The organism is Nocardiopsis coralli, assembly GCF_014892575.1.
In the GTDB taxonomy this organism is placed as follows: Bacteria; Actinomycetota; Actinomycetes; order Streptosporangiales; family Streptosporangiaceae; genus Nocardiopsis; species Nocardiopsis coralli.
This window is the reverse complement of the sequence record NZ_JADBGI010000007.1, coordinates 229,773-282,418: the sequence shown is the minus strand read 5'-3', so window position 1 is coordinate 282,418 and position 52,646 is coordinate 229,773. Positions and strand designations below refer to the sequence as shown.

47 protein-coding genes, 1 pseudogene and 1 riboswitch (1 of these 49 only partly in view) are annotated in these 52,646 nt (G+C 71.5%); of the genes and pseudogenes, 18 read left to right on the top strand and 30 right to left on the bottom strand.

Features of this window, described 5'->3' with window-relative positions:
• The 3 genes from IDM40_RS10505 to IDM40_RS10495 all read right to left on the bottom strand — a co-directional run.
• Positions 1-497, bottom strand: a 497-nt coding sequence (locus IDM40_RS10505) for a hypothetical protein (RefSeq protein WP_193121752.1), incomplete at its 3' end; no start/stop codon positions are given.
• Positions 498-775: 278 nt separating this feature from the next.
• Complete coding sequence (locus IDM40_RS10500; RefSeq protein ID WP_193121751.1) at positions 776-1,039, bottom strand: hypothetical protein; 264 nt, start codon at positions 1,037-1,039, stop codon at positions 776-778.
• A complete protein-coding gene (locus IDM40_RS10495) occupies positions 1,036-1,431 on the bottom strand; it encodes a DUF948 domain-containing protein (RefSeq protein WP_193121750.1) in 396 nt (131 codons plus the stop codon). The genes IDM40_RS10500 and IDM40_RS10495 overlap by 4 nt, the downstream gene beginning before the upstream one ends.
• 368 nt (positions 1,432-1,799) lie before the next feature.
• Between IDM40_RS10495 and IDM40_RS10490 the strand changes: the two genes are divergently transcribed.
• Entirely contained in the window at positions 1,800-3,347 is a 1,548-nt protein-coding gene (locus IDM40_RS10490; RefSeq protein WP_193121749.1) for a serine/threonine-protein kinase, read from the top strand.
• 51 nt (positions 3,348-3,398) lie between these two features.
• Here IDM40_RS10490 and IDM40_RS10485 read toward each other — a convergent pair whose 3' ends face one another.
• Together IDM40_RS10485 and IDM40_RS10480 are read right to left on the bottom strand one after the other, a co-directional pair.
• Positions 3,399-4,730, bottom strand: a complete 1,332-nt coding sequence (locus IDM40_RS10485; protein ID WP_193121748.1) for a replication-associated recombination protein A — start codon at positions 4,728-4,730, stop codon at positions 3,399-3,401.
• A 34-nt stretch (positions 4,731-4,764) separates the two neighbouring features.
• On the bottom strand, positions 4,765-6,771 hold the full coding sequence (locus tag IDM40_RS10480) for a SpoIIE family protein phosphatase (protein ID WP_193121772.1): 2,007 nt from the start codon (positions 6,769-6,771) through the stop codon (positions 4,765-4,767).
• Positions 6,772-7,356: 585 nt separating this feature from the next.
• Here IDM40_RS10480 and IDM40_RS10475 point away from each other — a divergent pair.
• The gene (locus tag IDM40_RS10475) at positions 7,357-7,497 is read left to right on the top strand and encodes a hypothetical protein (RefSeq protein ID WP_193121747.1); all 141 of its coding nucleotides are present in this window, start codon (positions 7,357-7,359) and stop codon (positions 7,495-7,497) included.
• A 70-nt stretch (positions 7,498-7,567) separates the two neighbouring features.
• Here IDM40_RS10475 and aspS read toward each other — a convergent pair whose 3' ends face one another.
• Both aspS and IDM40_RS10465 read right to left on the bottom strand, forming a co-directional pair.
• A complete protein-coding gene (aspS, locus tag IDM40_RS10470) occupies positions 7,568-9,337 on the bottom strand; it encodes an aspartate--tRNA ligase (protein WP_193121746.1) in 1,770 nt (589 codons plus the stop codon).
• A gap of 169 nt (positions 9,338-9,506) precedes the next feature.
• Complete coding sequence (locus IDM40_RS10465) at positions 9,507-10,184, bottom strand: MBL fold metallo-hydrolase (protein WP_193121745.1); 678 nt, start codon at positions 10,182-10,184, stop codon at positions 9,507-9,509.
• Between the two features lie 465 nt (positions 10,185-10,649).
• Here IDM40_RS10465 and IDM40_RS10460 point away from each other — a divergent pair, with 465 nt between their 5' ends.
• Together IDM40_RS10460 and IDM40_RS10455 are read left to right on the top strand one after the other, a co-directional pair.
• Positions 10,650-11,882 carry a DUF349 domain-containing protein gene (locus tag IDM40_RS10460; protein WP_193121744.1) on the top strand — a complete coding sequence of 411 codons (1,233 nt, stop codon included), beginning with the start codon at positions 10,650-10,652 and terminating at the stop codon, positions 11,880-11,882.
• 199 nt (positions 11,883-12,081) lie between these two features.
• Positions 12,082-13,692 (top strand): collagen-binding domain-containing protein, encoded by a 1,611-nt coding sequence (locus tag IDM40_RS10455; protein WP_193121743.1) that lies wholly within the window; start codon positions 12,082-12,084, stop codon positions 13,690-13,692.
• 79 nt (positions 13,693-13,771) lie between these two features.
• Here IDM40_RS10455 and IDM40_RS10450 read toward each other — a convergent pair whose 3' ends face one another.
• The 14 genes from IDM40_RS10450 to pyrR form a co-directional block, all read right to left on the bottom strand.
• Positions 13,772-14,437 (bottom strand): DUF11 domain-containing protein, encoded by a 666-nt coding sequence (locus IDM40_RS10450; RefSeq protein WP_193121742.1) that lies wholly within the window; start codon positions 14,435-14,437, stop codon positions 13,772-13,774.
• Positions 14,438-14,606: 169 nt separating this feature from the next.
• Positions 14,607-15,800, bottom strand: coding sequence for a methionine adenosyltransferase (gene metK / locus IDM40_RS10445; RefSeq protein WP_193121741.1), 1,194 nt, complete (start codon positions 15,798-15,800; stop codon positions 14,607-14,609).
• Positions 15,801-16,030: 230 nt separating this feature from the next.
• Complete coding sequence (gene coaBC, locus IDM40_RS10440; RefSeq protein ID WP_193121771.1) at positions 16,031-17,224, bottom strand: bifunctional phosphopantothenoylcysteine decarboxylase/phosphopantothenate--cysteine ligase CoaBC; 1,194 nt, start codon at positions 17,222-17,224, stop codon at positions 16,031-16,033.
• Positions 17,225-17,344: 120 nt separating this feature from the next.
• Positions 17,345-17,611 carry a DNA-directed RNA polymerase subunit omega gene (rpoZ, locus tag IDM40_RS10435; RefSeq protein ID WP_017614384.1) on the bottom strand — a complete coding sequence of 89 codons (267 nt, stop codon included), beginning with the start codon at positions 17,609-17,611 and terminating at the stop codon, positions 17,345-17,347.
• Positions 17,612-17,715: 104 nt separating this feature from the next.
• Complete coding sequence (gmk, locus tag IDM40_RS10430; RefSeq protein WP_193121740.1) at positions 17,716-18,306, bottom strand: guanylate kinase; 591 nt, start codon at positions 18,304-18,306, stop codon at positions 17,716-17,718.
• Between the two features lie 198 nt (positions 18,307-18,504).
• Complete coding sequence (gene mihF, locus IDM40_RS10425; RefSeq protein ID WP_017576782.1) at positions 18,505-18,828, bottom strand: integration host factor, actinobacterial type; 324 nt, start codon at positions 18,826-18,828, stop codon at positions 18,505-18,507.
• Between the two features lie 368 nt (positions 18,829-19,196).
• On the bottom strand, positions 19,197-19,904 hold the full coding sequence (gene pyrF / locus IDM40_RS10420; protein ID WP_193121739.1) for an orotidine-5'-phosphate decarboxylase: 708 nt from the start codon (positions 19,902-19,904) through the stop codon (positions 19,197-19,199).
• A gap of 220 nt (positions 19,905-20,124) precedes the next feature.
• Positions 20,125-21,066, bottom strand: coding sequence for a dihydroorotate dehydrogenase (locus tag IDM40_RS10415; protein WP_193121738.1), 942 nt, complete (start codon positions 21,064-21,066; stop codon positions 20,125-20,127).
• A gap of 30 nt (positions 21,067-21,096) precedes the next feature.
• A complete protein-coding gene (locus IDM40_RS10410) occupies positions 21,097-21,993 on the bottom strand; it encodes a dihydroorotate dehydrogenase electron transfer subunit (protein ID WP_193121737.1) in 897 nt (298 codons plus the stop codon).
• Positions 21,994-22,277: 284 nt separating this feature from the next.
• A complete protein-coding gene (gene carB / locus IDM40_RS10405) occupies positions 22,278-25,592 on the bottom strand; it encodes a carbamoyl-phosphate synthase large subunit (protein WP_193121736.1) in 3,315 nt (1,104 codons plus the stop codon).
• 21 nt (positions 25,593-25,613) lie between these two features.
• On the bottom strand, positions 25,614-26,756 hold the full coding sequence (carA, locus tag IDM40_RS10400; protein ID WP_193121735.1) for a glutamine-hydrolyzing carbamoyl-phosphate synthase small subunit: 1,143 nt from the start codon (positions 26,754-26,756) through the stop codon (positions 25,614-25,616).
• Positions 26,757-26,809: 53 nt separating this feature from the next.
• Positions 26,810-28,111 (bottom strand): dihydroorotase, encoded by a 1,302-nt coding sequence (locus IDM40_RS10395; RefSeq protein ID WP_193121734.1) that lies wholly within the window; start codon positions 28,109-28,111, stop codon positions 26,810-26,812.
• 91 nt (positions 28,112-28,202) lie between these two features.
• Positions 28,203-29,111 carry an aspartate carbamoyltransferase catalytic subunit gene (locus IDM40_RS10390; protein ID WP_193121733.1) on the bottom strand — a complete coding sequence of 303 codons (909 nt, stop codon included), beginning with the start codon at positions 29,109-29,111 and terminating at the stop codon, positions 28,203-28,205.
• A complete protein-coding gene (gene pyrR, locus IDM40_RS10385; protein ID WP_193121732.1) occupies positions 29,111-29,698 on the bottom strand; it encodes a bifunctional pyr operon transcriptional regulator/uracil phosphoribosyltransferase PyrR in 588 nt (195 codons plus the stop codon). Before pyrR ends, IDM40_RS10390 begins: the two co-directional genes overlap by 1 nt.
• 558 nt (positions 29,699-30,256) lie before the next feature.
• Between pyrR and bldD the strand changes: the two genes are divergently transcribed.
• Together bldD and IDM40_RS10375 are read left to right on the top strand one after the other, a co-directional pair.
• A complete protein-coding gene (bldD, locus tag IDM40_RS10380; protein WP_017576791.1) occupies positions 30,257-30,751 on the top strand; it encodes a transcriptional regulator BldD in 495 nt (164 codons plus the stop codon).
• 410 nt (positions 30,752-31,161) lie between these two features.
• A complete protein-coding gene (locus IDM40_RS10375) occupies positions 31,162-31,776 on the top strand; it encodes a GNAT family N-acetyltransferase (protein WP_193121731.1) in 615 nt (204 codons plus the stop codon).
• Here the strand turns inward: IDM40_RS10375 and metF are convergent.
• Positions 31,709-32,551 (bottom strand): methylenetetrahydrofolate reductase [NAD(P)H], encoded by an 843-nt coding sequence (gene metF / locus IDM40_RS10370; RefSeq protein WP_235997493.1) that lies wholly within the window; start codon positions 32,549-32,551, stop codon positions 31,709-31,711. The genes IDM40_RS10375 and metF overlap by 68 nt on opposite strands.
• Before the next feature lie 234 nt (positions 32,552-32,785).
• On the opposite strand from metF, the gene IDM40_RS10365 reads away from it, so the two are divergent.
• Positions 32,786-33,868, top strand: coding sequence for a polyprenyl synthetase family protein (locus tag IDM40_RS10365; RefSeq protein WP_193121730.1), 1,083 nt, complete (start codon positions 32,786-32,788; stop codon positions 33,866-33,868).
• 46 nt (positions 33,869-33,914) lie between these two features.
• Here IDM40_RS10365 and IDM40_RS28940 read toward each other — a convergent pair whose 3' ends face one another.
• Positions 33,915-34,751, bottom strand: a complete 837-nt coding sequence (locus IDM40_RS28940; protein ID WP_193121729.1) for a hypothetical protein — start codon at positions 34,749-34,751, stop codon at positions 33,915-33,917.
• Between the two features lie 40 nt (positions 34,752-34,791).
• On the opposite strand from IDM40_RS28940, the pseudogene IDM40_RS10355 reads away from it, so the two are divergent.
• Positions 34,792-35,415: pseudogene (locus IDM40_RS10355) on the top strand (DUF418 domain-containing protein); the annotation flags it as partial.
• A 55-nt stretch (positions 35,416-35,470) separates the two neighbouring features.
• Positions 35,471-36,364, top strand: a complete 894-nt coding sequence (locus IDM40_RS10350; RefSeq protein WP_193121727.1) for an SDR family oxidoreductase — start codon at positions 35,471-35,473, stop codon at positions 36,362-36,364.
• Between the two features lie 234 nt (positions 36,365-36,598).
• On the opposite strand, the gene thiE is transcribed toward IDM40_RS10350, so the two are convergent.
• Positions 36,599-37,264, bottom strand: coding sequence for a thiamine phosphate synthase (gene thiE / locus IDM40_RS10345; protein WP_193121726.1), 666 nt, complete (start codon positions 37,262-37,264; stop codon positions 36,599-36,601).
• Positions 37,265-37,353: 89 nt separating this feature from the next.
• Entirely contained in the window at positions 37,354-37,707 is a 354-nt protein-coding gene (locus tag IDM40_RS10340) for an Rv2175c family DNA-binding protein (RefSeq protein ID WP_193121725.1), read from the bottom strand.
• A 160-nt stretch (positions 37,708-37,867) separates the two neighbouring features.
• Positions 37,868-37,956, top strand: a riboswitch (TPP riboswitch).
• On the opposite strand from IDM40_RS10340, the gene thiO reads away from it, so the two are divergent.
• From thiO to thiI, 7 genes are all read left to right on the top strand, one after another.
• Complete coding sequence (thiO, locus tag IDM40_RS10335; protein ID WP_235997470.1) at positions 37,941-39,119, top strand: glycine oxidase ThiO; 1,179 nt, start codon at positions 37,941-37,943, stop codon at positions 39,117-39,119. Its footprint overlaps the riboswitch before it by 16 nt.
• Positions 39,116-39,331: a sulfur carrier protein ThiS gene (gene thiS, locus IDM40_RS10330; protein WP_193121724.1), complete on the top strand. Its 216-nt coding sequence runs from the start codon at positions 39,116-39,118 to the stop codon at positions 39,329-39,331. Before thiO ends, thiS begins: the two co-directional genes overlap by 4 nt.
• Before the next feature lie 2 nt (positions 39,332-39,333).
• Positions 39,334-40,104, top strand: coding sequence for a thiazole synthase (locus IDM40_RS10325; RefSeq protein ID WP_193121723.1), 771 nt, complete (start codon positions 39,334-39,336; stop codon positions 40,102-40,104).
• A 352-nt stretch (positions 40,105-40,456) separates the two neighbouring features.
• On the top strand, positions 40,457-42,421 hold the full coding sequence (pknB, locus tag IDM40_RS10320; protein ID WP_193121722.1) for a Stk1 family PASTA domain-containing Ser/Thr kinase: 1,965 nt from the start codon (positions 40,457-40,459) through the stop codon (positions 42,419-42,421).
• Between the two features lie 129 nt (positions 42,422-42,550).
• Entirely contained in the window at positions 42,551-43,234 is a 684-nt protein-coding gene (locus IDM40_RS10315; RefSeq protein WP_193121721.1) for a response regulator, read from the top strand.
• Between the two features lie 144 nt (positions 43,235-43,378).
• The gene (locus IDM40_RS10310) at positions 43,379-44,404 is read left to right on the top strand and encodes a 6-phosphofructokinase (RefSeq protein WP_193121720.1); all 1,026 of its coding nucleotides are present in this window, start codon (positions 43,379-43,381) and stop codon (positions 44,402-44,404) included.
• A 247-nt stretch (positions 44,405-44,651) separates the two neighbouring features.
• The gene (gene thiI / locus IDM40_RS10305) at positions 44,652-45,941 is read left to right on the top strand and encodes a tRNA uracil 4-sulfurtransferase ThiI (protein WP_193121719.1); all 1,290 of its coding nucleotides are present in this window, start codon (positions 44,652-44,654) and stop codon (positions 45,939-45,941) included.
• 102 nt (positions 45,942-46,043) lie between these two features.
• On the opposite strand, the gene aroF is transcribed toward thiI, so the two are convergent.
• On the bottom strand, positions 46,044-47,090 hold the full coding sequence (aroF, locus tag IDM40_RS10300; protein ID WP_193121718.1) for a 3-deoxy-7-phosphoheptulonate synthase: 1,047 nt from the start codon (positions 47,088-47,090) through the stop codon (positions 46,044-46,046).
• A 350-nt stretch (positions 47,091-47,440) separates the two neighbouring features.
• Between aroF and IDM40_RS10295 the strand changes: the two genes are divergently transcribed.
• The gene (locus IDM40_RS10295) at positions 47,441-48,034 is read left to right on the top strand and encodes a molybdopterin-dependent oxidoreductase (RefSeq protein WP_328806986.1); all 594 of its coding nucleotides are present in this window, start codon (positions 47,441-47,443) and stop codon (positions 48,032-48,034) included.
• Positions 48,035-48,070: 36 nt separating this feature from the next.
• Here the strand turns inward: IDM40_RS10295 and macS are convergent, their stop codons facing one another.
• From macS to IDM40_RS10280, 3 genes are read right to left on the bottom strand one after another with little or no spacing between them, the layout of a single operon-like run.
• Positions 48,071-49,189 (bottom strand): MacS family sensor histidine kinase, encoded by a 1,119-nt coding sequence (gene macS, locus IDM40_RS10290; RefSeq protein WP_268959325.1) that lies wholly within the window; start codon positions 49,187-49,189, stop codon positions 48,071-48,073.
• Between the two features lie 2 nt (positions 49,190-49,191).
• Positions 49,192-50,109, bottom strand: coding sequence for a hypothetical protein (locus IDM40_RS10285; protein WP_193121715.1), 918 nt, complete (start codon positions 50,107-50,109; stop codon positions 49,192-49,194).
• A complete protein-coding gene (locus tag IDM40_RS10280; protein ID WP_193121714.1) occupies positions 50,106-50,915 on the bottom strand; it encodes an alpha/beta hydrolase in 810 nt (269 codons plus the stop codon). The genes IDM40_RS10285 and IDM40_RS10280 overlap by 4 nt, the downstream gene beginning before the upstream one ends.
• A gap of 464 nt (positions 50,916-51,379) precedes the next feature.
• Here IDM40_RS10280 and IDM40_RS10275 point away from each other — a divergent pair, with 464 nt between their 5' ends.
• Positions 51,380-52,195, top strand: coding sequence for a lysophospholipid acyltransferase family protein (locus IDM40_RS10275; protein ID WP_193121768.1), 816 nt, complete (start codon positions 51,380-51,382; stop codon positions 52,193-52,195).
• Between the two features lie 78 nt (positions 52,196-52,273).
• Here IDM40_RS10275 and IDM40_RS10270 read toward each other — a convergent pair whose 3' ends face one another.
• A protein-coding gene (locus IDM40_RS10270) for an ROK family glucokinase (protein ID WP_193121713.1) crosses the window boundary here: on the bottom strand, positions 52,274-52,646 show its 3' portion. It continues 575 nt past the right edge of the window; the window shows 373 of its 948 coding nt (coding positions 576-948); the start codon falls outside the window, past its right edge; its stop codon occupies positions 52,274-52,276.

Below are 52,646 nucleotides of genomic sequence, written 5' to 3'. Positions count from 1 at the left end.
ACGGGCCCCGGGGGCACCGGCTTGTAGAACGCCCGCGACTTCGACCCCACCATCAGACCGATGATGAGGACGGTGAACGCGAGCGGGACGAACGCCGCCGGCGAGGTCACGAGCGAGATGACCAGCCACAGCGCGGCCAGGGACTGGAACACCACCGTGGTCCACAGGACGAAGCCGTTGCGCTTGCCCAGGAACGAGGCCAGCAGCGTCGAGATCAGACCGTAGACGGCGGGGATCAGACCGGCGCCGAGCAAAAGCATGGCAGCGTCGTCCGGGGTCAAGGTGCCCGAGGGGATGAGCAGGGAGTCCTCAGTGGCGGCCAGGACGTCAGGGTGGTCGGAGAAGAAGAAGCCCGCGACGAGGAGGATCCCGCCCAGCAGTAGACCGGGGATCCCGCCGAGGAACATGAACACCCGCACCGTGATGACGGTGCCGGGCATCTTGGCGCTCGCGGGGTCGGTGGCCGCGGGGCCCGCGGGCGGCGGGCCGGGGGGCATGCCCCCGGGCTGACCGTATGGCGGCGGGTAACCGCCGGACTGGCCGTAACCCGAGGGCTGGGCGTATCCGCCCGAGGGGTGGGCACCCCCCTGAGGGGGATACGGACCCGACGGGTGCTGCCCGCCGTGGTCCGGGTTGTTGTAGGGGTCGTGCGGCTGCATCGCCCGGGCCTTCCGTGTGTGTATGTGGACAGTGCTCGAAAGAGCAGGTCCGACCCTACAAAACGGGAGCCGCGGGCAAAATCGCACATCCGCGACACAACGGCGCCGCGGCCGGGTCAGTTCGCGCCGTCGCCCCCGGTGAGGCTGCGGCCGCGCTCACGGGGCGCGTACCTGCGCAGGAGCTCCTCCTCCTGGTCGCGCACGGCGCCGGCCAGGTCCTCGTTGAGCTCGCGGAGCGCACCTTTGTACTCGGTCACCTGGCCCTCCACCCGCTGGGCGATCCCGCCGGGGGTGAGCGCACGCCGGGCGCGCTCCACGCGGTGGACGACGTAACCGCCCACGGCGGCACCGGCGGCGAGGTAGAACAGGCGGCGCATCACCGGCTCTCCTCCTTGCGCTTGCGCGTACGCACCAGGGCGAGGGTGCGGCGCTGGCCCATCACCCGGCGGACCGCGTAACTGAACGAGGCGATCTTGACCAGCGGCCCGGTGAAGACCGAGCGGGTCAGCGCGGTCATGGTGGAGACGTCCTCCGAGGAGGACTGCATGTTCGCGGTGATCTCCTCCACCCGCTCCAGCGAGGTGTTGGCGCGCTCGACGGTGGAGGACATGTCCTCCAGGAGCGGCGGTGTGCGGTCGCCCATGTCGGAGACGACACGGGTCGCCGCGTTGATGAGCTTGATGAGTTTGACGAGGGCCACGCACAGGAAGGTGGCCAACACCGCCCAGACCACCGCGGCGACGAGCGCGGCGACCTCTCCTCCGGTCAGCATGGTGACTCCGTAGGCAGGTTGAGGGTTGAAGTGGAGGGTGGGCCCTGGGGGTGGCGTCCGGTCGCGCCCGTCCGGGCCTCCCACGCCCTCGGCCGCCCGCCAAGGGTTGCGGGCCGGGCCGATTTTCGGCCGACCCTATCGCGTCCGCCGCCGGGGAGCAGTGTCGGCACGCCACCGGGAACGTCCGCAACGGTTGTCCGGAACCACCTCACGTTCGGGTTCCGTTCCGGCCTCGAGGGATCGACGGCCGCCGACTCGGGCAGGACAATCGACACATCGGGTGGAGTCCCCACTCCGTCCGGACTTCACTACGATGTCCGGACACTCCCCCCACTGACGGCCGCCCCTGAAGCACCGACAGGATCCCCATGAGCCCTCGTTCTCCCCGTGAGATCTCCGTACTGGTCCCTCCGGGCCTGGCCCCGCTGTATCCGGACGACCCGTCGAGAATCGGCCCGTACCTGGTCCTGGGCCGGTTGGGTCAGGGCGGCACGGGCACCGTCTACGCGGCGGTCGACGTGTCCTCCCCGAACGTCGGCGAGCGCCTGGTCGCGGTCAAGACCCTCACCTCCCCCGAGTTGGAGGACCCCTCCACCTACCCGGCCCTGACCCGCAGGCTGCGTTCGTTGGCCGGGATCGACTCCGCCCGTGTGGTCACACCCCTGGTGCACGACACCGACGCGAACCCGCCGTGGCTGGCCATGCCCTACACGGCCGGGGAACGCCTGTCCCACTACGTCACCAAACGCGGAGGGCTGGGCAGCGGCAAACTCATCGCCCTGGCCGTCGGGCTGGCCGAGGGCCTGAGCGTCCTGCACGCACGTTCGGTCTCGCACGGGGCGCTGCGCCCCAGCGAGGTCATGCTGGGCCCGGACGGCCCGCACATCATGGACTGCGCGGTGGCGCCCTCCGCCTCGCGGATGCGCGGACACGGCGCCACCTGGCTCAGCCCGGAGCGCTACCGGGGCGGCGCCCCCTCCCCCGCCGCCGACGTCTTCGCCTGGGGCGCGGTGGTCGCCTTCGCCGGAACGGGACGGCTGCCGTTCGGCACGGGCGAGGCGGACGAGATCGCCGAGCGCGCCGCCGACGGTTCCTTCGACCTCGCGGACCTGGCCCCGGGACTGCGTCCGATGGTGGGGCGCGCGCTGGACCCCGACCCCGACCGGCGGCCGAGCCTGCGCGAGGTCGTGGGCGCGGTGATCGCGGTCTGGCAGGCCGAGCACAACGCCGACGCCCAGCAGCCCGGCCGCGAGGAGATCTCCCGGATCCTGGAGCGCGAGTGGCACGCCATCGAACCCCCGGCCCGGATCCCGGAGGTGGTGCGCCTGGAGGGCCACATGGCCGGCAAGCGCCCCACACGTCTCCTGTTCGCCGCGGGGACGGCCGTGCTGGCCCTGGCCCTGATCGGAACCGGCGTGTGGGGTGTGGGGCGGATCCTGCCCTCGCCCGCAGACGACGAGCCCTCGGCCGAGGCGGCCGCGGACGCGGCGCAGGAGGCCCAGGAGGAGGAAGAGGAGGAGACCACGATCGTGGTCCGGCTCGACCCCTCCGAGCAGGAGGACCCGGAGGAGGGCCCCTACGTCTACACACCGGTCGACCGCGACGACACCCCGATCCGCGACCAGGGCGCGCCGACGCACGAGTACTGGGCGTCGGAGTGGGACGAGGCCGGCGAACCGGGCGAGGCCGAGATCGACCCCGACGCCGAGGTGCTGTGCGCGAAGTTCTGCACCGCGCCCGACGACGTCCACATCGACGACGACTTCCGCGGCACCCTCGAGATCACCGCGGAGGAGTTCGTCGACTACCTGTCCTGGGGCCCGGTGATGATCCTCGAGGTCACCTTCGACGAAGAATCGATGGAGGGCGACGGCCCCCGCGAGATCGTGCAGATCACCGAGGTCTTCACCGACTGACCGTCCCGTCCCGGGGTGTGCGCGGTGCACACCCCGGCGCCGGGGGCGCTCTCAGCCGCCGCGCAGCACACCCTTGATGCGGGACAGCACCTCGGAGAACCGGCGTTCGGTGCCGTGTCCGGTGGGCCGGTAGTACTCGCGTTCGGTAAGACCCTCGGGTGCGTGCTGCTGGGGGGCGACCCCGCCCGGGTAGTCGTGGGCGTAGCGGTACCCCTTGCCGTGGCCGAGGTCGGCGGCGCCCTTGTAGTGGCCGTCGCGCAGGTGTGCGGGCACTGCCCCGGCGCGGCCCGCGCGCACATCCGCCATGGCCTCGTCGATCGCGGTGATCACGGCGTTGGACTTGGGCGCCAGGCTGATGTGGATCACGGCTTGGGCGAGGTTGATGCGTGCCTCGGGCAGACCGATGAGTTCCACGGACTGGGCCGCGGCCACCGCGGTCTGCAGGGCGGTGGGGTCGGCCATGCCGACGTCCTCGCTGGCGTGCACGACGAGCCGGCGGGCGATGAAGCGCGGGTCCTCCCCCGCCTCGATCATGCGCGCCAGGTAGTGCAGTGCGGCGTCGGGGTCGCTGCCCCGCATGCTCTTGATGAAGGCGCTGATGACGTCGTAGTGCTGGTCGCCGGAGCGGTCGTAGCGCACGGCGTGGCGGTCCACGGCGCGCTCGACGTCCTCGGCGGTGATGGTGCGGGGACCGTCCTGTGCGGGGCCGGCCACGAGCGCGGCCGCCTCGAGGTAGGTCAGGGACCGGCGGCCGTCTCCCCCGGCCAGGCGCACCACGTGTTCGGTGGCGTCCTCGGTGAGCTCGTATCCGCCGTCGAGACCGCGTTCGTCGGCCAGGGCGCGCTGCAGGAGCAGGCGCACGTCGTCGTCCTCGAGGGACTCCAGGGTCAGCAGCAGCGAACGCGACAGCAGCGGGCTGACCACGGAGAAGAACGGGTTCTCGGTCGTGGCTCCGATGAAGCTCACCCAGCGGTTCTCGACCGCCGGCAGGAGGGCGTCCTGCTGGGTCTTGTTGAAGCGGTGCACCTCGTCGACGAAGAGCAGGGTGCGGGTGCCGTGCATGCCCAGGCGCCGCCGGGCCTCGTCCACGACCGTGCGGACGTCCTTGACGCCGGCGTTGACGGCGGACAGCTCGACGAAGCGGCGCTGTGTGACCCGGCTGACGACACTGGCCAGGGTGGTCTTGCCGGTCCCGGGCGGCCCCCACAGGAACACCGACATGGGTGCGTCGTCCTCGACCAGGCGGCGCAGGGGGCTGCCCTCGCCCAGCAGGTGGCGTTGGCCCGCGACCTCGTCGAGGTCGCGCGGTCGCATGCGGACGGCCAGGGGTTCCTGGACCTTGGCGGCCTCGGCCCCGGCGTCGTCGAACAGTGTTTCGGACACCCCTCCAGCGTAGGCGAGGCGTGCGCCCGGCGCGTCAGGTCGCGGGGACGGCCGTGGAGAAGGTCTCCGGGTCGCTGGGCACCGACCGGGTCATGCGGGTGATCAGGAGCGCGATGTCGTCGCCGCGGCCGGCGGGTGCCATGTCGGCGAGCACGTGCGCGGCCTCCTTGGGGTTGGCCGCGTGCTCCGAGAGCGCCTGCCCGACCGCGGCGAGTCCGTCCTGCATGGTGACGTCGGAGCTCTCGACGAGGCCGTCGGAGCACAGCAGAAGGGTGGTGTCGGGGGCGAGCACGCTGGTGGTGACGGTGTACTCGGTGTCGGGCATCACGCCCAGGGGCGGCCCCGTCTCCGGTTCCCAGACGCGGTAACCCCCGCCGGCGGCCAGGACCATGGGGGGCTGGCCCGCCCAGGCGGCCTGCATGACGCCGGTCTCCCGGTCGACCACGAGGTATCCGCAGGTGGCGAAGACGATTTCCCCGGTGTCGGTGAGCAGGCGGTTGGTCTCGCCGAGCACCACACCGGGGTCGGACTGGTTCGTGGCGTAGGCGCGGAAGGCCACACGGATCTGGCCCATCGCGGCCGCGGCCTCCACACCGTGGCCCTGCACGTCGCCCACGAGCAGGCCGACCTTGTTCTCGGGCAGTTCGATGACGTCGTAGAAGTCACCGCAGATGCGCCAGTCCGCGCGCGAGGGCAGGTACTTGGTGGCGATGTCCATGTCGGGGAAGCTCGCCACCTGGCGGGGCAGCATGCGCCGCTGCACCGCGTCGGCGAGTTCGAGCTCGGCCTGCTGGGCCTTGATGCGCTGCAGGGCCTGCCCGGCCAGCCCGGCGAAGGTGAGCATGAGGGCGCGCTCGTCGCGGCTGGCGTGGTGGGGGCGGTCCCAGACCATCTGCCACACGCCGAGCGCGATCCTGCTGTCGCCGAAGATCGGCACGGTCGCCCAGGCCTGGGCCTTGCCCGCGGTGCTGCGCAGCAGCTCGACGGCGGACGGGAAGCGGCTGACGACCTCGGCGCGGCTCTCGAAGAAACGCGGCTGGCGGTCCTGGATGACCGCACCCATCGGGTAGTCGGTGTCGTCGGCCCGGCGGCCGTCTATGTTCTCGGTGTTCCCGCGCTCGCGGGCGCTGGGCGAGGTGCGCAGCAGGCCGTTCTCCACGTACAGGGCGACGGCGTGGTACCCGCCGAAGATCGGCAGGAACTCCTCGCTGAGCAGGTCCATGACTTCGTCGACGGTGGTCGCGGAGACCAGTTTGGAGGACAGCTCGGTCACCAGGCGCCCGTGCTCGGCCTCGGTGCGGCGGCGGTCGGCCAAGCGGCGCACGAGCTGCACGTGCTCGGTGACGTCGTCGACGATGCCCACGAGCCGGTCGGGCTCGCCGGCCACGAAACGGGCCCGCACGTGCAGGGAGCGTTCGTCCCCGAGGCGGTCGAAGACCCGGAAGCGCTGTTCGTAGTTGCGGCCCTCGAAGGCGCCGGCGATGGCGTCGCGCACGCGGGCGACGTCGTCGGGGTGGACACGTTCGAGGATGCGCTCGAGCTCGGGTTCGTTGCCGGCCAGAAGGGCGCCGAGCGGGGTGGGACCGAAGAGTTCACGCAGGTAACCGGTACTCAGGTCCAGGCTCCACAGCACGGAGTCGGAGTTGTCGGTGCGCAGCTCGCCGACCACGCGCAGGTCGGTCTCCTCCGGGGAGAGCAGGTGGGTGAGGACGACGAGGCGGTCCTGTTCGGGCACCGGGCGCAGCTCGACCTCGGCCATGCGGGCGGAGCGCCCTGCGGGGGCCAGGCTCAGGCGCACCCGGCGTCCCCAGTGGCCGTTCAGCGCCTCGGCGTGCAGGGCCGCACCGCGTTGGGCGTCGTCGCCCTCGAGGAGTTCGTGCCACACACGCCCGTGCAGCGCAGCCGGGTCCCCGAAGAGGTCGGCGAAGGCCCCGTTGGCGCGCACGACGGTCCCGTCGGTGCGGGAGAGCACCATCGGTTCGGGAGCGTGTTCGAACGCTCCCGCGAGCACGGTTTCGGAGTCATCGCCTGAGGCGCGCATTCGGTTCACGTATGACTCATCCTCATGTCGTCTCGGACGTCACACCCGCGTCTGACGCGGCCACCCGTTGGGAACGTTCCGATCGGTTCATTCTAGTGTCCGAGGCAAAGGCCGCCCCGGGGCGTCTCGGGGCCGGCCGGAAGCACGGCGGGGCGCGGGGCGGCCGTGTGACCTCGGTACGGGGCGGCCCCGTACCGGCGTCGGCCCCCGGGCCGCCGGGGACACCGGCGAACGGCGGGAAGCCGGCCGAAGGCGGAACTGGGATCGTTACACCCGCGTGATGCGGCGGGCCGCGTTCGGACCCGCCCCGCCCCACAAAAAGAAACTGTGTCCACCCGTGCCCGGTGTTCTTCGGTGACACACCGGCGCATCGCGGCACGAAAGGGTGATTCGAGCTCAACGCTAGGGGATGAAGGACCCCCGTCGCATCCGCAACAAGGGGTCGCGGCCGGTTTCGGCCGTTTTCCCGGACACAAAGATGTCCGGTTTATTACCGGCAGAGCTTTGTGGCCGTTTGGAGGAGGTTCAAGTTCTTCCCCGGAGGGAAGCGCAAGAGAAACACTTTTCCTACCCCCGAGGATCCCCATGCGCCGGCCACACGTGCCCGCTCTTCCGCGCCCGTGGCACGACAGCACGCTCCGGAACTGGACCTGCCGCCTGTGCGAGCACAGCAACCCCGACGACGAGGACATCTGCTGCCAGCAGTGCGGGGCCGCCAAACGCTGACCCCGCCCGGACACGCAGGGGCGGTGCGCGTGCGCACCGCCCCTCTTCGTCGTCGTCCGTGGTTCCCCGGCTACTTCTTGGTCTCGGGGGGCAGCACCGAACGGATGTGCACGTCGCGCAGCTGCTGCTCCGACACGTCCGAGGGTGCACCCATCATGAGGTCCTGCGCGTTCTGGTTGAGCGGGAACGCGATGGTCTCACGGATGTTGGGCTCGTCGGCCAGGAGCATCACGATGCGGTCGATGCCGGGTGCGATACCGCCGTGCGGCGGGGCACCGAACTTCAGGGCCTTGAGCATGCCGCCGAACTCCGCCTCGACCGCGTCCTTGTCGTAGCCGGCGATGTCGAACGCCTTGTACATGATCTCGGGCGAGTGGTTACGGATGGCGCCCGAGGACAGCTCCACACCGTTGCAGACGATGTCGTACTGCCAGGCCAGGATCTCCAGCGGGTCCTTGTTCAGGAGCGCGTCCATCCCGCCCTGGGGCATGGAGAACGGGTTGTGGCTGAACTCGATGTGGCCGTCGTCGGTGCGCTCGAACATCGGGAAGTCGACGATCCAGCAGAACCGGTAGGCCTTCTCCTCGAAGTGGCCCGCACGCTTGCCCGCCTCGACGCGCACCGGCGCCATGATGCGGTTGATCTCCTCGTCCTTCTCGCTCGCGCAGAAGAACAGGCCGTGGCCGGGGCCCGCGCCCAGCACGGCGAGCAGGTCGTCGCTGATCTCGCCGACGAACTTGGCGATCGGGCCGGTCAGCTCGCCGTCCTCGCCGACCTTGAGCCAGGCCAGACCCTTGGCGCCCTGCTCGACGGCGTAGTCGCCGATGCCGTCGAAGAACTTGCGGGGCTGGTCCTGAACACCGGGCACGGCAAGTGCGCGGACCTTCTTGCCGGCGAAGGCGCGGAAGTCGGTGCGGTCGAACAGCTCGGTGACGTCGACCATCTTCATCGGCACGCGCAGGTCGGGCTTGTCGGTGCCGTACCACTCCATGGCGTCGCGGTAGGCGATGCGCGGGAACGGGGAGGTGATCTCCCAGCCCTCCTGCGAGAACTCGCGGAAGGTGTCGGTCATGACGTCCTCGATGATCTCGAAGACGTCGTCCTGCTCGACGAAGCTCATCTCGACGTCGAGCTGGTAGAACTCGCCCGGCGAACGGTCGGCGCGGCTGTCCTCGTCGCGGAAGCAGGGCGCGATCTGGAAGTAGCGGTCGAAGCCGGCCACCATCAGCATCTGCTTGAACTGCTGCGGGGCCTGCGGCAGCGCGAAGAAGCGGCCCGGGTGCAGGCGCGAGGGGACCAGGAAGTCGCGGGCGCCCTCGGGGCTGGAGCTGGTGAGGATGGGGGTCTGGAACTCGTTGAAGCCCAGCTCCGTCATCCGGCGGCGGATCGAGGCGACCACCTGCGAGCGCAGCATGACGTTGCGGTGCATGCGCTCGCGGCGCAGGTCGAGGAAGCGGTAGGTGAGGCGGCGCTCCTCGGAGGTGTTGTCCTCCGGGAAGACCGTCAGGGGCAGTTCCTCGGTGCTGCCGAGCAGCTCGAGCTCGGCGGCCTGGATCTCGATCTCGCCGGTGGGCAGGTTCGGGTTGACGTTCTCGGCGTCGCGGGCCGAGACCTCACCGGTGACCTGGACGACCGACTCCTTGGGGACCCGGCTGAGCTCCTCGAACACCGGGGACTCGGGGCGCGCCGTGATCTGCGTGACCCCGTAGTGGTCGCGCAGGTCCACGAAGAGCAGACCACCGAGATCGCGGCGGTTGTGCACCCAGCCCGAGAGGCGCACCTGCTGCCCGACGTGCTCCTTGCGGAGCTGACCACACGAATGAGTCCTGTAACGATGCATGAGTTACCAAGTCCACTAACTACACGGCTGTGCGAATGCGCCGGGGAACCCTGAGGGGGACCGGCGTTTGGAATGCCCCTTGAACACCTGGGATCTTACCGCCAACCGCCACCCCGCACCGCCTCGCTCGGCAGGTCCGGGGCGGGCGCGCGGGCCGGCGTGACCGGGGTCAGGCCGAGGCCTGTCGCAGGTACGGGTTGGTGGCGCGCTCGCGCTCGACGGTCGTGCCCGGCCCGTGGCCGGGCAGGATCCGGGTGGTGTCGGGGCGGGCGAGCACGGCGTCGGCGAGGCTGCGGTCCATCGCCGCGGTGTCACCGCCGGGGAAGTCGGTGCGGCCGATGGAACCGGCGAAGACGAGGTCGCCGGCGAACATCACGGGCACCCCGTCCTCGGTGGTGACGGTGTAGACGACCGAACCCGGGGTGTGCCCGGGGGTGTGCTGGACCTCCAGGCGCAGGCCGGCGAGTTCGAGGACGCTGCCGTCGGCGACCTCGCGCAGGTCGGCCGGTTCGGAGAACGGGCCGGGGCCCAGGAGCGCGGAGAGCTGGGCGGCGAAGCCCGGGTCCACGCCGGCGGCGGGCTCGGTGAGCAGGCCGCGGTCCTCGGGGTGCAGGTACACGGGAAGGCCGCGCTCGTCGGCGATCTCGGCCGCCGACCAGACGTGGTCGAAGTGGCCGTGGGTGAGCAGCACCGCGACCGGGGTGAGGCGGTGCTCGGCGAGGGCCTTGTCGACCTGCGGGGCGGCCTCCTGGCCGGGATCGACGACGACGCACTCACCGCCCTCGGCCGGGGCGAGCACGTAGCAGTTCGCGGCGAGGGGCCCGGAGGGGAGAGCGGCGATGAGCACGGGGATGACGTCCTGTCCTCGGTCGGTGTCGGGTGTGTGAGGGACGGGCGCGGACGGGGCCGGCCCTGTGCCCTCCGTGTTCCGAGCCTACCGAGCACGCCGCCGCGCCAGGACCGGTCCGGCCCCTGCCCGGGCCCGGGAACGCTCGTGCGCACATCACCATTCGATCACCGCGCGCGGGGGCCCTCTTTGCCAGAGCGCGCGGTGATGCCATATTGGTCAGCGTCTCCGTGTGCCCCGCGGCCCCGACCTGCGCATCCGCGGATCCGTTGCGCAGGGCCCGCCGGTGCACGAGGCGCAGGGCGCAGACCGCAGCGTTATCTGTCCCTGTTCGCGAACACGGCGCGTCGTAGCCCGGGGGATCCTGGGGATATCGTGCAGGGCACAACGGCTCCCCGTACGAATCGGGCCATACGCCGCGACGACCCGAGCCCGCACGCGGGCCCATGACAGCAGGAGGACACGGTGACCACGGACCCTTGGGGCCGCGTAGACGACGACGGCACGGTCTACGTGCGCACGAGTGAAGGCGAACGGGTCGTCGGATCGTGGCAGGCGGGCGCGCCGGAGGAGGCCCTGGCCTTCTACCGGAAGAAGTACGACTCCCTCGTGACCCAGGTGGAGCTGCTGGAGAAGCGGCTGCGCAGCACCGACCTTTCGGCCTCGGCCGCCATGGCCAGCATCGACAAGCTGCGGGCCTCGGTGAACGAGGCCAACGCCGTCGGTGACCTGGACTCGCTGTCCCGGCGGCTGGACACCCTCGCCGGGCGTGCGGAGGAGCGCAAGGTCGAGCAGAAGCAGGCGCAGGAGCAGGCCCGCGGCAAGGCGCGCGACATCAAGGAGCGCATCGTCGCCGAGGCCGAGCGGGTCGCGGCCGAGACCACGCACTGGAAGTCCGGCGGTGAGCGCATGTCGCAGCTCATCGAGGAGTGGAAGAAGGCCCCGCGCGCCGACCGCCCGACCGAGCAGGCCCTGTGGAAGCGGATGTCGGCGGCGCGCAACTCCTTCTCCAAGCGCCGCAAGGCCTACTTCGCCAACCTGGACCAGCAGCGCGACGAGGTGCGTGTGGCCAAGGAGGCGCTGGTCGTGGAGGCCGAGTCGATGAGCAACTCCACGGACTGGGGCCCGACGGCGCGCGCCTACCGCGACCTCATGCAGCGGTGGAAGGCCAGCGGCCGTGCCGACCGTGCCAGCGAGGACAAGCTGTGGGCCCGGTTCAAGACCGCGCAGGACACCTTCTTCGACGCCCGCAACGCGGTCTTCGCCGAGCGCGACGCGGAGCTGCGGGTCAACGCCGAGGCCAAGGAGAAGATCCTGGAGCAGGCCAAGGCGGAGATCGCGCAGATCGAGGACCCGCGCCGGGCGCGTACGCGCCTGCGCGAGTTCCAGGAGGCCTGGGAGGAGGCCGGCCAGCTCCCCCGGGACATGCGCGACCAGCTCGAGGGCGCATTCCGGCGGATCGAGGACGGCGTGCGCCAGGACGAGCAGGCCGAGTGGGAGCGCACCAGCCCCGAGGCGCGCGCCCGCGCGCAGGGCACGGTGGACCAGCTGTCCTCGGCCATCGCCGACCTGGAGGCCAAGCTGGACAAGGCGCGGGCCAAGGGCGACGAGCGCAAGGTCAAGGAGCACGGGGAGGCCCTCGAGGCACGCCGTTCGTGGCTGGCCGAGGCGCAGAAGGCGTTGGACGAGATGAGCTGACACCTCACCGGACACCGCACGGGCCGTACCTTCCTTCCGGAGGTGCGGCCCGTCGTCGTATCGGGGGCGGTCGGTGCTGTTGCCCGACTTCTGCGGGGGTGTCGGACGTGTCTGCCCCACCCGAAACCCCTGCCGCTGTCACAATACGCGCATGGTTGATTACACAGAGCAATCGAGACGGAACAGGGCGTCACGCCCAGTGGCCGGGCGGCGTTGCCTGGCCGCGACGGCGGCGCTCTCGGCCGGCGCCGTCGTGGCCGCGCCGCTCTTCTGGGGCTGGGGATCGGGCGAGGCCGTGGCGGCCGAGACCGTCAACCCGGTGGCTCCCGCCCAGGGGTTCCTGGCCTTCTCCGAGGGCAACACCTATCTCCACAACACCGAGTCCGAGGGGCCCATCGCCGTGGGCGGGGACCTCTCGTTCGGTTCCAACTACCGGGTGGCGATCGACGACACCGGGGACTTCGTCGACGGCGACGACGCACGACCCACGGGGCTCCTGGTCGACGGCCGTATCGATTTCGACGCCAGTGACGCCAACGGGGTCCTCCAGGTGCTCCAGAACGGCTACGTCAAGGTCGGCGACACCTCCGGGGCCACGATCCACGACCGCGACATGAACAACGCGGCGACCAACCTGCGCATCACCCCGGAGGGCCAGGAGAGCAACAGCACCCCCCGGGTCGAGCTCAACACCCAGCAGCCCGCGGCGTCGGCCGGGCCGCGACCGGGCCTGATCGACTTCGAGGAGGCCTTCACCCAGTTCCGGTCGTACTCGGAGGGCTTCGCGCGTTGCTCCACCAACGCCACGATGACCTACGACGACGGGAGCCCGGTGGACCCGGCGAACATCCCGCCCGGGAGTTCCGTGCACGTCCAGCTGGTCCCCGGCGAGCAGAACGTCATCGACATCCCGAGCGCGAGCCTGAACAACATCACGAACCTGACGTTCGACGACGCGCCCTCGGAATCGGCACCGCTGCTCTTCAACGTCGACACCTCCGACACCGGGGGCGACTTCGAGTGGAACGCACCGAACCTGGCCGGTGCGAGCGGGCAGACCGCGCTGTACACGCTCTACAACTTCCCCGGCGCCTCGCGCGTGACCGTTCCGTCCGACGCTCCCACGATCGAGGGCACGATCTACGCGCCGGACGCACGGGTGAACCACTACTCGAACGGCAACATCGAGGGCAACGTCATCTCCCGGGAGTTCGTGCAGGACCTGGGCGGGCCCTCACAGGGTTCGCCGGCCAGGCAGGAGCAGCGGGCGATCGAGCTGCACGACTTCCAGTTCAGTGCGCAGCTGACCACGTGTGATGCGGAGCCCACCCCGTCGCCGACCCCGACCCCGCCGGACGTCCCGACACCCACACCGCCGGAGACCCCCAGTCCGTCGCCCAGCCCCACACCAGGGCCGACACCCGGACCGACGATCCCGCCGACCCCGTTCCCGGGGCCGACACCGAGCCCGACACCACCGGAGAGCCCGACCCCGAACCCGACACCGAGCCCCACGCCCCCGGAGTCGCCGAGCCCGAGCCCGAGCCCGGAGACACCGTCACCGCGGCCCGACGAGCCCACGCCGACACCGCCCGAGAGCCCTGAGCCCTCGGAGCCGGTGACCGAGCCACCCCGCCCGGGCCCGGACGGGGCCGAGGACCAGGACGGCCCCCGGGAGGGCGACTCGTCCTCGCTCCCGGTGACCGGTCCGGAGGTGCTCGTGCCGGCGGCCGGCGGCCTCATCGCCCTGCTCGGCGGTGTCGCCGGGCTCGTGCTGGGCCGGCGACGCAAGGACGACGACCCGGCCTGACCTGACCCACACATCGGGGCCGGAGCGGAAGGTTTCCGCTCCGGCCCCGACGCCGTTCAGGTGTGTACCGCGCGACCTCTCAGCGGTGGACGTCCAGGTGGTAGACCTTGGCGGCCCCGGGGAACGTGCGCACGTTGGGCACCGAGCCCGGGGTGTGGTTGCTGGGTGTGGGCGGCTCGGGCCTGGGTCTGCGCGAGTCCCGGTAGCGCAGCAACCCCACAGCACCGACGATCACCGCGAGCAGGAGCAGGCCCGCGGCGGTCACGACGGTCCAGGGCACCGCCCCGTGGATGCGGTGGTCGACGGCGGTGCACGCGCCGGCGGCGCCGTCCTCCGGGCGCACGCACACGGTGGCGGCGGAGTGCGATCCGTCCTCGGGCACGCTCTCCACCTGGGCCGTGGACAGCAGGATCGACCGCTCCCCCGCTTCCAGGGGTCGGTCCCAGTGGACCTGCGCGCCGTCCGGGTCAACGTTCCCGCTCCCGGCCACGTGCGACATCGTCTCGGGCAGGAAGTGCACGACCCGGGCGGCGTCCAGGTCGTCCTCGCCGGTGTTGTGCACGCGGATCGTGTACTCGACACGGTCACCCGGGTTGAGGCGCTCCTCCCCGGTGTCGGCCTGCAGGGCGACCCGCAGCGGGCCGTGGCCGCCGGGCTCCTCCTGCGCCCGGGCCGACGCGGCCGGCCCGGCCAGGGTCATCACGGCCACCAGGCCGATCGCGGTCATGAGCCTCGGCACCGCCATGGAACAACCTCCGCGCAGCAGTATGACAATACGTGCATACCTCATAACACGTGGTAGCTGTCATTCCGTGGTGCCGTGCGGACCTCGCCCCAGAACGCCCGCTGCGCACACGAACGGGGCGGACGGCTCCGCTCGAGCCGTCCGCCCCGCCGGCGGTGAAGCCGTGGTGCTAGGCGCCCACGAAGGAACGCAGCGCCTCGGCGCGGTCCGTGCGCTCCCAGGTGAACTCGGGAAGCTCACGGCCGAAGTGGCCGTACGCAGCGGTCTTGGAGTAGATCGGGCGCAGCAGGTCGAGGTCGCGCACGATGGCGGCCGGACGCAGGTCGAAGACCTCCTTGACGGCCTTCTCGATCAGCTCCGGGGCGACCTTCTCCGTGCCGAACGTCTCGATGAACACACCGACCGGGTGCGCCTTGCCGATGGCGTAGGCGACCTGGACCTCGGCGCGGTCGGCGAGCTCGGCGGCGACGATGTTCTTGGCGACCCAACGCGTGGCGTAGGCGGCCGAACGGTCGACCTTCGACGGGTCCTTGCCCGAGAAGGCGCCACCGCCGTGGCGGGCGTAACCGCCGTAGGTGTCGACGATGATCTTGCGGCCGGTCAGGCCGGCGTCCCCCATCGGGCCGCCGATCTCGAAGCGGCCGGTCGGGTTGACCAGGAGACGGTAGTCGTCGGCCTCCAGCCCGAAGGCGGACACGACCGGCTGGATGACGTGCTCGCGCAGGTCGGGCGCGAGCATCTCGTCGAGGTTGATGTCCGCGGCGTGCTGGCTGGAGACGACGACGGTGTCGAGGCGGACCGGGGTGTTGCCCTCGTACTCGACGGTGACCTGGGTCTTGCCGTCGGGACGGAGGTACGGAACGGTGCCGTTGCGACGGACCTCGGACAGGCGCTCGGACAGCGAGTGCGCGAGCTTGATCGGCAGCGGCATCAACTCCGGGGTCTCCCGGTTGGCGTAACCGAACATCAGGCCCTGGTCGCCGGCGCCCTGGCGGTCGAGCTTGTCCTCTTCGCGCTCGACGCGGGCCTCGTAGGCGGTGTCGACGCCCTGGGCGATGTCGACGGACTGAGCGTCGATCGAGACGTTGACCCCGCAGGAGTCACCGTCGAAGCCCTTGGCGGAGGAGTCGTAGCCGATCTGGAGGATCTTCTCGCGCACGATGGCGGGGATGTCGACGTAGGTCTGCGTGGTGACCTCACCCGCGATGTGGACCTGACCGGTGGTGATCAGCGTCTCGACAGCGACCCGGCTGGCGGGGTCGGTCGCGAGCATCTCGTCGAGGATCGCGTCACTGATCTGGTCGGCCATCTTGTCGGGATGGCCCTCGGTGACCGACTCGGAGGTGAAAAGGCGGCGGGACACGTTACGTGGCTCCTTGCAGCGGCTGCTGGCTGACATGGACGATGCGCCGAACGGTATCCGGGGATCCCGCCTGAGCGGGAAATACCGACCGTCGCTGTTGGTTGTCGTCGGTCCACTGTATAGGGACCGCTGGTGGGCGAACCCCGCGGCCCACCCCGGCGGGCAGGTCACGGACGCCCTTGTGAAGTGTGGCGTACCGAGCGGTACGAAATCCAGTCCTCTGGCGGGGTCTATCCGTGGAAACGCCCGGACACGAGGTCCCATACCTGGTCGGCGAGGTCTTCCTTCGGTCCACGCGGAACCTCGGTCGCCGATCCGTCGATGCCGAGGATCACGGCCTGGTTGTCGTCCGTGCCGAACGCACGCCCCCGGCCGACCTGGTTGACGACGAGCAGGTCGCAGCCCTTGCGTTCCAGTTTGGTGCGGCCGTTGGAGACCACGTCGTCGGTCTCGGCGGCGAAGCCCACGATGGTCTGGCCCGGAGCACGTTCGGCTCGTGTGCGCACCAGGTCCGCGAGGATGTCGGGGTTCTCGGTGAGTTCGATCGGGTCGGGTTCGCCACCGGACTTCTTGATCTTGGAACCCACGCTGCTGCTGGGCCGGAAATCGGCGACGGCGGCGGCCATGACCACCGCGTCGGCGCCCACACGGCGCTCCTGCACGGTCTCGGCGAGCTCGGCCGCGGACGTGACAGGGATGACATCGACCCCGGCGGGATCGGGCAGGGAGACGTTGGCCGCGATGAGGGTCACATCAGCGCCCCGGGCGGCGGCGGTGCGGGCGAGCGCGTACCCCTGCTTGCCGGAGGAGTGGTTGCCGATGAACCGGACCGGGTCGATGGCCTCACGGGTGCCGCCGGCGGAGATGACGATCCGGCGTCCGGCCAGGTCGTCGGCGCCACCGCTGCGGCGCAGGGCCAGGCGTGCGGACTCGTAGAGCTCGACGGGATCGGGCAGGCGTCCGCGCCCGCTGTCGGAGCCGGTCAGGCGCCCCTCGGCCGGGTCGAGCACGACGGCTCCGCGCGAGCGCAGGGTCTCGACGTTGGCCCGGGTGGCGGGGTGCTCCCACATCTCGGTGTGCATCGCAGGCGCGAACACGACCGGACAGCGGGCGGTCAGCAGTGTGTTGGTCAGCAGGTCGTCGGCGAGGCCGGCGGCGGCCTTGGCGAGGATGTTGGCGGTGGCCGGGGCCACGAACACCAGGTCGGCCGATTGTCCGATGCGTACGTGCGGAACCTCGTGCACCCGGTCCCACACGCCGGTCTCGACCGGCTGCCCGGACAGGGCGGCCCACGTGGGCTCGCCGACGAAACGCAGGGCCTCGTCGGTGGGGACGACCCGCACCCGGTGGCCCGACTCGGTCAATCGCCGAAGCAGTTCGCACACCTTGTAGGCGGCGATGCCGCCCCCGACGCCGAGGACCACCTGGGGAATGTGTCTGTCACTCACGGAAGGAGTTCTACCAGGCGCGACGGCCGCCCCCGACCCCGGGGGCGGCGCGGCGTGCCGGTGGAGGGCCTCCGGCGGTCACCCGCCGGGGGTGCCTCAGTTGCCCTCGTAGGGCTCGGCGGTCAGCAGCCCGGAGCGGACCTCGCGCAGAGCGATGGAAAGGGACTTCTCCTGGACCTGCGTCTCGACCAGCGGGCCGACGTACTCCAGCAGGCCTTCGCCGAGCTGAGCGTAGTAGGCGTTGATCTGGCGGGCCCGCTTGGAGGCCATGGTCACCAGGCTGTACTTGCTGTCGACGCACTCCAGCAGGTCGTCGATCGGCGGGTTGGTGATGCCTTCGGCGACGGGCTCGGTACCAGCCACTTCGAATACCCCCAGGGACGGTCTCCGGCTCGTCGAAAGCCGCGAGGTGGATGAATGGGATCGGCGGCGCTCGGGTGCGCTGCGCGGTTCGTGTCCCCGCGCTATCACACCTTGGGCGCAGCCATCAACGCTAGCAGCTCGCCGCACACGTCCTGAACCGACGTGTTGACGAGGGTGGTGTCGAACTCCTTCTCGGCGGCGAGTTCGACCTTGGCGGTCTCCAGGCGGCGCTGGATGACCTCCTCGGCCTCGGTGCCGCGACCGGTGAGGCGGCGCACGAGCTCGTCCCACGAGGGCGGGGCGAGGAAGACGTGCAGGGCCTCGGGCATGGTCTCGCGGATCTGGCGGGCGCCCTGGAGCTCGATCTCCAGCAGCACGGGCAGCCCCGCGGTCAGGCGGGCCTGGACGGGCGCGCGGGGCGTCCCGTAGCGGTTGCCGGCGAACTGGGCCCATTCCAGGAGCTGGTCCGCCGCGACGAGCTCGTCGAACTCCTCGTCGCTGACGAAGTGGTACTGGACCCCGTCCTCCTCACCCGGGCGGGGTGCGCGGGTGGTGACCGAGACCGACAGCCACACGTCGGGGTACTCGCGGCGCAGGGCCGCCACGACGGTGCTCTTGCCCACTCCGGAGGGGCCGGACAGGACGATCAGACGCTTCTCGGCCTGGTTGGACTGGTCTCCGGGCTCAGCTGACATCTGTGTTCGGGCTTCCATTCGCTGTGCGCCGACGTGAAGGGCCGCGGGGCAGTCCGGGCGCGGCCGCCGCCCCGTGCGGCGTGTGTGCGGGACGTCCGCGTGCGTCGCGGGGAAGCTCCAGTTATACCACCGGACACGAACGCGCCCGTCCGCGTCTGTGGGGAGACGCGAACGGGCGGTCAGCGGTGTTCGGGGGTTCTACTTGGTGAGGTCGCCGAACTCCTCTTCCAGCGCTGCACGCTGGTTGGTGCCCAGTCCGCGCACACGGCGCGACTCAGCGATGTTGAGGCGCTCCATGATCTGCTTCGCACGGACCTTGCCGACACCGGGAAGGGACTCGAGCAGTGCCGAGACCTTCATCTTGCCGATGACGTCGTCCTTGAGGCCTTCGGAGAGCACCTCGGACAGCGAGACGCCGCCGTTCTTCAGCTTGTTCTTGACCTCTGCGCGCTCTTTTCTGGCCTTGGCGGCCTTCTCGAGAGCCGCATGCCGCTGCTCGGGTGTGAGGGGAGGAAGGGCCACGCCGGGTCACCTCGGATTTCTACTCGTGTGTAGAGGGCGGACGCCTGCGCAAGTTAGTAGGTCTGACCCCCGTTAGGCAACGTAAAGTGCCCTTTCAGGGGCTATTTCATCGAACTAACTACGCACAGTCATCATGCCATTGCCCTCGGGGGCTAAATTGGGGACTTTGGTCCTGATTGAAGGTAGCGGGGATCGTGCCACCAGGAACGGTCACAGAGCGGTGACCCAGGTCACTCAGGGCGGCCGGAAACGGATTTCGGACACACTCAATAACGGTCATTGATAAGCCACAACTGTGAGCGCAGGGACAGCTGCTCGAGTCCGGCTACCGGACCCGACGAATCCACCGCCGGGCCCGGCACCGGACCCTAGACACGGACACCGGCACGCCGGACCGCAGCCGCGATGGATGCGGCCGCCGAGCCGGGATCCGGTGCCCGGGTGATGGGCCGTCCGATGACCAGAAGATCCGCGCCCGCTGCGACGGCCTCCTCGGGGGTGGCCACCCGCGACTGATCACCCCGGTCCGCCCCGGCCGGGCGCACGCCCGGTGTGATGAGGGTGATGTCGGGGCCCACCTCCGAGCGGACCATGGCCACCTCCTGGGGCGAGCACACCAGCGCACGGGCGCCCGCCTCCACCGAGAGCACGGCCAGACGGCGGACGGCGTCGCGGGCCGGCCCGAGCAGCCCCACCTGCTCCAGGTCGTCCTCGTCCATCGACGTCAGAACCGTCACACCGGCGATGTCGGTGTCCGGCGCCGCCTCGACCGCGGCCCTGACCATGTCGGAGCCGCCACTGGCGTGCACGGTCAGGTAGGAGGGCTTCAGACCGGCGACGCTGCGCGCAGCCCCCGCCACGGTGGCGGGGATGTCGTGCAGCTTCAGGTCGAGGAAGACCCCGACCTTGTTGGCGCCGCGTACCGCGCTGACGATCTCGGGACCGTAGCGCAGGTACAGTTCGAGCCCCACCTTGACCGTGCTCACATGCGGTGCCACCGCAGAGGCCCAGGTCGCCGCCGTCTCGATCTCCTTGGCGTCGATCGCGACGGCGATGGGCGCTGAGGACACGGTCATGTCGGTTTCTCCAATCGTGTGCCACCGGCCCCGTGGCCGATGCGGCACCGCGCGGGCCCACACGACGGCCCGACACGGTGCACGGTCACTGTCATGTGCACACCACCGGGGTGTGCACTTCCCAGGGCGGACGGCTTCATGCCACCCGCCCGGGACCGGTTCGGACACGTTCCGTGCGGCGGGCGGGGGACCTCCCCGGCGCCTCCCGGACGGCTGCGGCTCAGCCGCGCGGTCCGGTCCGGTGGGCCGCCCCGACCAGGTCGGCGGCGCGTGCGAAACCCCGTTCCTCGAGCGCCTCGGTGAACTCGCGCAGGACCCGCGCGCCCGCGGAGGGGTCGGAGAAGTTCACGGTCCCCACACCCACGGCGCTGGCCCCGGCGGCCATGAACTCCAGGACGTCCTCCCCCGTCCGCACACCGCCCATACCGATGATGGGGACCTCGGGCAGGGCCTCGTGCACACGGTGGACGCACCCCACCGCGATGGGGCGCACCGCGGGTCCGGACAGTCCGCCCATACCCCCGGCCACGGCCGGACGCAGGGTCCGGGTGTCCACGGCCATGCCGCGCACCGTGTTGATCATCGAGAGCCCGTCCGCGCCCGCCTCGGTACAGGCGGTGGCCAATTCCACGATGTCGGGGACGTCGCCGGCGAGTTTGGCCAGCACCGGCAGCTGCGATCCGGCCCGTGAGCGGACCGTGGCCACGACCTCCTCCGCTCGGGCCGGGTCGTCTGCGAAGGTACGGCCGGTGGCGCTCTCCGGGTCGGGGCAGGAGAGGTTCACCTCGATCGCGCCGATCCCCTCGGCCTCGGCCAGGCGCCGCGCGAGCTCACCGAACTCGGCCACCCCTGCCCCGGCCAGCGACACGATCGCACGGCCACCGCGGGAGAGCAGCCACGGCAGATCGCGCTGCAGCAGCACGTCCAGCCCCGGGCCCTGCATCCCGGTGGTCGAGAGCATGCCGCTGGGTGTCTCGGCCATGCGCGGGGCCGGTCTGCCCGCGTGAGGCTCCAGCATCACCGACTTGGTCGTCACCGCCCCCAGGGAGGCGATGTCGAAGAACTGGGCGAGCTCGCGGCCCGCCCCCGCGCATCCGGCGGCGGTCACCACGGGGTTGGGCAGCTCGAGGCCGCCCACCCGGGTCCTGAGGGTTACGTTCACGGTCCTACTCGTCGGGTCGTGGTGTGGAGGTCAGGCGATGTCGCGGTCCTGCTCGACACCGCGTCCGGCGGCACCCTTCCACCCGGGGGCACCCAGGGCGTCGAAGGGGATGGAACCGACGTCGTCGAAACGCACCTGCTCGCCCCGGAAGACGGGACCGTCCACGCACGAGCGCACCATGCGGGTGATGCCGTCCCCGCCCACGACCGGGATCACGCAGGTCATGCAGATCCCCGTGCCGCAGGCCATGGTCTCCTCCACCGACACCTGTGCGGGCAGCCCGTGCCGGTCGGCGACGGCGGTGACCGCGCGCAGCATCGGCATGGGACCGCAGGCGTAAACCGCGTCGGAGCGGCACTCCCCCACCACACGTTCGAGCACGTCGGTGGCCCGGCCGCGGGTGCCGAAGGAACCGTCGTCGGTGGTGAAGCTCGCGGTCTCGGCCAAGCGCCGCGCGGTGATGGCGTTGAGCACACCGTCGGCGGAGGCTGCCCCGATCACGAAGTCGACCCGGCAGCCGCGGCGGCGCAGCGACTGCGCCAGCGGGAACAGCGGGGCCGCACCGGATCCGCCGCCCACCAGGACGCAGTTGACCGGATCGCGGGGCAGCGGGAAGGGGCGGCCGAGGGGACCGACGACGTCCAGCAGGTCACGCGCCCGGCGTTCGGCCAACCAGGCCGTACCGGTGCCCTCGACCGAGAAGAGGAACTCCACGGTGCCGCCGTAGTCGGCCTTGACGTCGTGCACGGCGAAGGGGCGGCGCAGCAGCGTGCTCGAGTGGTCCCCGCCCACCCCGACGGAGACGAACTGGCCCGCGCGGAACCGTTCGGCGATCCCCGGGGCGACCACGGTGATACCGATGTAGGCATCGACCCTGCGCACGTTCAGCACGGGGCATCTGATCTGCACCGGTCCGTTGTCGCTCATGGTCGGGGCGGGGCCTCTCCTGTGGGTGTGCGGGTGCGCGGACACGGGCCGCGCGCTGTGGGTGCCGGGGGCCGTCGCCGCCGGCCGCGGGGCCGGCGGCCCCTCTCAGCCTAGAGGCTCCCCGGACGCGGCGACGCGGTTCGGCGGTACGGGTACCCGGGCCCGGAAGAGGGCGCGGTCCGCCGGACACAGGTCCGGGCGGCCCCGACATCGCGGAGCCGCCCGGATCCCGGTCCAGGTCCCGGCGGCGGGGGTCCGGGGAACCCCTTCACCGGGTGCCGGGGTCAGGCCCGCACGGCCTCACGTCCTGCGTTGAGCGTGGTCGCGTGCTCCTGGAGGGAGCGAACGCCCACGTCACCGCGCACGCGCGCCTCGATGGCCTGCACGGCCGCGGCCAGGCCCTGCACCGTGGTCACGCTGGGCACGTTGCGCACGACCGCGGCGGTGCGGATCTCGTAGCCGTCCAGACGGGGTCCGGCCTGGCCGGCGCTGCCGAACGGGGTGTTGACGATGAGGTCGACACCGCCGTCGTGGATGAGCTGCACGATGGTGCGCTCGCCCTCGGGGCCGGGGCCGGCGCTGTGCTTGCGCACGACCGTGGCGTGCACGCCGTTGCGGCGCAGCACGACCGCGGTGCCCTCGGTGGCCATGATCTCGAAACCGAGGTCGGCCAGGCGCTTGACCGGGAAGATCATCGAGCGCTTGTCCCGGTTGGCCACGGAGACGAAGACCTTGCCCTGGGTGGGCAGGGAGCTGTTCACCGCGAGCTGGGACTTGGCGTAGGCGGCACCGAACTCCAGGTCCAGGCCCATGACCTCGCCGGTGGAGCGCATCTCCGGGCCGAGGATGGTGTCGATGCCCTCGCCCTTCTTGTCGATGAACCGGTTGAAGGGGAGCACGGCCTCCTTCACCGAGACCGGGGCGTCCACGGGCAGGTCGCCGCCGTCGCCGGTGGCCGGGAGCATGCCCTCCTCGCGCAGGTCGGCGACGGTGGACCCGGCCATGATGCGCGCGGCCGCCTTGGCCAGCGGCACGGCGGTGGCCTTGGACACGAACGGCACGGTACGGGAAGCGCGCGGGTTGGCCTCGAGCACGTTGAGCACGCCCGAGGAGAGTGCGTACTGCACGTTGATGAGGCCGCGCACGCCGGTGCCGCGGGCGATGGCCTCCGTGGAGTTGCGGATGCGCTCGATGTCCTCGCTGCCCAGGGTGACCGAGGGCAGGGAGCAGGCGGAGTCGCCGGAGTGGATGCCGGCCTCCTCGATGTGCTCCATCACGCCGCCGAGGTAGAGGTCGCGCCCGTCGTAGAGGGCGTCGACGTCGATCTCGATGGCGTCGTCGAGGAACCGGTCGATCAGGACCGGGTGCTCGGGGCTCACCTCGGCGTTGCGCTCGATGTAGTCGGCGAGCATGGCCTCGCTGTAGACGATCTCCATGCCGCGGCCGCCCAGCACGTAGGACGGGCGGACCATGACCGGGTAGCCGATCTCGTCGGCCGCGGCCTTGGCCTGCTCGAAGGAGTAGCCGGTGCCGTACTTGGGCGCGGGCAGGCCGGCGTCGGCCAGGACCTTGCCGAACTCGCCGCGGTCCTCGGCCAGGTCGATGGCCTCGGGGCTGGTTCCGATGATGGGCACCCCGGCCTGCTTGAGCTCGCGGGCGAGCCCGAGCGGGGTCTGGCCGCCGAGCTGGACGATGACGCCGGCGACCGGCCCCGCGGCCTGCTCGGCGCGCACGACCTCCAGGACGTCCTCCAGCGTGAGGGGCTCGAAGTAGAGCCGGTCGCTGGTGTCGTAGTCGGTGGAGACCGTCTCGGGGTTGCAGTTGACCATGACGGTCTCGTAGCCGGCCTCCGACAGGGCGAAGGAGGCGTGCACGCAGGAGTAGTCGAACTCCACGCCCTGGCCGATGCGGTTGGGCCCCGAGCCCAGGATGATGATCTTGGGCTTGTCGCCGGCCGGGACCTCGGTCTCCTCGTCGTAGCTGGAGTAGAGGTAGGGGGTCTGGGCGGCGAACTCGGCGGCGCAGGTGTCCACGGTGAGGTAGACGGGGTGCAGGCCCAGGGCGTGGCGCAGCTCGCGCACGACGTCCTCGCTCTTGCCGGTGATCTCGCCGATCTGCAGGTCGGAGAAGCCCAGCTCCTTGGCCTCGCGCAGCAGGGCCACGTCGAGCTTGGGCGCCTTGCCCAGGACCCGGGCGGTCTCCTCCAGGCGCAGCATCTGGTCGAGGAACCAGGGGTCGATGCGGGTGGCCTCGTGCAGCTCCTCGACCGTGGCCCCGGCGCGCAGGGCCTGCTGGACCAGGCGCAGGCGGAACTCGGTGGGGATCTTGGCCTTCTCGACCAGCTCGTCCTTGTCGCCGGGCTCGCCCTCCCAGGTCAGGCCGGTGCCGTTCTTCTCCAGGGAGCGCATGGCCTTCTGGAGCGCCTCGGGGAAGGAGCGGCCGATCGCCATGGCCTCACCGACCGACTTCATGGTGGTGGTGAGCTGCGGGTCGGCGCCGGGGAACTTCTCGAAGGCGAAGCGGGGCGCCTTGACGACCACGTAGTCGAGCGTGGGCTCGAAGCTGGCCGGGGTCTCCTGGGTGATGTCGTTGGGGATCTCGTCCAGGGTGTAACCGACGGCGAGCTTGGCGGCGATCTTGGCGATCGGGAAACCCGTGGCCTTGGAGGCCAGCGCGGAGGAGCGCGAGACCCGGGGGTTCATCTCGATGACGATGATGCGCCCGGTCGTGGGGTGCACGGCGAACTGGATGTTGCAGCCGCCGGTGTCGACGCCGACCTCGCGGATGACGGCGATACCGATGTCGCGCAGTTCCTGGTACTCGCGGTCGGTGAGCGTCATGGCGGGCGCGACGGTGATGGAGTCGCCGGTGTGCACGCCCATGGGGTCGAGGTTCTCGATGGAGCACACGACGACGACGTTGTCGTTGGCGTCGCGCATCAGCTCGAGCTCGTACTCCTTCCAGCCGAGGATGGACTCCTCCAGGAGCACCTCGGTGGTGGGCGAGAGCGCCAGCCCCTGGCCGGCGATGCGGCGCAGTTCGGTCTCGTCGTGCGCGAAGCCCGACCCGGCGCCGCCCATGGTGAAGGAGGGGCGCACCACGACGGGGTAGCTCAGCTCCTCGGCCGCGTCCAGGCACTCCTGGAGGCTGTGGCAGATGCGCGAGCGCGCGGACTGGCCGCCGATGCGCTCGACGATGCCCTTGAAGCTCTCGCGGTCCTCGCCGGACTGGATGGCCTCGATGTTGGCGCCGATGAGCTCGACGCCGTACTTGTCGAGGATCCCCGACTCGTGGAGGTCGACGGCGGCGTTGAGGGCGGTCTGACCGCCGAGGGTGGGCAGGAGTGCGTCGGGGCGCTCCTTGGCGATGATCTTCTCGATCATCTCGGAGGTGATCGGTTCGACGTAGGTGGCGTCGGCGATCTCCGGGTCGGTCATGATCGTGGCCGGGTTGGAGTTGACCAGCACGACTCGCAGGCCCTCGGACTTGAGGACGCGGCAGGCCTGGGTGCCCGAGTAGTCGAACTCGGCAGCCTGCCCGATCACGATCGGGCCGGACCCGATCACGAGGACGGATGAAAGGTCACTACGGCGCGGCATGCTCTTGATTCCTCTTGATCGCTACTTGGCAGCCGGAGCAGGCTGGGCGGACATCAGGTCGACGAACTCGTCGAAGAGTTCGGCCGCGTCGTGGGGGCCCGCGGCGGCCTCCGGGTGGAACTGGACGCTGAACACGGGTCGGTCCAGCAGCCGCAGGCCCTCGACGACCTGGTCGTTGAGGCCGATGTGGCTGACCTCGGCCCGGCCGTAGTCGGTGTCGAAGGGCTCGTCGAGCGGGGCGTCGACCGCGAACCCGTGGTTCTGGCTGGTGATGGCGACGCGGCTGCTGCGGGTGTCGAGCACCGGCTGGTTGACGCCGCGGTGGCCGAAGGGGAGCTTGTAGGTGCCCAACCCCAGGGACCGGCCCAGGATCTGGTTGCCGAAGCAGATGCCGAAGAGCGGCTTGCCGGCGTCGAGCACACCGCGCATGGCGGCGACGGGGCCGTCGGCGGTGGCGGGGTCGCCGGGGCCGTTGCTGAAGAAGACGCCGTCCGGGTCCAGGGCGAGGATGTCCTCGGCGGTGGCGCCGGAGGGCAGCACGGTGACCCTGCACCCGCGCTCGGCCAGGCGCTGGGGGGTCATGGCCTTGATGCCGAGGTCGATGGCGGCGACGTGGAAACGGGCCTCCACACCCTCGGGCGGCAGGACCTCGTAGGCGTCGTCGGTGCTGACCTCGGCGGCCAGGTCGGAGCCGGCCATGGTGGGCTGCTCCAGGATGCGGGCGAGCAGCTTCTGCGGGTCGGTCTCCACGCTGCTGACGGCCGCGCGCATGGCGCCGCGGTCGCGCAGGTGGCGGGTGAGCGCGCGTGTGCCCTTGAGGGCGATACCGACCACACCCTGGCGGCGCAGCTCCTCGTCGAGGGTGCGCTCGGCACGCCAGTTGGAGGGGATGCGGGCGGGCTCGCGGACGACGTACCCGGCGACCCAGATGCGGCCGGACTCGGGGTCGTCGTCGTTGACGCCGGTGTTGCCGATGTGCGGGGCGGTCATCGCCACGATCTGGCGGTGGTACGAGGGGTCGGTGAGGGTCTCCTGGTAGCCGGTCATACCGGTGTTGAAGACGGCCTCGCCGAAGGTCTCTCCGCCGGCCCCGAACGAACGGCCGTGGAAGACCCTGCCGTCCTCGAGTACCAGGATCGCGGGTCCGCCCGTTTCCTCGGACACGTCTGCCCCCTCCTGCGTGCCGGGGACGCCCCGGCTGTTCTGTGTGGTGGTGTTCATGCGGTCTTGCCTTCCAGGACGGTGGGGACCCCGCGCAGGAACGTGGCGCGCACCTGTCCGGGCAGGGTCATGCCCCGGAAGGGGGTGTTGCTGCTCTTGGTGACCATGGCCGTGCCGTCGACGCCGACGGGGGCGGCAGGGTCGTAGAGGACGACGTTGGCCGGCTCGCCCTCGCTCAGGGCGCGGCCGTGGCCGTCCAGCCGCCCGATGCGGGCGGGGGTGGCCGACATCCGGTCGGCGACCTGGTCCCAGGTCAGGAGCCCGGTGTCGACCATGGTGCGCTGCACGACGGCCAACGCGGTCTCCAGACCGACCATTCCCATGGCGGCGTTGGACCACTCGGTCTCCTTGGCCTCCACGGGGTGGGGGGCGTGGTCGGTGGCGACGACGTCGATGGTGCCGTCGGCCAGGCCTTCGCGCAGTGCGAGGACGTCCTCCTCGGTGCGCAGCGGCGGGTTGACCTTGTAGATCGGGTCGTAGCCCTCCACGAGCTCGTCGGTGAGGAGCAGGTGGTGGGGGGTGACCTCGGCGGTGACGTCGCAGCCGCGTTCCTTGGCCCAGCGGATGATGTCGACCGAACCCTTGGTGGACACGTGGCACACGTGCAGGCGCGAGCCGACGTGCTGGGCGAGCAGGCAGTCGCGGGCGATGATCGCCTCCTCGGCGACCGCGGGCCAGCCGGGCAGGCCGAGGCGGTCGGAGACGCAGCCCTCGTTCATCTGGGCGCCCTCGGTGAGGCGGGGCTCCTGGGCGTGCTGGGCGACGACGCCGTCGAAGGCCTTGACGTACTCGAGGGCGCGGCGCATGAGCAGCGCGTCCGAGACGCACTTGCCGTCGTCGGAGAAGACACGCACCTTCGCGGCGGAGTCGGCCATCGCGCCGATCTCGGAGAGCTGCTCGCCGGCGAGGCCGACGGTGACGGCTCCGACGGGGCGCACGTCGCACAGGCCGCTCTCGCGGCCCAGGTGCCAGACCTGCTCGACGACACCGGCGGTGTCGGCGACGGGGTCGGTGTTGGCCATGGCGTGCACGGCGGTGAAGCCGCCCATGGCGGCCGAGCGGGAGCCGGTCTCGACCGTCTCGGCGTCCTCGCGTCCGGGCTCGCGCAGGTGGGTGTGGAGGTCGACCAGGCCGGGCAGGGCGATCAGACCCTCGGCGTCGACGACCTGGGCGCCCTCGGGGGCCTCGAGGTCGGTCCCGACCCGGGCGACGGTGCCGTCGCGCAGGAGCAGGTCGACCGGGTCGCCACCGAGCGGGCGTGCCCCGCGGATGAGGTAGGGGCCGTGGTTGTCGGGCATCGCGGTGTGCGGCTTTCTGTTCGGGTGGAGAAAGGCTGTGGGTGCCGTGGGGCACCGGCGCGCGCCCCGGGCAGCGGGGCGCGCGAGGGCGTCAGGAACCGCCGAGGAGCAGGTAGAGCACGGCCATGCGCAGGCTCACGCCGTTGGCGACCTGCTCGGTGACGGTGCACCGGGGCGAGTCGGCGACCTCCGCGGAGATCTCCATGCCGCGGACCATCGGGCCGGGGTGCATGACGATCGCGTGCTCGGGCATGCGGCCGAGGCGCTCTCCGTCGAGGCCGTAGTTGCGGCTGTACTCGCGCACGGAGGGGAAGAAGGACTCGTTCATCCGCTCGCCCTGGACCCGCAGCATCATGACGACGTCGCTCTTGGGCAGGACGGAGTCCAGGTCGTAGGAGACCTCGCACGGCCAGGTGCCCACCGAGACCGGCAGGAGGGTCGGCGGGGCCACGAGGGTGACCTCGGCCCCCAGGGTGGTCAGCAGCAGCACGTTGGAGCGCGCGACGCGGCTGTGCATGACGTCGCCGACCACGGCCACGCGCAGGCCCTCGAGGGTGCCCAGGCGGTTCCTCATGGTGAAGGCGTCGAGCAGGGCCTGTGTGGGGTGCTCGTGGGTGCCGTCGCCGGCGTTGAGGACCGAACCGTCGACCCAGTGGGAGAGGCGGTGGGCGGCCCCGGAGGCGCTGTGGCGGATGACGACGCCGTCGGCGCCCATGGCCTGCAGCGTCAGCGCGGTGTCCTTGAGGCTCTCGCCCTTGGAGACGCTGGAGCCCTTGGCGGAGAAGTTGATGACGTCGGCGGAGAGGCGCTTGGCCGCCAGTTCGAAGGAGGTGCGGGTGCGCGTGGAGTCCTCGTAGAAGAGGTTGACCACGGTGCGCCCGCGCAGGGTCGGGAGCTTCTTGACCGAGCGGTCGCCGACCTGTGCGAGCTCCGAGGCGGTGTCCAGGATCAGGGTGGCCTGGTCCCGGTCGAGGTCGCCGGCGGAGAGCAGGTGCCGCATCAGCTGTCCACCTCCTGGTCCGCGGATCCGGCCGAGCCGGCGCGGGAACGGGCGGGACCGAGCAGGACGGCGTCCTGGTCGTCGGTCTCGCTCAGACGTACGTCGACGTTCTCGCGCAGAGAGGTGGGCAGGTTCTTGCCCACGTAGTCGGCGCGGATGGGGAGCTCGCGGTGGCCGCGGTCGACGAGGACGGCGAGCTGGACCGCGCGGGGGCGTCCGAGGTCGCCGAGGGCGTCGAGGGCGGCGCGCACGGTCCGGCCGGAGAAGAGCACGTCGTCGACGAGCACGACCACGCGGTCGTCGAGTCCACCGTCGGGGATCTCGGTGCGGCCGAGCGCACGCGCGGGGGCGAGACGCAGGTCGTCGCGGTACATGGTGATGTCGAGGGAACCGGTGGGGACCGCGAGGTCCTCCACACGTTCGATGCGCCGGGCCAGGCGCTGTGCGAGCGGGACGCCGCGCGAGGGGATGCCGAGGAGGGTGACCTCCTGGCCGCCCTTGGTGCGTTCGAGCACCTCGTGGGCGATCCGGGTCAGTGCCCGGTTGATCTCGGGGCCGTCGAGGACGGCGCGGGTACCTTCGGGCACCTTCGCCTGTGCGCCCGAGATCCCCTCCGCTTCACCGGCGGTGGCTTTTTGCGCACGCAAAGTAGTGACCCCCTTCCCTGCCTCACTGAACAGGACGTTAAAGGATGTCGATCGAGCCCACGCTACCAGCGGGCCCGCCGGGCCTCTCCTGGGAGCCCACCTTCGCAACCGCCTCCGAGTGACTTCGATCACACAGAAAATCAGCACTTCGTTGCCGATAGCGACAGACGGGCGACACTCCGGGTTCATCTCCGCGAGGCCCTGGAGGCCGAAACCCCCGTGAACACGGGCTTCCGGGCCATTGCCACCACCCAGAACGCCCCGATCTCGGGTGACATGAGAGGAGTTTCACCTACGCGCGGTTTGGACACTGATTAGTCGCATTTCACACCAACGGCTTGACCTGGGCGCCAGACCCCCTTACCGTCACTGTCTGTAATCACTACCGGGTGGGGTTGCACCCCGTGACCATCCGCTGGACCGCCGAGGCGGCCCGCCGAGTACGAGCGGATCTCCCCCACCACGCCAGCCACCGTCACGGCCGGGAGCGACAAGAAGATGCCATCCGAATACGCGAAGTCCCTCGGCGCGCGACTGCGTGCCATCCGCACCCAGCAGGGCCTGTCCCTGCACGGCGTCGAGGAGAAGTCCCACGGGCGCTGGAAGGCCGTCGTGGTGGGTTCCTACGAGCGCGGCGACCGCGCCGTCACCGTCCAGAAGCTGGCGGAGCTCGCCGACTTCTACGGTGTGCCCATGTCGGAGCTGCTCCCGGGCGGCGCCGCACCCACCCCGCTGGGCCCCACGCCCAAGCTGGTGATCGACCTCGAGCGCATGCAGCAGCTGCCGCAGGAGAAGGCCGGGCCGCTCTCGCGCTACGTCGCCACCATCCAGAGCCAGCGCGGCGACTACAACGGCCGCGTGCTGAGCATCCGCCAGGAGGACCTGCGTTCACTCGCGGTCATCTACGACAAGTCGCCCTCGGACCTGACCGAGGAGCTCATCAACTGGGGTGTCCTGGACCCCGAGGCGCGCCGGGCGGTCGACGCCTTCTAGGTCCGTCCGCACCAGCGCCCGAGAGCCGGCCCCTCCCCCCGAGGACGCCGGCTCTCGTCACGCACGGACCCCGTCCCACGGTGGGCGGGGTCCTTTCGTGTGTCGGGGGTGGGCGGATCGTGCGTCGGGGAGGCGGAGGAAACCGGGGGACGGTGCGGCCGGACGTGGGGCTTCCCCTCCCCAACCCGGCCGCACCGCTGCCCGCCAGGATATCCGGCGGACGTTCGTTCGAACACGAGTTCGAACAGGGTCAGTTAACCGCAGTCCGCACAGAGCGTCAAGCGCTTCGCGGCATTCTGTGGACGGCCGTGGGGCGCGGCTCAGCACCGCCCCCGACCGCGGGCGCGGGCATCGGCGCAGGTCATGAGGGAAGGAGCACACACCGGTGGGCAGGGGTCTAGTGTTGGGCCGTGGACGCCGACACCGAACTGCGTGAACTGGCGCCGGACCCCTTCACGCACGCGGTACCCGCACTCATCCGGATCTACGAGGCAGCCATGGCTCCCCCGGCCGAACAGCTTCCGGGGCGGGCGGCGGTGATGAACGCCCACGCCGAACACCCGGGGTTCCGTTCGGTCGTGGCCGTGCGCGGCGGTGACGCCGTCGGGTTCGCCTACGCGTTCCGCGGGCGGCCCGGCCAGTGGTGGCACGACGTCGTCGAGGCGGAACTGCGCGGCCGGGGCAGCGAACGGCAGGCCCGGCGCTACCTGGCCTCAGCCCTGGAGATCGCCGAGGTGCACGTCCATCCGGACGCGCAGAACGGCGGTATCGGGCGGCGCATGCTGCACACCCTGTGCGAGGGGCGGCCGGAGCGGACCGCGTTGCTGTCCACCAGGACGGGCCCGACCCCGGCCCGCCACCTCTACCGTTCCTGCGGTTTCTCCGCGCTCCTGGAGGGCTTCACGTTCCCGGGCAGCCCGGACCACCCGTTCGACATCCTCGCGGCGCGGCTACCGCTCAGGGGGCCCGGGTCCCGGCGATCTCCCGGTAGATCTCCCTGGTGGCCGTGGACTGGTTCGAGGTGATGAAGTGGATGCCGGGCGCGCCCTCGGCGAGCAGCTTCTCGCACATCTTCTGGGCGTGCTCGATCCCGAACTGGCGCACCGCCTCGGTGTCGTCGCCGAAGCTCTCGAACTTCTGCGCGAGGTCGCGCGGGAACGGGGCGCCGGAGAGCTTCTCCGAGCGCGGGATGAAGGACGTGCGCACCACCGGGAACACCTCGGGGATGATCGGGATGTCGCACCCCTTGGCGACCACGCGGTCACGCATCCGGAGGTATTCCTCGGGGTCGAAGAACATCTGCGTGATGGCGTAGTCGGCACCGGCGCGGCACTTGCGGATGAAGTGCTCGGTGTCGGTCTCCACGTCGGGCGAGCGCGGGTGCTTGAAGGGGAAGGCGGCCACACCCACACAGAAGTCGCCGCTCTCCTTGATCAACCGGACGAGCTGTTCGGAATAGGTCAGCCCCTCCGGGTGGGCGATCCACTCGCCGTCGGGGTCCCCGGGCGGGTCACCGCGCACGGCGAGGATGTTGGACACCCCCGCGGCGGAGAAGCGCCCGATGAGGTGGCGCAGTTCGGCGACGGAGTGGTCGACCAGGGTCATGTGCGCCACCGGGAGCAGGGTCGTGTCGGTGGCGATGCGTTCGGTCGTCTCGACCGTCTTTCCGCGCGTACTACCCCCGGCTCCGTACGTGACGGAGACGAACGAGGGGTTGAGGGCCTCCAGTTCGCGGATGGCCCGCCAGAGGCGCTCCTGTGCCTTGTCGGTACGCGGCGGGAAGAACTCGAAGGAGAACATCGGCTCTCCGGAATCGAGCATCTCGCTGATGTGCCGGGGGCTGGTGGCTCGGGGAGCCACGGGATGTGTCAATGCGGGCTGCATGGACTCCACCTTAGTTGAGGGCACACCGCCGCACCGGACCGCGGCCCCGGATCATGGGACAACTGCGGGTCAGGAGCGGTGCACGGGGCGTTCCCACCGCTTCCCCGGGGCCGGGTCGGGCCACCACTGGCAGCCGATAATGTGCGGGGTATGGGCCCTTCCTCATCTTCTTCCGCCTCACCCGTCTCGGTCGTCCGCCCCGACGTCGACCGTGCCCTGGCCGCCTTCGGCGCCCGCAACCGGGAGCGCCTGCTGCAGATCGGCGGTGAGCTCTCGCCGGCCGTCGACGCGCTGGAGTCGATGCTCTCCGGTGGCAAGCGACTGCGGCCGACCTTCGCCTACTGGGGCTGGCGCGGAGCGGGCGGGGACGCCGGGGACGAGCGCATCGTGCAGGCCGCCGCGTCCCTGGAGTACCTGCAGGCGTGCGCGCTGGTGCACGACGACGTCATAGACAACAGCGACACCCGCCGCGGGCTCCCGGCCACGCACAAGCGCATGGCCAAGCTGCACGCCGACCACGGGTGGAACGGGGACAGCGAGGGGTTCGGCCGCGGCGCCGCGATCCTCATCGGCGACCTGTGCCTGGTGTGGTCCGACGAGATGTACCAGTCCAGCGGGTTCTCCCCCGAGACGCTGCTGGCCGGACGGGTGCCCTTCGACGCCATGCGCACCGAGGTCATGGCCGGGCAGTACCTGGACACCCTGGAGCAGGTGCGCGGCACGTCCACGCGTGAGGCCGCCCTGCGGGTCATGCACTACAAGGCCGCCAAGTACACGGTGGAGCGGCCCCTGCACCTGGGGGCCGCGCTGGCCGGACGCCTGGAGGAGCTCGGCCCGGTCTACACCGACTACGGCGTGACGCTCGGCATCGCGTTCCAGCTGCGCGACGACGTGCTCGGGGTGTTCGGCGACCCGACCACGACCGGCAAGCCCGCCGGGGACGACCTGCGCGAGGGCAAGCGCACCCTCGTCGTCGCCGAGACCCTGGAGCGGGCCGCCTCCGCCGACGCCGACCGGTTCCGTTCGCTGCTGGGCGCCCCGGACCTCACCGCCGAATCGGTGGAGTGGATGTGCGGGCTCATCGAGGACTGCGGTGCGCTGGCCGCCTGCGAGGAGCTCGTGTCCGAGTACGCCGACCGTGCCGTCGCCGCCCTGGAGCACCCCGGGCTCGACGGCGAGGCACGCGGCCCGCTGCGTGAGCTGGTCGGGATCGCCACCGCCCGCTCCCACTAGGGATCCCCGCCCCTGAGGACGTGCCCCGCCAGGACCGGGGTGCGCCTCAGGGATGTCCCGGTTGTCGCTCCGCCGCCCCGAGCAGTTGAATCGTGGTGAGACCTCGCGACAGATCGGATGTGTCCCCATGGACCGGCAGACCCCGGTACGCGGACCCGCCGGAGCCGGGGAGCGGGCCCTCGCGCCCGACCTGGCCCGCGGGTTCATGCTTCTGTTCATCGCCCTGGCCAACACCGTCTGGTACCTGTGGGCGGTCCCGACCGCCGGCGTGGGGACGGCGCACCCGGCCGCCGAGGGGGCGCTCGACAGCGCCGCGCAGTTCTTCACGGTGATGGCCGTGGACATGCGCAGCTACCCCATGTTCGCCTTCCTGTTCGGTTACGGGATGGTGCAGCTCATGCGGCGCCAGGAGGCGTCCGGGGCGAGCCCGCGCGAGGCCTCCGCCCTCCTGCGGCGGCGCAACCTGTGGCTCATGGCCTTCGGTCTGGTGCACGCGTCGCTGCTGTTCGTCGGCGACATCCTGGGCGCGTACGGGCTGGCCGGGCTGGTGCTCGGCTGGCTGTTCCTGCGCCGGGCCGACCGCACCCTGCGGATCTGGATCTCGGTGCTGCTCGGGCTGATGACACTGCTGGCGCTGTTGAGCCTGCTCGGCGCGGTCTTCACCCCCGCCGACGAGCTCGCCGGCCAGGGCGCGCCGATGCAGATCGACGCGCTGATGGGCAGCTTCGCCGAGGGGTCCTACCTGGCGGCTGCGCTGGAGCGGATGATCGCGTGGCCGGTGGTCGTGGTCGGCCAGGGCCTGCTGTCGATGTCGGTGCCCGTGGCGATCCTTCTCGGCTTCCTGGCCGCGCGTTCGCGGATCCTCGAGGAGCCCGGGCGCCACCTCGGCCTGCTGCGCGGGGCCGCCGCCGTCGGGATCTCCNGTGGTCGTGGTCGGCCAGGGCCTGCTGTCGATGTCGGTGCCCGTGGCGATCCTTCTCGGCTTCCTGGCCGCGCGTTCGCGGATCCTCGAGGAGCCCGGGCGCCACCTCGGCCTGCTGCGCGGGGCCGCCGCCGTCGGGATCTCCGTGGGCTGGCTGGGCGGTCTGCCGCTTGCGCTGGCGCAGACCGGCGTGTGGGAGATGGACGAGGCCCGCGCGGTGATGCTGACCTTCCCGCACGTGGTCACCGGCCTGTTCTGCGGTGTGGGGTACGTCGCGCTCATCGCCCTGGTCGCCCGCCGCGTCCAGGCGCGGGGTACCGGACCCCTGGCCGGAGCCGTGGCCGCGACCGGCAAGCGCTCCCTGTCGGCCTACCTCGCCCAGTCCGTGGTGTGCGCCCCGGTGCTGGCCGCCTGGGGCCTGGGCCTGGGTGCCCACCTGACCTCGTGGACGATGGCACTCTTCGCCACCGGCCTCTGGTTGGCGACCGTCGCGGGCTGCGCGGCCCTGGAGCGCGCCGGCCGGCGGGGGCCTGCCGAGGTGCTGCTGCGCCGTCTCGCCTACCGGGGGCCGGGGCGTCCGGCGGCTTCCGGAGACCGGCCCGTGCCCCCGGTCCCGGGCGCGTGAAATGGGGGGCGTGCCGCTGAGCGCGGCACGCCGGGACGTGTCCGAGGATGGGTCCATGGGCGACGATCACATGACAAACCGCACCATTGGTGTGACCGGAGCGACGGGCGCGCTGGGCGGACGTGTGGCCGCCCGGATCGCCCGGCGCGGGATCCCGCAGAGGTTCGTCGTGCGCGACCTCAACCGCGCCCCCGAGTACCCGGGGAGCAGCGCCGCGATGGCCACCTACGAGGACGCCGCCGCGTTCGAGCGGGCCTGCCGCGGTGTGGACACGCTCTTCCTGGTGTCGGCGACCGAGTCCGAGGACCGCGTGCAGACGCATCTGGACGCCGTGGATGCGGCGGTCGCGGCCGGGGTCTCGCGCATCGTGTACCTGTCGTTCCTGAGCGCGGGCCCCGCCTCGACCTTCACCTTCGCGCGCACCCACTTCTTCACCGAGGCGCACATCCGGTCGACGGGGGTGGCGCACACCTTCCTGAGACCCAGCCTGTACCTGGACCTGCTACCGCACTGGGTCGACGACGAGGGTGTGGTGCGCGGCCCCGCCGGTGACGGGCGGGTCGCCTGGGTCTCGCGCAGCGACGTGGCCGACGTCGCGGTCGAGGTGCTGACCGGCCCCGAGACGTTCCTGCGCACCGAGAACACCACCCTCGACGTGACCGGCCCCGAAGCCCTGTCCCTGGCCGCGACCGTGGACAAGCTGACCACCCTCACCGCCCGTTCGATCCGGTACGTGCCCGAGACCTGGGAGGAGGCGCTCGCCTCCCGACGGGCCACCGGGGCCCCCGAGTGGCAGGTGGAGGGATGGGCCTCCTCCTACGCCGCGATCGCCGCCGGCGAGTTGGACGTGGTCGCACCCACCGTCCCGAAACTGACCGGGCACCCCCCACAGTCGATCGAGGGTTTCCTCCGGCGCCACCCGAGCGCGCTCGCCCACGTGGCGGTCTGATCCCTCATCCCGTGCAGGCCCCGGGGACTCCGGCCCGGGCGGAGCGCTCGGCCGCGGCGTCAGGTCGACGGAGCATCCGTCGGGGGTCCGGGGGCCGGGGCCGGTGCCCGTGGCGGCGTCCGTCCGCGGAAGGCGGGAGGGGCCCGTCATGGGCTCAGCCTGACGCACACGGCCCCGCCCCGCACGGCACAGCGGGCAGCCCCACTGCACGGTGCGCGGACGGGACCGGGAAGGTCATCCCACGCGGTCGGTGAGACGGGAACGCAGGTGTGCGGCGGCCGCTCGGGGGTCCTCGGCCTCGGTGATCGCACGGACCACGACCACGCGGCGGGCGCCGGCGTCCAGGACCTCGTCGATGTTCCCGGCGTCGATCCCCCCGACGGCGAACCAGGGGCGGTCGCTGCCGAACGCGGCGGCCTCGCGCACGAGGTCGAGGCCGGCGGCCTGGCGGCCCGGTTTGGTCGGTGTGGCCCACGTCGGACCGACACAGAAGTAGTCGGTCCCGGGTTCCTCCGCGGACGTGGCCGCGGCACCGGCGTCGTTGTTGGAACGCCCCACGATCGGGTCGGCCCCGATGATGTCGCGGGCCATCGGGACCGGGAGGTCGCGCTGGCCCAGGTGGAGCACGTCCGCGCGCACGGCGCGGGCGATGTCGGCACGGTCGTTGACCGCGAGCAGGGCACCGTGGCGCTCGCACGCCTCGCGCATGACCTCGAGCGCGGCGATCTCCTCGCGCGCCTCCAGGCCCTTGTCGCGGAGCTGGACGATGTCCACGCCGCCGGCGAGGGCGGCCTCGGTGAACTCGGCCAGGTCGCCGCGCTCGGTGCGGGCGTCGGTGCACAGGTACAGAAGGGATGTGTCCAGCCGCTCGCGCAGGCTGGTTCCGTGGCTGGTCCTCACCCGCCCCACCCTAGACGCTGAACCCCCGGCACCGCAGGACCTGCCGCGCCCGTGGGCGCCCCGGCGGGGAGAACGCCCACGGGTCCGTGTCAGAACGCCATGCTCTGGGCCCGGCGGCGCACCTCGGTACCGCGGTTCTCACGCATGGCCTGTATGGGTGTGCCCGGCAGGGTCTCGTCCGGGGTGAAGAGCCAGCGCAGGGCCTCCTCGTGGGAGAAGCCGGCGTCGCTGAGCAGGACCAGGGTCCCGGGCAGGCCCTTGACGAGGTCGTCGCCGTCCAGGAACGCGGCGGGGATGGAGAGCTCGCCGCCGCGGACCAGGCCCATCATGCGGTTCTCGCGGATCAGCTGCTTGATGCGGTTCGGGCTGACGCCGAGGGGCTGAGCGGCCTCCTTGAGGGTGAGCCAGTCGCCGACCAGGGTGTCGATGTCGTTGTGTGTCACGGGTCCAATCTGCCACATACGCAGGGCCCTTGTGCCCGGGTCGCCGCTCTGCGCCCCGGGTCCGGCCACGGCTCCGGAATGCACGTCCGGGGGTGAGTGGTTCACGCCCACCCGGCCCCTGATGCCGGGATTTGTGGGGCGCTCTAAACTGGAGGGAGACCGCGGGAGCCGGGTGGTCCCGGCTGAGAGGGCGGAAAGACCGATCCGCCGACCGCACGAACCTGATCCGGATCATGCCGGCGAAGGGAGTGGAACACAGCGCCATGCGCATCAGTCATCCCACCACCGACCGCGGTGACAGCCGTGTCGTCGTGGTCGGCGGCGGCCTGGCCGGGCGGGTCACCGCCTGGCGCGCCGCACAACGGGGGCTCGACGTCACGGTCGTGGAGCCGTCCGACGCCCGCTCGGCCTCCAGGGTCGCCGCGGGCATGCTCACACCCGCGTCCGAGGCGGCCTTCGGCGAGGAACCCCTCATGGAGTTCGCCGTGCACTCGGCGGGCCTCTACAAGGGTTTCGTCGCCGAGCTCGAGGCCGCGAGCGGGACGGACGTGGGCCACCACACGACGGGCACGCTCATGGTGGCCTTCGACCGCGACGACCTCGCCGTCCTGACCGACCTGCACGAGCTCCAGCAGCGCCTGGGTGTGCCCACCGAACGCCTCACCAGCCGCGCGTGCCGCAAGCTCGAGCCGATGCTGGCCCCGTCGGTGCGCGGCGGGGTGCTCGCACCCGAGGACCACTCGGTGGACCCGCGCCGCCTCCTGCAGGCCCTGGCCGTGGCCGGTGAACGCGCGGGTGTGCGCGAGGTCGCCGACCGCGCCGTGGAGGTCACCGACGGCCTGTCCGTGCGCCTGGCCGGCGGCGGGACGCTCGAGGCCGACCAGGTGGTGCTGGCCGCCGGGTGCTGGGGCAACGACATCGCCCTGCCCGAACCGGTCCTGCCCACCCTGCGCCCGGTCAAGGGCCAACTCCTGCGCACCCGCATGCCGGAGGGCTCGGAGCCGCTGGTGCACCGCACGGTGCGCGGCCTGGTCAAGGGCTCACCGGTCTACCTGGTCCCGCGCGGGGACGGCGAGATCGTCGTCGGCGCCACCCAGGAGGAACTGGGGCACGACGACTCCCTCACCGTGGGCGGGCTCTGGAAGATCCTGCGCGACGCCCGCGAGCTCGTCCCCGGTGTGACCGAGCTCGAGGTCACCGAGGCCTGTGTGGGCCTGCGTCCCGGCTCACCGGACAACGAACCCCTGCTCGGCCCCACGCGGGTCCCCGGGCTCCACCTGGCCGCCGGGCACTTCCGCCACGGCGTCCTGCTCACCCCGGCCACGGGCGAGGCCATGGCCCAGGCTCTGACCGAGGGCACCCTGCCCGCCCCCGCACGCCGGTTCTCTGCCGACCGGGAGGACAACACATGAAGCTCACCGTCAACAACGAAGAGCGCACCTACGAGACCGGGACCACCGTCGAGTCGGTCGTCCGCGAGCTGACCGTCCCCGAGGGCGGCGAGGTTCCCGGCGGTATCGCCGTGGCCGTCAACGACGAGGTGGTCCGCCGCCCGGCCTGGGCCGCGACCCCGCTCGGCGCGGGCGACCGCGTGGACGTCCTGACCGCAGTACAGGGGGGCTGACGATGTTCGACCCGCGTGTGGACGACCCGTTCACCATCGCCGACACCACCTTCTCCTCCCGCCTGATCACCGGAACGGGCGGGGCACCTTCCATGGAGGTGCTCGAGGAGGCCCTGACCACCTCCGGCACGGAGCTGACCACGGTCGCGCTGCGCCACGTCTCCCCCACCCAGGAGGGTTCGGTGTGGGACGTGCTGCGGCGCAACAAGATCCGTCCGCTGCCCAACACCGCCGGGTGTTTCACGGCCCAGGACGCGGTGCGTACCGCCCGGCTGGGTCGTGAGGCCCTGGAGACCGACTGGGTGAAGCTGGAGGTGGTGGCCGACGAGCGCACCCTCCTCCCGGACCCGGTGGAGCTCCTGGAGGCCGCGGAGCTCCTCGTGGACGACGGGTTCACCGTGCTCCCGTACACCAACGACGATCCGGTCCTGGCCCGGCGCCTGGAGCAGATCGGGTGCGCGGCCGTGATGCCCCTGGCCGCACCGATCGGGTCGGGGCTGGGCATCCGCAACCCGCACAACCTGGAGCTCATCGTCGAGCAGACGGAGGTCCCGGTCATCGTGGACGCCGGCATCGGCACGGCCAGCGACGCGGCCCTGGCGATGGAGCTGGGCTGCGACGCGGTCCTGCTCGCCACCGCCGTCACCCGCGCGCAGGACCCCGGGCTGATGTCCGCGGCGATGCGCGACGCCGTGCGGGCCGGCCGTGCCGCGCGTCTGGCCGGGCGTATCCCGGTGCGCAGGTACGCACAGGCCTCCTCCCCCATGCCCTGAGGAACCGGGCACCGGAGCGCGGTGCGGGGACCCGGTGTCCCCGTGCCGCGTGATCGGCCCGACACCACGGGCTCTTCTGCGTCGCCTACCGTGGTGGGGTGCGCTCGACGCACATCGAACGAGCCACCGCCTCCGAGCCGTGCGCGGCACGGAGGCGACGACCGCCGACCGCGGGGCGGGCGCGTGCGCCGGATTCCGCTATCGTGTCGGTTCGACACACGGTGTCGGGTGAGCGCCGTCGCCCAGTGCGGCCCCGTTTCGGGCCGCCCCGGCCGTCCCGGCCTTCCCGGGCCGCATCGCCCACGCCGACCGTGACTGCCCGCGCTCCCCGCAGCAAGGACATGACTCCGCCGTGGACATGACGACTTCCGACCCACTCGTAGGCGCGACACTCGACCGGCGCTACTTCGTCGAGTCCCGTATCGCCGGTGGTGGGATGGCGACCGTCTACGTCGCCCACGACCTCCGTCTGGACCGGCGGCAGGCGTTGAAGGTGATGCATCCCTCCCTCGCCCAGGACCCCGCCTTCGTCCAGCGCTTCATCAACGAGGCGCACTCGGTCGCCAAGCTCTCCCACCCGAACGTGGTGCAGGTCTTCGACCAGGGCGAGGACACCGGGCACGTGTTCCTGGCGATGGAGTACGTGCCGGGCCGGACCCTGCGCGACCTGCTCAAGGCCAAGGGACGCCTGGCGCCGCGGGCCGCGCTCAACATCACCGCGTCGGTACTGGCCGCGCTGGGCGCCGCCCACCAGGCCGGGATGGTGCACCGCGACGTCAAGCCCGAGAACGTGCTCATCACCGAGGACGGCCGGGTCAAGGTCGCCGACTTCGGCCTGGCACGCGCGGTTGAGCAGTCCAACCAGGGTCTGACGCGCACGGGCACCCTCATGGGCACGGCCGCCTACCTGGCGCCGGAGCAGATCGAGAAGGGCCTGGCCGACGCGCGCAGCGACGTGTACGCGGCCGGGATCATGCTGTACGAGCTGCTCACCGGGAGCCAGCCCCACACGGGCGAGACGCCCATCGCGATCGCCTACCAGCACGTGAACGAGGACGTCCCCCGCCCCTCGCAGTTCGTGCCGAACATGCCCCCCGAGGTCGACTCGCTGGTCACCAAGGCCACCGAGCGCGACCCCCGCTTCCGCCCCAGCAACGCCGGCCAGTACCTGGCCAAGGTGCTGGAGGTACTCAAGCGGCTGCCCGAGGACCCGCACACCTCCGGCCCGTTGGCGCCGGTGGCCCCGCAGAAGGGGTCGGCCCCGACGGTGACCGCGCCGCAGCTCATCGCGGGCGGCGCGGGACCGGGCACCGAGAACGCGACGATGGTCGTGGACATGGAGGCGGCCGGGTTCGACGACGGCGGTGCCGGGGACGGCGGCGGCGAGGAGGCCTCGTGGTTGAGCCGCAACCGCATGCTCGCCTTCGGCGGGGCCGTGGCGGCGCTGGTGATCCTGGTCGCCGGATGGTGGTTCCTGATCGGGCGCTTCGAACCCGTGCCGGACGTGGTCGGGGCCGACACCGACACCGCCCGCTCGGAGATCCAGGCCGCCGGGCTCGAGTTCGACCTCGCGCAGGAGGAGGACTACAGCGACGAGGCCGAGCCGGGGACCGTTGCCAGGACCGAGCCGGAGATCGGTGACCGCCTGTCCGAGGGCGACCAGGTCACGGTGGTCCTGTCCAAGGGCCCGCAGACCTTCGACATGCCGGACCTGGTGGGTACGGACGTCTCCGACGCCACCAAGGAGCTCGAGGACCGCGGGTTCGCCTCCGACGACATCGTGCAGGACGAGGTCGACGCCGACGACACCCCGCCCGGCGAGGTGCTCTCCACCGACCCGGACGCGGGCGGCACGGCCGACCGCGAGGAGACTGTCACGCTCACCATCAGCCGCGGCATCGACGTCCCGGCGGTGGCCGGGCGCGACGTCGAGGAGGCCACCTCCGCCCTCGAGGACCTCGAACTGGAGGTCGAGATCGAGGAGGAGGAGAGCGAGGACGTCCCCGAGGACACCGTGATCAGCCAGAGCCCCGACACCGGCACCAGTCTGGGCCCGGGCGGCACCGTGACGCTGACCGTCTCGACCGGCCCGCCCGAGGTCGACGTGCCCGACGTGGTCGGCATGGACCTGGAGGACGCCGTCGAGGAGCTGGAGGACGCCGGGTTCGAGGTCGAGGTGGACCGGATCCTGCGCGGCGACCAGGTCGCCCGCCAGTCGCACGAGGACAGCGCCCCGGAGGGCACCACGATCGAGCTCATCGCGACCCCGGGCGGCATCGACCTCGGCGGTGACGATGACGACGATGACGACGACTGACACCGGCCCGGTGCACCACCCGGGCTGACGGCACCGGACGGCCGGGTCCCGCCGCGGGGCCCGGCCGTCGGCGTGCGGGCGTTCGGTGTGCGGGCCGAGGCCCGGCGGCCATGCCTTAGGGTTCCGGCCATGGACAGTGCGCTCGAGCGGATCAGGGTCCTGGTCGTCGACGACCACCCGATGTGGTGCGGTGCGGTCGCGCGCGACCTCGAGGAGGCCGGCACGACCGTGGTGGGAACCGCCGGGGACGGCGCCAAGGCGCTGCGCATCGCCCCGGCCGCCCGTCCGACGCTGGCCGTGGTCGACCTGCACCTGCCGGACATGAGCGGTGTCGAGCTCATCGCGGGCCTGGCCGAGCTCCCCGATCCCCCGCACGTGCTGGTGCTCTCGGCCAGCGGGGAGGGCGAGGACGTGCTCGCCGCGGTCAAGGCCGGCGCGACCGGATACCTGGTCAAGTCGGCCGACCGGGAGCAGCTCCTGGACGCGGTGCGCAGGGTCGACGCGGGCGAAGCGGTCTACACCCCCGGTCTGGCCGGGCTGGTGCTGGGCGAGTACCGACGGTTGTCCGCCCGTACCGAGGGGGCCGGGGAGAGCAGCTCCGGGCAGGCCCCGAGCCTGACCCCGCGGGAGACCGAGGTGCTGCGCCTGGTCGCCAAGGGGCTGGCCTACAAGCAGATCGCGTCACGGCTGTCCATCTCGCACCGGACGGTCCAGAACCATGTCCAGAACACCCTGACCAAACTGCACCTGCACAACCGGGCGCAGCTGGTGCGTTACGCGATCGACCAGGGCATCGACGGCGACGAGGACTGAGCCCGTCCGGCGGGGAACGGCGCGCGGGCGAGCGGCCCGGATCCCCGTTCCCGCACGGGTTGGCCTGTGCTCCCCGCGCGCACTATGGTCTAGACCATATGGCGTCCTGCGCCGTGAAAACCCACAACGTCGAGGAGAAGTCGCATGCGAGTCGGGGTGCTGACCGGTGGCGGGGACTGCCCTGGTCTGAACGCGGTCATCCGGGCCGTGGTCCGCAAGGGGATCAAGGACTACGGCTACGAGTTCATCGGCTTCCGGGACGGCTGGCGCGGCCCCCTGGAGGGCGCGACCAAGCCCCTGGACGTGTCGGCCGTGCGCGGCATCCTCCCGCGCGGGGGCACGATCCTGGGTTCCTCCCGCACCAACCTCATGAAGATCGAGGGCGGGGTCGAACGCGTCAAGGACAACATGGCCGGTCTGGGCGTGGACGCGCTCGTGGCGATCGGCGGCGAGGACACCCTCGGGGTGGCGCGCCAGCTCCACGACCAGGGCGTCAACGTCATCGGGGTCCCCAAGACCATCGACAACGACCTCAACGCCACCGACTACACGTTCGGTTTCGACACCGCGGTCAACATCGCCACCGAGGCGATCGACCGCCTGCACACGACCGCCGAGTCGCACCACCGCGCGCTCGTCGTCGAGGTCATGGGCCGTCACGCGGGCTGGATCGCCCTGCACTCGGGGATGGCCGCTGGAGCCAACGTCATCCTCATCCCGGAGCGCCCCTTCGACATCGACGAGGTCGTCAAGCACGTCGAGAGCCGCTTCGAGACCCAGTACGCGCCGATCATCGTCGTCGCCGAGGGTGCGCACCCCCAGGAGGGGCAGATGGAGCTGGCGACCGGCGAGAAGGACTCCTTCGGCCACGTCCGTCTGGGCGGCATCGGCCAGCAGCTCGCCGACGAGATCGAGCAGCGCACCGGCAAGGAGGCCCGTTCGGTCGTCCTGGGCCACGTGCAGCGCGGCGGCACCCCCAGCGCCTTCGACCGCGTGCTCGCCACGCGCCTGGGCGTCAACGCCATCGAGGCCGTGCACGAGCGGTCCTTCGGCCGGATGGTGGCGCTGCAGGGCACCGACATCGTGCGCGTCGACCTGTCCGAGGCCACCGACACCCTCAAGACGGTGCCCTCCGAGCGTTACGAGGAGGCCGAGGTCTTCTTCGGCTGAGCCCGGCCCTCAGTCCTCCCTGCGGAGAACGCCCCTCCCCGGCCGTCGGCCCCTCCCCTTCACGCGGAGGGGCCGACGTGTGCCATGTCGGCTCTCACAGGCGATCGGCGGCCCGTCCGGGAATGTACCGAGCGCTCCGGGGATTGTTCGATACTGGAAGGCGGCGGCGAAGGGCCCGGTCCCGCCACCACACCCTCTTCTCCCCGAACCGGGTCACGAAGGCATCGTCTCATCCGGAGGTAGCACCATGTCAGCGTCGCTGGAGTCCGCGCCGCTCCCCGCAACCGAGGTCGGAGCCGACGCCGGGCTCGGCGAGCTCTGCGTGCTCATGAAGCTCGGCGAGATCGTCCTCAAGGGCTCCAACCGCAAGCTCTTCGAGCGCCGTCTGCACAACAACATCCGCAACTCCGTGCGCGACCTGGGCGACATCCGCCTGTCCCAGCGCGGCGCGGGTGTGATCATCGTGCGCAAGCCCGGCGCCTCCGACCTCGAGGTCGCCGAGATCGCCGACCGCATGTCCGACGTCATGGGTGTGGTGTGGGTGCACCTGGTGCGCCGCGTGCGCAAGGACCTCGACGCCATCACCGACATCGGTGTGCGTTCCATGGCCGACCGCGAGGGCACCTTCGCGGTGCGCGCCCGCCGCCGCGACAAGCGTTTCGAGATGACCTCCTCGGAGCTGGCCGGGTACCTGGGTTCGAGGATCATCGAGGAGCACGGGTACGCCGTGAACCTCAAGAACCCCGACAACACCCTGCACGTGGAGGTGGACAAGGACGAGGCGTTCGTGTTCACCGAGGGCATCCCCGGACAGGGCGGTCTGCCCGCGGGGATGAGCGGCCGCGGCCTGGTGCTGATGTCGGGCGGCATCGACTCCCCCGTGGCTGCGCACCGGATGATCCGCCGCGGGCTCAAGGTCGACTTCCTGCACTTCTCCGGCATGCCCTTCACCGGCCCCGAGTCGATCTACAAGGCCTACAGCCTCGTGCGCCAGCTCGACCGCTTCCAGGTGGGCTCGCGCCTGTTCGTGGTGCCCTTCGGCAAGGCGCAGCAGCAGCTGAAGAGCTCCGGCAACGAGCGCCTGCAGATCGTGGCCCAGCGGCGCCTGATGCTCAAGACCGCCGAGGCGCTGGCCGACGACCTCAAGGCCGAGTGCCTGATCACGGGTGACGCCCTCGGCCAGGTCTCCAGCCAGACGATGACCAACATCACCGCCCTGGACGACGCGGTCGATCTGCCGATCCTGCGCCCGCTCATCGGGATGGACAAGACCGAGATCATGAGCGAGGCCCGCAAGATCCGCACGCTGGCCATCTCCGAGCTTCCGGACGAGGACTGCTGCACCATGCTGACCCCGCGTCAGGTGGAGACGGCGGCCAAGATCCCGGACCTGCGCCAGATCGAGCGCCGCCTGGACGCCGAGGAGCTGGCCGAGCACCTGGTCGCCAACGCCCAGCGCCACAAGCCGAGCTTCCTCGGCGACGAGGCGCCCTCGCGGGTGGATCAGAGCCCTGCTGCGGCCACCGTGCGCGCCTGAGCCGACCGTGTGCCCCGCACACGACGGGCCCCGGTGCCGGGAACGGAGTGCATCCGTACCTGGCACCGGGGCCCGTTCTGTGCCCGTGGCCCTACCCGGGCATCACAGCCCGGCGAGCTCCTGCCCGGGCGCGGGGGTCAGGGTGCGGCCGCCGAGCGCGGCGAGCGTGCCCGCGAGGTCGCGCAGCTCGGCCAGGTCGCCCTCGAGCAGGGCCTGGGGGCCGTCGCACAGCGCGGTCTCCGGGTGCGGGTGAACGTCCACGATGACACCGTCGGCGCCGATGGCCACGGCCGCGCGCGAGAGCGGCAGGACCAGTTCGCGCTTTCCGCCCGAGTGCGAGGGGTCGACGATGACCGGCAGGTGCGAGAGGTTCTGCGCGACCGGGACGGCGCTGATGTCGAGCGTGTTGCGGGTGGCCTTCTCGAAGGTGCGGATCCCGCGCTCGCACAGCACGATGTCGAGGTTGCCGCGCTGGGCGACGTACTCGGCGGCCATCAACCACTCCTCGATGGTGGCGTTCATGCCGCGCTTGAGCAGGACCGGCTTGCCGGCGTCGCCCGCGGCCTGCAGCAGGGCGAAGTTCTGCATGTTGCGGGTGCCGATCTGGAGCATGTCGGCGTGGGAGGCGACCAGGTCGACGTCGTTGGCGTCAACGACCTCGGTGACGATGGGCAGCCCGGTCTCGTCGCGCACGTCGGAGAGGATCTTCAGGCCCTCCTCGCCCAGGCCCTGGAAGGCGTAGGGGGAGGTGCGGGGCTTGTAGGCACCGCCGCGGAGCAGGGACGCCCCCGCGGCCTGGGCCATGCGCGCGGCCTCCAGGGTCTGTTCGGGCGTCTCCACGGCGCAGGGGCCGGCGATGACGGTCATGTGGTCGCCGCCGATCGGCACGCCGCGCACGCTGACCACGGAACGGCGGTCGTGGTTCTCGCGGCTCACGAGCTTGTAGGGGGCGGAGATGCGCAGCACCTCGGCGACCCCGGGCTTGGCGGCCAGGCCCAGGTCCTGGAACCGGTCGACCTCCCCGACGAGACCGATGATGGTGCGGCTGACGCCGCGCGTCACGTAGGCCTCACCTCCGGCGGAGGAGACCAGTTCGACGAGCGCGTCGATGTTGTCGGGGGTGGCGTCCGGTGCCATGACGATGACCATGTGGGTTGTCCCTGTGTGTGTCGGTGTGCGGTCGAGCCGCCGGGGGACCGTCGCCCGGAACGCAGAGAGCCCCGGGCCTGTCCGGCCCGGGGCTCCTGGTGAAGTCGTCTGTGTCAGCGCAGCGCTTTACAGGCGACCGTCCGGGATACGGGCCGGTAGCCATAAAAGCGCCAAAAGTTTCGCTGCATGCGAGTGACTATAACGCACCGTCCGCTCCCCCGCACAAGGGCGGGGGGAGTGATCTGGCTCTCGTCACCCCCTGGGAGGATGGCAGGGATCCGGTGCCGACACACGAAACGGGGGACCGATTGCCCGCTGGAACGGAGCCCGACAGGCGGGGCGGGGAGGCAGTGCCCCGACTCCCGCCCGGACAAGCGGCCCGGTACGAGCACAAGGCCCTGCACTACGGCCCGGTCCCGGCGTTCCGGCCCGAGCGCTGGGACCTACGGGTGGTGGGCGCGACCGAGGACCTGGGGTCCTACCGCTGGACCCACGAGGAGTTCCAAGAGCTGCCGCGCACCGAGTCTGTCAGCGATTTCCACTGCGTGATGCGCTTCAGCGTCCCCCGGGTGCGGTGGTCGGGGGTGAGCGCGCTCGACCTGGTCGCGCTGGCACCGCCCTCCCCCGAGGCCACGCACGTGATGGTGTGGGGCGAGTACGGCTACAGCGCGAACCTGCGCATGTCCGACTTCCTGGACCCGTCGGTCGTACTGGCCACGCACCGGGACGGCCTCCCGCTGACGCCCGAGCACGGCCATCCGCTGCGGTTGGTGGTGCCGCACCTGTACGGGTGGAAGAGCGTCAAGTGGCTGCGGATGGTGGAGTACATGACCGCGGACCGCCGCGGTTTCTGGGAGGAGCGCGGGTACCACAACCGGGCCGACCCGTGGCTGGAGCAGCGGTTCTCCGCCCAGGAGGAGCCCGGGGACGGCCCCGCTCTGTGACCCGCGGGCCCGGCGGCGCGTGCGCGTCCGGGCACCTCAGGGACGCGGCAGGTGGATCTCGACCTCGGTGCCTTCCTCGGGCCCGGTCACGACGTCGACGCTGCCGCCGAGGTCCCGCACTCGGCCGAGCACCGACTGGGCCATCCCCAGCCGGCCCTCGTTCCGCGCCTCCTCCAGCCGGCCCTCGGGGATACCGGGCCCCTCGTCGCGCACGCTGACGGTCACCCCGGTCCCCTCGTCCTCGACCAGGACCCACGCGCGGGTGCTCTCGGGGCAGTGGCGGGCCACGTTCTCCAGAGCTGCGTGCACGGCGGCCGCGAGCTCGCGGGCGGAGTGGTCGGGCAGGTCGACCGGTTCGGCGGGCCCGGAGACCGACACCAGGGGGCTCTCCTCCGAGCGCAGAAGGTCACGCAGGTCCGCGGTCCCGGGCGTGTCCTGGACCGGGGCCTCGGTGCCGCTGATCAGCGACCGCAGGCGCACCTCCTGCTCCCCGGCCATGCGCCCGAGCTCGGCCGCCTCTCCCCCGGCCTCCTCGCCCCTCCGGTGCACGAGGGAGAGCACCTGGAGCACGGAGTCGTGCACCGAACGGGCGATCTGCTCGCGCTCGCGCGTGCGTGCCTCCAACTCCACGGCGCGGGCGAAGCGTTCCTCGGCCCGATGGGCGACGCGGGCCATGTACCCCACGGCGGTCCCGGCGAGCAGGAGCAGGACGACGCCGCGGAGTGTGGCCCCGGTGACGGTCGCGCCCATGAACTCACGCAGCGCCAGGTCCCCGGCGCCGTAAAGGATCGCGACGAGGACCGCCGCGCGCACGCCCCCGATCGCCCCGACCGCGAGCACGGCCCCGGCGAACCAGTACGCGCTCAGCGGCGCGGCCTGGGTCAGGTAGTGGGGGCCGGCGGCCAGTCCGGTCGCGAACAGGCACGCGAACGCCACCGCCAGGTCGGCGGTGAGCATCCGTGCGTCGCGCAGGTGCGGGTGGGAGTAGGCGCGGGCGCTCACGACGGTCCACAGCGCCATCACCGCGAGCACGCCCCAGGCGAGCCAGGGGCGGATCAGGTGCTCGTGGTGCTGGACGATGAGGACCAGGGCGTGGACCAGCGCTGCGGCGCGGTAGAGCGCGAACGTGCGCCAGAGGGGGACGTCGAAGCCCAGGCTCAGACCACCGCCCCGTTGTCCGGTCCGCTGTCGCCGGGCGGGCGGCTGTCCGTCATGCGCAGGACCAGCACCACGAAGCTGGTCAGGAACGCCACGACCGCGGCGAGCATGATCCAGTTCGGCAGTGAGATGCCCAGGAACGCCGAGCCGAAGAGCACGACGGGCGCCGTGAGCAGGCCGAACCACGCGGCGATGCCGACCTTGTCCCCCTGCAGCAGGGGCGGCGGGGGCGGCGGCTCGTAGTGGCCCTCGATCTCCTCCTCCGCGCGGCGTGCGGCGCGTTCCTCGTCGTCCTCCGCGGAGTCCTCGTCCCGGTCGGCGCGGTCGTCGCGGCGGCGGGCACGGGAGGCGAGCAGGTCGCCGATGCGGTTGGCGGGCGAGTCGTCCTCGCGGTCGCCGGTGCCGATGTTCTCGGCGTCGGGCCAGGAGGCGCTGTCGCGGTCGGGTTCGGAGGCGGTGTCGTAGAAGCGGGCGACCAGGTCCTTCCAGACCTCGTCGTCGGAGCCGGTCCCCTCCCGGCTGCCGGGGCCCTCCTCGAGCGGCCCGTCCAGCAGGTCGCCGCCGACGGTGCTCTCCGCGCTGCCGGGGGCGCGGTCGCCGGCGGGGTCCTGCTCGGGGAGCCCGCGCGGGGCGAGCAGGTCGGAGAGGTCCTCGTCGTCGTCCAGACCGGGGAGTTCAGCTCCCAGGACGTGTTCGGCCGCCGAGCGTTCGTCGGCGTCGACGTAGAGGTGGTCGGTGGGGGGATCCTCGTCGGAGCCGCCGGCCGGTTCGAGCACGTCCTCGTCGAGCGGCACCGCGTAGGCGGCGATACCGCTGCGGCGCAGGGCCTCGAGCATGTGGTCGGCGTGCGACGGGGAGAGCAGGATCAGCGGGACATAGGCGTCGGCGAGCAGGCCGTTCTCCCGACGTTGTGTCATCGGTCGGCTCCTTCCCCGCTCCTCTTCTGCTCTCGCACGAACGCGAGGCTTCCGGCGAAGATCGTGGGCGCGTCATGGTCGAGGGTCGCCACGTGGTAACTGTCCCGGAGCAGGTGGATCGTCACTCTGGTGTTGACCGCTCTCCTTGCGAGGATACGCAGACTCCGCGGGCCGACCACGTGGTCCTGGGTGCTGCGGTAGGCCAGGACCGGCGCCCGCAAACCGGACATCCCCTCCTGAACCGCGCGCCACAGCTTCGGGAGTGTCGCCGCGGCCGCCGTCGGGACCCGGTCGTAGCCGCCCTCCACCGTGTCGTCCAGGGAGACGTCGCTGCCGATGCCGGGGGTCGAGGGCAGCAGGCGGGCCGCCAGGCGTCGGACGGGCGCGATGAGCGGGAGCCGGTAGTCCTCCAACGCCAGCGAGGGGTTGACCAGGACCACCGAGGTGACGAGGTCGGGGTGTTCCTGGGCCAGGCGCAGGCTCAGGGCCCCGCCCATCGACAGCCCCATGACGTGGACCTCGTCGCAGCGCTCGGCCAGGTCGAACAGGGCACGTTCGGCCTCGGCGTACCAGTCGTCGCTGGTCGTGCGGTTCATGTCCTGCCAGACCGTCCCGTGACCGGGCAGCAGGGGCAGCTCGACGCTGATCCCGGCCTCGGCCAGGTACTCGGCCCAGGGCCGCATCGAGTGCGGTGAGCCGGTGAAGCCGTGGCACAGCAGCGCCCCGACCCGGGAGCCCCGGTGGCTGAGGGGTGCCGCCCCTGGGAGCAACGCGGTGTCCGAGGCGGTCGGGATGGTGGATGTCACGGAGGTGTCTCCCGGGGGATCGTTCGGCGCGTCCGGGCGGCGCAGGCCGTGGGGCGTGTCCGACTTGCGAGGTTAGCCGTTCGGGCAGGCGCACGCCATGACAGAACACTAATGGCCCCTGTCCTGTTCCGGCCCTGCACCCGGCCTTCCCGCGCCCCGGGGCCGGTACCCCGTCCCCGCCGGTCCGGTTCCGGCCCTGGCGCGTCGCGCGCGTGCGCGGGCGCGGATCCGACAGGGCGGCGGTCGGCCGGGTGCGGCGCACGAGTATCCTCGTGGTGGTCCGGCCCGGCCGCCCGATCAGGGGCGCTTTGGCAGATGCCGTCGCCCGATGGGAAGATGGCCCACGTCAGCCGACCGTCACCCGCCACCCCAGGCGGGGATGTCCTGATCCAAGTCGACCGAGCGGGAAAGTGGCCAGCGGTGGACCCTGCCCAGAGCTCCCCGCGAACGCAGGGGTGATCCGATTGTTCTACTGGGTGGTCAAAGCGATCCTGGGGCCGTTGTTGGCCGTGCTCTGGCAGCCTAGGGCCGAGGGTGTGGAGAACGTGCCCCGCAGAGGCCCGGCCATCATGGTCAGCAACCATCTGTCCTTCTCCGACCACTTCTTCGGTCCGTTGCCTCTGCCGCGCAAGATCACGTTCCTGGCCAAGTCCGAGTACTTCACCGGAACCGGGGTCAAGGGTTTTGCCAGCCGGGCCTTCTTCAGCGGTGTGGGGCAGATCCCGATCGACCGCTCGGGAGGCAAGGCCAGCGAGGCGGCCCTGCGCACCGGTCTGCGCGTGCTCAAGCGCGGTGACCTGCTCGGCATCTACCCCGAGGGCACCCGCTCCCCCGACGGCAAGCTCTACCGCGGCCGCACCGGTGTGGCCCGCCTGGCCCTGGAGTCGCGCGCCCCGGTCGTGCCGATGGCGATGATCAACCTCGAGAAGATCATGCCCCCCGGCCGCACCGTGCCCAAGCTGGGTGTGCGCCCGCAGATGAAGTTCGGCGAGCCCCTCGACTTCTCCCGCTACTACGGGATGGAGGAGGACCAGCGGGTCCTGCGCGCGGTCACCGACGAGATCATGTACGCGCTCATGGAGCTCTCCGGCCAGGAGTACGTCGACCGCTACGCCCAGGCGGTCAAGAAGGAGCAGGACGCCGAGGCCAAGGAGGCCCGGCGCGAGCAGCACGCGGACGACAAGGAACGCCGCAAGGCCGACCGCGCCCGGCGCAAGGAGGAGCGCAAGGCCCGCAAGGCGGCCGAGCGCGAGCAGAAGAAGGCCTCCGAGGAGGGCTGACCCCCGTCCTGACCGAACGGGAGCGGCCGCCGATCCCCCTGCGAGGGGACGGCGGCCGCTTCCGTGTTCGGGGGCCGCTCAGCGGCGGGCGAGGTCCCCGGCGCCGACGATGCCGGCCTCCCCGCCGAGCTCGGCCACACGGATGTCGGCGAGCCTGCGCCCGGGGCCCCCGGAGACGTTGCGGGCGAAGGAGAGCCGGACGGGGTCGATGAGGATGTCCCCGGCATCGGAGACACCGCCGCCCACGATGAAGCACTCCGGGTCGAGGATCGCCGCCAGGTCGGCCAGGCCGCGCCCGGTCCAGTCCGCCACGCTCGCGAAGCACTCCAGCGCGGCCGGGTCGCCCTCCAGGGCCGCCTGGGTGATGGCCCGGCCCTCGATGCCCTCCACGCTCCCGTCGGCGAGCTTGAGCATGCGCTCGGCGGCCTCGGGGTCGGCGCGGGCGAGGTCG

What these genes read in the sequence shown, in the direction of transcription:
- IDM40_RS10495 (WP_193121750.1), bottom strand. Translation starts at nt 1,431, where the DNA reads ATGCTGACCGGAGGAGAGGTCGCCGCGCTCGTCGCCGCGGTGGTCTGG.
- IDM40_RS10490 (WP_193121749.1), top strand. Translation starts at nt 1,800, where the DNA reads ATGAGCCCTCGTTCTCCCCGTGAGATCTCCGTACTGGTCCCTCCGGGC.
- IDM40_RS10480 (WP_193121772.1), bottom strand. Translation starts at nt 6,771, where the DNA reads ATGCGCGCCTCAGGCGATGACTCCGAAACCGTGCTCGCGGGAGCGTTC.
- IDM40_RS10475 (WP_193121747.1), top strand. Translation starts at nt 7,357, where the DNA reads ATGCGCCGGCCACACGTGCCCGCTCTTCCGCGCCCGTGGCACGACAGC.
- aspS (WP_193121746.1), bottom strand. Translation starts at nt 9,337, where the DNA reads ATGCATCGTTACAGGACTCATTCGTGTGGTCAGCTCCGCAAGGAGCAC.
- IDM40_RS10450 (WP_193121742.1), bottom strand. Translation starts at nt 14,437, where the DNA reads ATGGCGGTGCCGAGGCTCATGACCGCGATCGGCCTGGTGGCCGTGATG.
- gmk (WP_193121740.1), bottom strand. Translation starts at nt 18,306, where the DNA reads ATGTCAGCTGAGCCCGGAGACCAGTCCAACCAGGCCGAGAAGCGTCTG.
- pyrF (WP_193121739.1), bottom strand. Translation starts at nt 19,904, where the DNA reads ATGACCGTGTCCTCAGCGCCCATCGCCGTCGCGATCGACGCCAAGGAG.
- IDM40_RS10410 (WP_193121737.1), bottom strand. Translation starts at nt 21,993, where the DNA reads ATGAGCGACAACGGACCGGTGCAGATCAGATGCCCCGTGCTGAACGTG.
- carB (WP_193121736.1), bottom strand. Translation starts at nt 25,592, where the DNA reads ATGCCGCGCCGTAGTGACCTTTCATCCGTCCTCGTGATCGGGTCCGGC.
- IDM40_RS10395 (WP_193121734.1), bottom strand. Translation starts at nt 28,111, where the DNA reads ATGCCCGACAACCACGGCCCCTACCTCATCCGCGGGGCACGCCCGCTC.
- IDM40_RS10390 (WP_193121733.1), bottom strand. Translation starts at nt 29,111, where the DNA reads ATGCGGCACCTGCTCTCCGCCGGCGACCTCGACCGGGACCAGGCCACC.
- bldD (WP_017576791.1), top strand. Translation starts at nt 30,257, where the DNA reads ATGCCATCCGAATACGCGAAGTCCCTCGGCGCGCGACTGCGTGCCATC.
- metF (WP_235997493.1), bottom strand. Translation starts at nt 32,551, where the DNA reads ATGTTCTCCTTCGAGTTCTTCCCGCCGCGTACCGACAAGGCACAGGAG.
- IDM40_RS10365 (WP_193121730.1), top strand. Translation starts at nt 32,786, where the DNA reads ATGGGCCCTTCCTCATCTTCTTCCGCCTCACCCGTCTCGGTCGTCCGC.
- IDM40_RS10350 (WP_193121727.1), top strand. Translation starts at nt 35,471, where the DNA reads ATGGGCGACGATCACATGACAAACCGCACCATTGGTGTGACCGGAGCG.
- thiO (WP_235997470.1), top strand. Translation starts at nt 37,941, where the DNA reads ATGCCGGCGAAGGGAGTGGAACACAGCGCCATGCGCATCAGTCATCCC.
- thiS (WP_193121724.1), top strand. Translation starts at nt 39,116, where the DNA reads ATGAAGCTCACCGTCAACAACGAAGAGCGCACCTACGAGACCGGGACC.
- IDM40_RS10325 (WP_193121723.1), top strand. Translation starts at nt 39,334, where the DNA reads ATGTTCGACCCGCGTGTGGACGACCCGTTCACCATCGCCGACACCACC.
- IDM40_RS10315 (WP_193121721.1), top strand. Translation starts at nt 42,551, where the DNA reads ATGGACAGTGCGCTCGAGCGGATCAGGGTCCTGGTCGTCGACGACCAC.
- IDM40_RS10310 (WP_193121720.1), top strand. Translation starts at nt 43,379, where the DNA reads ATGCGAGTCGGGGTGCTGACCGGTGGCGGGGACTGCCCTGGTCTGAAC.
- thiI (WP_193121719.1), top strand. Translation starts at nt 44,652, where the DNA reads ATGTCAGCGTCGCTGGAGTCCGCGCCGCTCCCCGCAACCGAGGTCGGA.
- aroF (WP_193121718.1), bottom strand. Translation starts at nt 47,090, where the DNA reads ATGGTCATCGTCATGGCACCGGACGCCACCCCCGACAACATCGACGCG.
- IDM40_RS10285 (WP_193121715.1), bottom strand. Translation starts at nt 50,109, where the DNA reads ATGACACAACGTCGGGAGAACGGCCTGCTCGCCGACGCCTATGTCCCG.